This window comes from Paenibacillus sp. A3 (assembly GCF_001399685.1).
GTDB lineage: Bacteria > Bacillota > Bacilli > Paenibacillales > NBRC-103111 > Paenibacillus_G.
Genome location: NZ_JTHN01000106.1, coordinates 1 through 41,004 on the forward strand (window position 1 = coordinate 1; position 41,004 = coordinate 41,004).

40 protein-coding genes, 1 pseudogene and 1 riboswitch are annotated in these 41,004 nt (G+C 55.1%); of the genes and pseudogenes, 22 read left to right on the forward strand and 19 right to left on the reverse strand.

Annotated elements, in window-relative coordinates; genetic code table 11:
* Window positions 1-1,585 (forward strand): thiamine pyrophosphate-binding protein (locus tag QJ48_RS16885; RefSeq protein ID WP_054974722.1); only part of this gene is annotated, 1,585 nt, incomplete at its 5' end.
* 39 nt (window positions 1,586-1,624) lie between these two features.
* Window positions 1,625-2,035, forward strand: a complete 411-nt coding sequence (locus tag QJ48_RS16890; protein ID WP_054974723.1) for a carboxymuconolactone decarboxylase family protein — start codon at window positions 1,625-1,627, stop codon at window positions 2,033-2,035.
* A 129-nt stretch (window positions 2,036-2,164) separates the two neighbouring features.
* Here QJ48_RS16890 and QJ48_RS16895 read toward each other — a convergent pair.
* From QJ48_RS16895 to QJ48_RS39190, 4 genes and pseudogenes are all read right to left on the reverse strand, one after another.
* Window positions 2,165-2,461, reverse strand: a pseudogene (locus QJ48_RS16895) (cupin domain-containing protein); the annotation flags it as partial.
* A gap of 96 nt (window positions 2,462-2,557) precedes the next feature.
* On the reverse strand, window positions 2,558-2,791 hold the full coding sequence (yedF, locus tag QJ48_RS16900; protein WP_054974725.1) for a sulfurtransferase-like selenium metabolism protein YedF: 234 nt from the start codon (window positions 2,789-2,791) through the stop codon (window positions 2,558-2,560).
* Complete coding sequence (yedE, locus tag QJ48_RS16905) at window positions 2,781-3,989, reverse strand: selenium metabolism membrane protein YedE/FdhT (protein WP_054974726.1); 1,209 nt, start codon at window positions 3,987-3,989, stop codon at window positions 2,781-2,783. Before yedE ends, yedF begins: the two co-directional genes overlap by 11 nt.
* Before the next feature lie 310 nt (window positions 3,990-4,299).
* Window positions 4,300-4,437: a helix-turn-helix domain-containing protein gene (locus QJ48_RS39190; protein WP_272948130.1), complete on the reverse strand. Its 138-nt coding sequence runs from the start codon at window positions 4,435-4,437 to the stop codon at window positions 4,300-4,302.
* A gap of 155 nt (window positions 4,438-4,592) precedes the next feature.
* Window positions 4,593-4,692, forward strand: a riboswitch (purine riboswitch).
* 77 nt (window positions 4,693-4,769) lie between these two features.
* Between QJ48_RS39190 and QJ48_RS16910 the strand changes: the two genes are divergently transcribed.
* The 5 genes from QJ48_RS16910 (at window position 4,770) to QJ48_RS16930 (ending at window position 9,011) form a co-directional block, all read left to right on the forward strand.
* Window positions 4,770-6,203: an NAD(P)/FAD-dependent oxidoreductase gene (locus tag QJ48_RS16910; protein WP_054974727.1), complete on the forward strand. Its 1,434-nt coding sequence runs from the start codon at window positions 4,770-4,772 to the stop codon at window positions 6,201-6,203.
* A 165-nt stretch (window positions 6,204-6,368) separates the two neighbouring features.
* Window positions 6,369-6,986, forward strand: coding sequence for a uracil-DNA glycosylase (locus QJ48_RS16915; RefSeq protein WP_193394455.1), 618 nt, complete (start codon window positions 6,369-6,371; stop codon window positions 6,984-6,986).
* A gap of 248 nt (window positions 6,987-7,234) precedes the next feature.
* Window positions 7,235-7,780: a general stress protein gene (locus QJ48_RS16920; RefSeq protein ID WP_054974728.1), complete on the forward strand. Its 546-nt coding sequence runs from the start codon at window positions 7,235-7,237 to the stop codon at window positions 7,778-7,780.
* A 209-nt stretch (window positions 7,781-7,989) separates the two neighbouring features.
* Window positions 7,990-8,430, forward strand: a complete 441-nt coding sequence (locus QJ48_RS16925) for a MarR family winged helix-turn-helix transcriptional regulator (RefSeq protein WP_063858109.1) — start codon at window positions 7,990-7,992, stop codon at window positions 8,428-8,430.
* 104 nt (window positions 8,431-8,534) lie between these two features.
* Window positions 8,535-9,011: a hypothetical protein gene (locus QJ48_RS16930; RefSeq protein WP_157261659.1), complete on the forward strand. Its 477-nt coding sequence runs from the start codon at window positions 8,535-8,537 to the stop codon at window positions 9,009-9,011.
* Window positions 9,012-9,093: 82 nt separating this feature from the next.
* Here QJ48_RS16930 and QJ48_RS16935 read toward each other — a convergent pair whose 3' ends face one another.
* The gene (locus tag QJ48_RS16935; RefSeq protein WP_054974731.1) at window positions 9,094-9,567 is read right to left on the reverse strand and encodes a hypothetical protein; all 474 of its coding nucleotides are present in this window, start codon (window positions 9,565-9,567) and stop codon (window positions 9,094-9,096) included.
* Window positions 9,568-9,801: 234 nt separating this feature from the next.
* Here QJ48_RS16935 and QJ48_RS16940 point away from each other — a divergent pair, with 234 nt between their 5' ends.
* The gene (locus QJ48_RS16940; RefSeq protein ID WP_054974732.1) at window positions 9,802-11,064 is read left to right on the forward strand and encodes a Glu/Leu/Phe/Val dehydrogenase; all 1,263 of its coding nucleotides are present in this window, start codon (window positions 9,802-9,804) and stop codon (window positions 11,062-11,064) included.
* A gap of 465 nt (window positions 11,065-11,529) precedes the next feature.
* On the opposite strand, the gene dapA is transcribed toward QJ48_RS16940, so the two are convergent.
* Complete coding sequence (gene dapA / locus QJ48_RS16945) at window positions 11,530-12,420, reverse strand: 4-hydroxy-tetrahydrodipicolinate synthase (RefSeq protein ID WP_054974733.1); 891 nt, start codon at window positions 12,418-12,420, stop codon at window positions 11,530-11,532.
* A 130-nt stretch (window positions 12,421-12,550) separates the two neighbouring features.
* Here dapA and QJ48_RS16950 point away from each other — a divergent pair, with 130 nt between their 5' ends.
* A complete protein-coding gene (locus QJ48_RS16950; protein ID WP_054974734.1) occupies window positions 12,551-13,423 on the forward strand; it encodes a LysR family transcriptional regulator in 873 nt (290 codons plus the stop codon).
* 116 nt (window positions 13,424-13,539) lie between these two features.
* On the opposite strand, the gene QJ48_RS16955 is transcribed toward QJ48_RS16950, so the two are convergent.
* From QJ48_RS16955 to QJ48_RS16970, 4 genes are all read right to left on the reverse strand, one after another.
* Complete coding sequence (locus tag QJ48_RS16955) at window positions 13,540-13,638, reverse strand: hypothetical protein (protein WP_054974735.1); 99 nt, start codon at window positions 13,636-13,638, stop codon at window positions 13,540-13,542.
* 643 nt (window positions 13,639-14,281) lie between these two features.
* Window positions 14,282-14,782, reverse strand: a complete 501-nt coding sequence (locus tag QJ48_RS16960) for a DinB family protein (protein WP_054974736.1) — start codon at window positions 14,780-14,782, stop codon at window positions 14,282-14,284.
* Between the two features lie 73 nt (window positions 14,783-14,855).
* Entirely contained in the window at window positions 14,856-15,845 is a 990-nt protein-coding gene (locus QJ48_RS16965) for a YafY family protein (protein WP_054974737.1), read from the reverse strand.
* Between the two features lie 372 nt (window positions 15,846-16,217).
* Window positions 16,218-17,354: a stalk domain-containing protein gene (locus tag QJ48_RS16970; protein WP_054974738.1), complete on the reverse strand. Its 1,137-nt coding sequence runs from the start codon at window positions 17,352-17,354 to the stop codon at window positions 16,218-16,220.
* Between the two features lie 208 nt (window positions 17,355-17,562).
* On the opposite strand from QJ48_RS16970, the gene rsgA reads away from it, so the two are divergent.
* The 6 genes from rsgA (at window position 17,563) to QJ48_RS17000 (ending at window position 23,847) form a co-directional block, all read left to right on the forward strand.
* Complete coding sequence (rsgA, locus tag QJ48_RS16975; RefSeq protein ID WP_082420540.1) at window positions 17,563-18,642, forward strand: ribosome small subunit-dependent GTPase A; 1,080 nt, start codon at window positions 17,563-17,565, stop codon at window positions 18,640-18,642.
* A 149-nt stretch (window positions 18,643-18,791) separates the two neighbouring features.
* Window positions 18,792-20,081 carry an MFS transporter gene (locus QJ48_RS16980; RefSeq protein ID WP_054974758.1) on the forward strand — a complete coding sequence of 430 codons (1,290 nt, stop codon included), beginning with the start codon at window positions 18,792-18,794 and terminating at the stop codon, window positions 20,079-20,081.
* 794 nt (window positions 20,082-20,875) lie between these two features.
* Window positions 20,876-21,733, forward strand: coding sequence for a DUF6345 domain-containing protein (locus QJ48_RS16985; RefSeq protein ID WP_054974740.1), 858 nt, complete (start codon window positions 20,876-20,878; stop codon window positions 21,731-21,733).
* A 15-nt stretch (window positions 21,734-21,748) separates the two neighbouring features.
* Complete coding sequence (locus tag QJ48_RS16990; protein WP_054974741.1) at window positions 21,749-22,798, forward strand: hypothetical protein; 1,050 nt, start codon at window positions 21,749-21,751, stop codon at window positions 22,796-22,798.
* A gap of 70 nt (window positions 22,799-22,868) precedes the next feature.
* The gene (locus QJ48_RS16995) at window positions 22,869-23,312 is read left to right on the forward strand and encodes a hypothetical protein (RefSeq protein WP_054974742.1); all 444 of its coding nucleotides are present in this window, start codon (window positions 22,869-22,871) and stop codon (window positions 23,310-23,312) included.
* 79 nt (window positions 23,313-23,391) lie between these two features.
* Window positions 23,392-23,847: a TlpA disulfide reductase family protein gene (locus QJ48_RS17000; RefSeq protein ID WP_162238513.1), complete on the forward strand. Its 456-nt coding sequence runs from the start codon at window positions 23,392-23,394 to the stop codon at window positions 23,845-23,847.
* A gap of 231 nt (window positions 23,848-24,078) precedes the next feature.
* Here the strand turns inward: QJ48_RS17000 and QJ48_RS17005 are convergent, their stop codons facing one another.
* Both QJ48_RS17005 and QJ48_RS17010 read right to left on the reverse strand, forming a co-directional pair.
* A complete protein-coding gene (locus tag QJ48_RS17005; RefSeq protein ID WP_082420541.1) occupies window positions 24,079-24,687 on the reverse strand; it encodes a methylated-DNA--[protein]-cysteine S-methyltransferase in 609 nt (202 codons plus the stop codon).
* The gene (locus tag QJ48_RS17010) at window positions 24,681-25,322 is read right to left on the reverse strand and encodes a bifunctional transcriptional activator/DNA repair enzyme AdaA (RefSeq protein ID WP_054974744.1); all 642 of its coding nucleotides are present in this window, start codon (window positions 25,320-25,322) and stop codon (window positions 24,681-24,683) included. The genes QJ48_RS17005 and QJ48_RS17010 overlap by 7 nt, the downstream gene beginning before the upstream one ends.
* Before the next feature lie 158 nt (window positions 25,323-25,480).
* Here QJ48_RS17010 and QJ48_RS17015 point away from each other — a divergent pair, with 158 nt between their 5' ends.
* On the forward strand, window positions 25,481-26,446 hold the full coding sequence (locus tag QJ48_RS17015; RefSeq protein WP_082420542.1) for a DNA-3-methyladenine glycosylase: 966 nt from the start codon (window positions 25,481-25,483) through the stop codon (window positions 26,444-26,446).
* A 1-nt stretch (window position 26,447) separates the two neighbouring features.
* Here the strand turns inward: QJ48_RS17015 and QJ48_RS17020 are convergent, their stop codons facing one another.
* A complete protein-coding gene (locus QJ48_RS17020) occupies window positions 26,448-28,772 on the reverse strand; it encodes a bifunctional diguanylate cyclase/phosphodiesterase (RefSeq protein WP_054974745.1) in 2,325 nt (774 codons plus the stop codon).
* A 219-nt stretch (window positions 28,773-28,991) separates the two neighbouring features.
* Here QJ48_RS17020 and QJ48_RS17025 point away from each other — a divergent pair, with 219 nt between their 5' ends.
* From QJ48_RS17025 to QJ48_RS17040, 5 genes are all read left to right on the forward strand, one after another.
* Window positions 28,992-29,705 (forward strand): hypothetical protein, encoded by a 714-nt coding sequence (locus tag QJ48_RS17025; RefSeq protein ID WP_054974746.1) that lies wholly within the window; start codon window positions 28,992-28,994, stop codon window positions 29,703-29,705.
* A gap of 103 nt (window positions 29,706-29,808) precedes the next feature.
* Entirely contained in the window at window positions 29,809-30,501 is a 693-nt protein-coding gene (locus tag QJ48_RS17030) for a response regulator transcription factor (RefSeq protein ID WP_054974747.1), read from the forward strand.
* Complete coding sequence (locus QJ48_RS17035) at window positions 30,498-32,003, forward strand: cell wall metabolism sensor histidine kinase WalK (protein ID WP_054974748.1); 1,506 nt, start codon at window positions 30,498-30,500, stop codon at window positions 32,001-32,003. Before QJ48_RS17030 ends, QJ48_RS17035 begins: the two co-directional genes overlap by 4 nt.
* A gap of 159 nt (window positions 32,004-32,162) precedes the next feature.
* Window positions 32,163-32,291, forward strand: coding sequence for a sporulation protein YjcZ (locus tag QJ48_RS38105; RefSeq protein ID WP_193394456.1), 129 nt, complete (start codon window positions 32,163-32,165; stop codon window positions 32,289-32,291).
* A gap of 146 nt (window positions 32,292-32,437) precedes the next feature.
* Window positions 32,438-32,764 carry a YnfA family protein gene (locus tag QJ48_RS17040; RefSeq protein ID WP_054974749.1) on the forward strand — a complete coding sequence of 109 codons (327 nt, stop codon included), beginning with the start codon at window positions 32,438-32,440 and terminating at the stop codon, window positions 32,762-32,764.
* Window positions 32,765-32,844: 80 nt separating this feature from the next.
* Here the strand turns inward: QJ48_RS17040 and QJ48_RS17045 are convergent, their stop codons facing one another.
* Window positions 32,845-34,518 carry a glutamine--tRNA ligase/YqeY domain fusion protein gene (locus QJ48_RS17045; protein ID WP_054974750.1) on the reverse strand — a complete coding sequence of 558 codons (1,674 nt, stop codon included), beginning with the start codon at window positions 34,516-34,518 and terminating at the stop codon, window positions 32,845-32,847.
* A gap of 277 nt (window positions 34,519-34,795) precedes the next feature.
* On the opposite strand from QJ48_RS17045, the gene QJ48_RS17050 reads away from it, so the two are divergent.
* Window positions 34,796-35,374 (forward strand): hypothetical protein, encoded by a 579-nt coding sequence (locus QJ48_RS17050; RefSeq protein ID WP_054974751.1) that lies wholly within the window; start codon window positions 34,796-34,798, stop codon window positions 35,372-35,374.
* Window positions 35,375-35,469: 95 nt separating this feature from the next.
* On the opposite strand, the gene QJ48_RS17055 is transcribed toward QJ48_RS17050, so the two are convergent.
* From QJ48_RS17055 to QJ48_RS17075, 5 genes are all read right to left on the reverse strand, one after another.
* Entirely contained in the window at window positions 35,470-35,808 is a 339-nt protein-coding gene (locus tag QJ48_RS17055) for a hypothetical protein (RefSeq protein ID WP_054974752.1), read from the reverse strand.
* A gap of 208 nt (window positions 35,809-36,016) precedes the next feature.
* Complete coding sequence (locus QJ48_RS17060) at window positions 36,017-37,336, reverse strand: 6-phospho-beta-glucosidase (RefSeq protein WP_054974753.1); 1,320 nt, start codon at window positions 37,334-37,336, stop codon at window positions 36,017-36,019.
* Window positions 37,329-38,315 (reverse strand): N-acetylglucosamine kinase, encoded by a 987-nt coding sequence (locus tag QJ48_RS17065; protein ID WP_054974754.1) that lies wholly within the window; start codon window positions 38,313-38,315, stop codon window positions 37,329-37,331. Before QJ48_RS17065 ends, QJ48_RS17060 begins: the two co-directional genes overlap by 8 nt.
* Before the next feature lie 29 nt (window positions 38,316-38,344).
* Window positions 38,345-39,355 (reverse strand): LacI family DNA-binding transcriptional regulator, encoded by a 1,011-nt coding sequence (locus QJ48_RS17070; RefSeq protein ID WP_054974755.1) that lies wholly within the window; start codon window positions 39,353-39,355, stop codon window positions 38,345-38,347.
* A 133-nt stretch (window positions 39,356-39,488) separates the two neighbouring features.
* Window positions 39,489-40,859 (reverse strand): ABC transporter substrate-binding protein, encoded by a 1,371-nt coding sequence (locus tag QJ48_RS17075; RefSeq protein WP_054974756.1) that lies wholly within the window; start codon window positions 40,857-40,859, stop codon window positions 39,489-39,491.
* Between the last annotated feature and the right edge of the window lie 145 nt (window positions 40,860-41,004).

A 41,004-nucleotide genomic window follows, 5' to 3' on the forward strand; every position in this document is an offset into this window, starting at 1 on the left:
GCGGGCGACTCCTCGGGTCGTGGAGCTGGACCGGCAGGGCACCGCCTTCGTGCGGGGCAAGCAGGAATGCGGGGCAGGGTTTGCAGCGGGGGGCTACGCCTTGGAAGGCGGGCGGCTGGGCGCGGCGCTGGGCACGGCGGGGCCGGGCGGCGTCAACATGCTGACCGCCGCAGGACAAGCGAAGGCGACGGGCGTTCCCGTCCTGTTCTTGACCGGGCAGCCGCCGATCAAAGAGATCGGCAAGGTGCTCGGGCAGGACAGCACGCTGTTCGGCACCGACCTCGTCAAGATGTTCGAGCCGGTGACGAAATTCAGCGCGCGCATCGAGCGCGGCGAGCTGTTGGAGACGTACCTGCGCCATGCGATCGAACAAGCCTGCACTGGGGTGAAAGGCCCCGTCCATCTCTCCATCCCCTTGGACGTTCTGACAGAGGAAGTCCGACCTTTTCAAATTCCGCTGCCGACGCATTATCCGGCCGTTCTTTCCGCCAACCTCGATCAAGTGATCGGATGGCTTGATGCAGCAAGGCGTCCGGTGCTGTTCGTGGGCGGCGGCGTGCACGCTTGCCGGGCTTACGAAGAGCTCCGGCAGCTGGCCGAACGATGGAGTATTCCCGTAATGACGATGCCGGGAGGCAAGGGTGCGTTCGTATCCGGACATCCGCTGTCGCTCGGACCGTTCGGTCTTGGCGGCAACGAGACGTCTAAAGCGTATATGAGCGAAGGTGTCGACGTGATGATTGTCGTGGGCAGCCAGCTCAGCGACTTGGAGCTGCCCGGACTGACACCGGACATGTACCCGCAGCGGATGATCCATTTCGACTACGAGCCGAAGTTTATCGGCAAAGCGGTACCCGTGCCGGTGCTTCCGGTGCTCGGGGATTTGAAGCGAAATCTTCAGGCTTTGCTTCGCTTGACGGATGGCCGTCAGGTAGAGCTGACAAGCTTTTACGCCGAGGCCGCAGCCGCATCGGAAAGGGCCGCCGAAACGGAGGCAGTCGAAACGGAGGAGCCGGCGGAGAGTCGCGGACTGACCGGTCGGCAGACGATGCATGTCCTGCGGTCGGCGCTGCCGAAGGAGGCCGTGGTGTACGGCGATGCGGGCAGCCATTCCTTTTATGCGGTGAAGCACTTTAACATCGAAGTGCCCGGGACGTTCTACTTCGAAGAAGTGTATGCGACGATGGGCCGCGCCATCGGGTACGCCGTTGGCGCCCAGCTCGCGGAGCCGGACAAAACGATCGTGTGCCTGACCGGGGACGGGTGCCTGTTCATGAACGGCACGGAAATATCGACGGCGGTGAATGCCGGCGCTCCGGTCATTTTCGTTGTGATGAACAACGGCAGTCTGGATATGGTGGAGAAAGGGATGGCCCGGCATCTGGGCCGCGCGATCGGGACGCATTACACGGTGCCGGTGCACGCCGCCAAGTTCGGGGAAGCGATGGGAGCGGAAGCGTTCCGCTGCTCGACCGAAGCCGAACTGTACGCTGCGGTGAAGCAGGCGCTGGCGATGAGGCGTACGGCCGTGATCGAAGTGATGGCCGACCCGCTGGAAATTCCGCCGACGATGGCGCGCGGGTAACCGGAGAGGGTCATGAATACATAAGCAGAGGTGAGTACGATGGGAAGCGAAGACCGGTTGACGAATGCCGAGCGGTATGAACGGGGCATGAAGACGTTAGTGGAGATGGTCGGAGAGGAAGGGGCGCAGACGATCGGGAATATCGGCGCTTTTTTTCCGGATATGGCCCATCAGATCGTTTCCTTCGGATTCGGCGATTTATATTCGCGCAAGACGCTGGATCTGAAGCAGCGGGAGATCATTACGATCACCTCGCTCATCACGCAGGGGGCGACGGAGCAGCTGCCGTTCCATGTGCATGCGGCGCTGAACGTCGGCTTGACGCCGGAGGAAATTTTGGAGATCGTCCTGCACTGCGCAGGCTACGCTGGGTTCCCGAAAGCATGCGGGGCCTTGAGTGTGGTCAGCGAAGTGTTCAAAGCACGGAACATTACACCGGTTACGGCGTAGAAAACATAGCGGTACCGGAAGGGAACGGTCCAAGCGCGCTCAGGGAAAGCGCAGCTTGGGCTTTTTTAATAATACCAATGATTATTCCCTGACTCGAAAGCCCGTTGTCTTGCAACGAAGCCAAATGCACTAGATCCAAACATCATTGGCTGCTGTTAAGTGTGACTCAGTCGCGCCAGTGTTTACTACACCTCTAGGCTCCACTAGCAGGATACGGCACTCCTTGTTGGCGAATGGTTTATGTTCAACTCCTCGTGGGACAATAAACATCTCGCCCTGGGAAATTTTCACCTGACCATCCCGAAAATCAATGAACATCTCCCCTTCGAGTACGATAAAAACCTCGTCGGTATCTGGATGATCATGCCATACAAAATCTCCCATAATCTTGACCAATTTAAATTGATAGTCATTCATTTCGCCAATGTCGTGCCAACGCCTAAATTGCCGATAGAATAGCCGAAGCCGCAATAAGAAAAAGGATTAGGCCGCGAATTTTTCGCGCCTAATCCTTTGGTTTATTTAAGCCTGAATATAAAAGTTTAAATCCTGCCCGTTTTTGACAGGTTCCTGCGCGAGCGTATAGCCGTGCTTGACGACTTCTTCCGGGACGTTGCGGAAAGCCGCCGGACAGTCGACAATCACATGAAGCAGCTGCCCCTTCTTCATGTCCCGCAACGTTTCCAGTGTATAAATAACAGGGTATGGACAAGATTCCCCTCTAAGATCCAACGTGAAATCAACTTCAACCGACATTGTTACAGTCCCCTTTCTTGAATCCAACGCCGAAGCGGTAGTTTTTTTGCCAGTATGCGGCTACGGCATATCCGATGCCCAGCAAGATCAATGTCACCAGCAGCGCGCCAGCCGGTCCCATGATCGTGAGCAGATTGATTTTGGAGCCGCTTTGCACCAGAACGTTGTAGACACCAAGATGATCCCAAGCGTAGGCGAGGGCCGTGGCCCCGATAATGTTGCCGATAAATACGGGCAAGAACACGATTTGTCCTTCCATCAACCGGTACATCATGCCTGTCTCGCAGCCGCCAGCCAGTACGATGCCGATGCCGAACAGCACGCCGCCGACAAATGTGCTTGGCGCGGCGATCTTGGTAATCGGGTCCAAGCCATAAATCAGGATGATTAGCAGTGTCGCCACGGAACTAAAAGCCATGCCGACCGTGATTGCTTTTGTCATGGTGGCCCGCCCGCTGATCCATAGATCGCGGAACGCAGATGTAAAGCAAATTTGCCCTCTTTCAATCAAAATGCCGAATGCGGCCCCGAATAGAGCAGCTACGCCCAACATCGTGCGGCCCGAGATAAAAAAGTAAACGATAAGACCTGTATATAACAAAGCAATGACGGTCCCTGCAATGGGTTGAATTTTTCTGGCCTTGGCAGCGCTTTGGGCCATATTGCCTTTTTGCAGGACGGGCTTGCCTTTCCACCATCTTGTATTGACGATTTTAACGCCCGCATAAGTGCCGATTGCGGTGGCGATCATAAATATCCAAGCATGAAATGAAAACTGAGGCACGCCGGTAAAAAGAGCAGCCAGATTGCAGCCTAGAGCCAAACGGGCGCCAACACCCGCGATGAATCCGCCAATCAGCCCTTGCAGCAAGCGGCGCTTTTGCTTCGGAACTCTTACCTTAAAATTATTGCTGAGCAAAATCATAATCAAGGCGCCAATGAACATGCCCCACACGATCCAGCCGTCTGTTCTGCTGAAGGTCGTTCCATTCATATGAATCAAGCCGTAATAGGCCCAATCGGAAATATCCACGCCGAAAAGCTGTAAAACGTGCCCTCCCAAACGAGTGAATTCGCCGGTTACCGCCCATACGGTTCCGGTAATTCCGAAGTAGAGCGCGCTCAGAATGCCTGCAATTCCCATCGCGGCATAGGGGCTCCAGTAATTGTTGAACAATTTGCCTAACATGTGTTTCATTTTTCTTATCCCTTCAATCTGTCAAAATGCAATCCTTGATCGGTTTGTATGCGGCAACACACTTCTTATGTATACGCGGAGTGAAAATGCTATCCTCCATTTTACTACAATTGGCGTCAGTTGTGGGTGATACGATTCATACAGAAAGAAACCGTGTGCGCTATAAGCTGCTCATTGATGTAGGATACGGGGTAAAATCAGATGTTGGGGGAGGAAGGGGCCTTTTTTGCATACCTAAAACACCGCCAAGATAGGGTGTGCGGAGAAAATAGATGGCTCTACAAGCCGTATAGAAAGTTATGCAGATATGTTATTTATCGGCCACGTCTTCTTTCTCGTTTACCGAGACAATAAGTTGGTCTACGGTAACATCCAAGGCTTCGCAAATTTGCTCTAACGTGCGAATGTAGACTCTGTCTACAGAATCAGAACACAGGGACAATGCCACTTCGAGCGGGGACGAGATAATGTTCGGAATTTCATTTTATGTCGGACAAGATTGCAGGATGAACGTGTAATTTTTGTGTAAAACACGAACGAAATCGAGATAATCTCTTGACACCGGTCTGAAATTCCGGTAACGTAATTTACGTAAACCGAATAAGCGTCACAGATGAGACTGTTCGTATATCTTCGGCATGACGGGCCGGGGGTCTCTACAAGGAACCGACAATTCCTGGCTACGAGCGGCGGGTTTTCTATACCCGTTCGAGGCCGGGATTTTTTGCGTCTCCGGACGGGTAGGCACTAGATTATTCGTTCGATGGAGGGAAAGCGAAGATGGGCAAGCGCTTTGATGTGATTATTGTTGGAGCCGGACCGGCGGGGATTTTTGCCGCTTATGAGCTGACGTTGAAAGCGCCTCACAAGCGCGTTTTGTTAATTGATAAAGGACACGATATCGACAGCCGCCGGTGTCCGATTCTGGAAGAAAAGATCCGGCTCTGCCCTCCCCCGGCGGGGAAGAAGGAGTACGCGGGCTGTCTGCCGGCCTGTTCGATTACGGCCGGGTTCGGCGGAGCGGGCGCTTACAGCGACGGGAAGTTCAACATTACAACGGAATTCGGCGGATGGCTGACCGATTATTTGCCGCCGTCGCAGGTGCTTGAGCTTATTCGCTACGTCGACGGCCTCAATCTGCAGCATGGCGCTCCCGATACGATCACCGACCCGATGACGGAGGTCGTGCGCTCGATCGAGCAGCGCGGCTACGCGGCCGGACTCAAGCTTCTGCGGGCGCAGGTCAGGCATCTAGGGACCGAGAAAAATTTGCAGATTCTGAAATCGATCAACGACTATTTGAAGCGGCATATCGAGATGCGGTTCAAGACGGAAGTGGCCGACGTGCTGACGGTGAAAGAAGCGGAAGGCTACCGGGTGCAAGGTGTCGTGCTGTCCAGCGGCGAGGAGCTGGAAGCGGACACTGTGATCGTTGCGCCGGGACGGGACGGTTCGGCGTGGCTGACGGAGATTCTCCGTAAGCGGCGCATCCCGATGTTCAACAACCAGGTGGACGTCGGCGTCCGGGTGGAGACGTCCGATGTCGTCATGCGCGAGATTAATGAGCATTTGTACGAGGGCAAATTTATTTTCAACACCTCGGTCGGCACGCGGGTGCGGACGTTCTGCAGCAACCCGTCGGGCCATGTCGTGGTCGAGAACCACAGCGGCGTTATGGCGGCGAACGGGCATGCTTTCAAGGACCCGGCGCTCGGCTCGCTCAATACGAACTTCGCGCTGCTCGTCTCCCACCGGTTTACCGAGCCGTTCGACAAGCCAAACGAGTATGCACGGGAAATCTGTAAACGGGCGAACGATTTGTCGGGAGGCGGCGTGATCGTCCAAAAGTACGGCGACATCATTCGCGGCCGGCGCTCGACGGCGGGGCGCATTCAGGAGGGATTTCTGGAGCCGACGCTGAAGGAGGCCGTTCCGGGGGATCTGGGCCTCGTGCTCCCGTACAACACGATGAAAAGTCTGATCGAAATGGTCGAGGCGCTGGATAAAGTGACGCCGGGCATCGCATCGGACCATACGCTGTTCTACGGTGTGGAGGCGAAGTTCTATTCGGCCCGGCCGAAGCTGAACGCGCAGCTGGAAACGATGATCCGCGGCTTGTATTGCGGCGGCGACGGCGCAGGCGTGACCCGGGGGCTGGCCCAAGCGGGCGCAGCCGGAGTCTGGATGGCCCGGTCGATCGTGGAGCGGATGTAACGGAGACATCAGGCGAAAGTCGAAGCAGGCAGGGGCCGCTTCGGCTTTTCCATGGCCGGGCTTCGCCTGAAGGAAGCAGCCGGGCAAGCGCCTCCATCATGCATAAACGCAGGGCTTCAGGACATCCTGTAAACCGACAATCCTATCGGGAAGGAAGCCGAATCCATGACCGACAATCATCCAGTCGCGCTGCCGGAGGAAACCGCGCCGCTGCATGCGGCATCCTGCCGGCTATGCGAGCTGGCGAATCAGCGGACCCGCGTGATATGGGGGGAAGGCAACCCGGAAGGCAGGATCATCATGCTGCTGGATAATCCCGGGGCACGGGAGGACCGGGAGGGCCGCGCTTTCGTCTGCGGTACCCGCGCTACGCTGCAGCTCGGTGCGGCGGAGGCGGGACTCGATATGAACGACGTTTACGTGACCTATGTGTTGAAATGCCGCCCGATTCGCAAATACGACAAGGAAACTGCGAGGAATAGCTGTCGGGCGCACCTGCTTTCCCAGTTGGAGCTGAAGCGGCCGAAGCTCATGATCTGCTTGGGGAACGTGGCGGTACAGGCTTTCTTTCAAGACCCGGAAGCGGAAGTCAAGCGGCTCAGGGGAAGCTGGCACGATATCGACGGGCTGCCGACGACGGTCAGCTACCATCCGCTCGCCGTCCGGCGCAGGCCGGTGCTTATGCGTTTGTTTGTGGAGGACCTGAAACGGGTGGCTTTGAGGTCGGCAGAAATCGGAACGGAAGCAATCGCTCCGTCAGGCGGACCGTGTTCGGAGAAATAGGGCTGACGGATTCAAGAAGGCGTGGGCGCTTGCGATAAGTGCCTGATACTACATGTGTCTGTCTGTAGAAATGGCTCCGGCGAGAAGCAGGATGATTAGCTTGTCCTTCCTCGGGGTAAAAAGCTGTGTAGCGGAAGCTGCCAGAGGCGCTGATTCGGGAGGGCCGCGGCGAAGCGCGGCGGGCCGTCCGGGTTCGTGACGCCGACGAACCGCTTGCCGGTTCGTACCCAATCGAGGAGGTCATGACCATGAACAACGAGAAAAAAATCGTAGGCGTGTTCCAGACCGAGCAGGAAGCGATCCGGGCTATCGAAGGCTTGAAAAGACAAGGTTATCGGGCGGATGAAATATCCGTGATCGCGAAGGATAAGGAGGACGTATCCGCTGTGACGGACGAGACCGGGTCCAAAGCGCCGGAGGGCGCCGCCGCAGGAGCGGCTACAGGCGGCATGCTGGGCGGGATCGCCGGGCTGTTGGCCGGAATCGGCGCGCTCGCGATACCGGGCGTAGGGCCGATTATTGCGGCCGGCCCGATTGCGGCGACCTTGACAGGGGCGGCCGTCGGCGCGGGGGCCGGAGGGATCGTCGGCGGTCTGATCGGCATGGGAATTCCCGAGGACGAAGCGAAACGTTACAACGAATATGTCAAGGAAGGGAGCATTCTTGTGCTTGTAGACTCCCGGGCCGACCTCGACAACGAGGTGTACGATACGTTCCGCGCCAACAACTCGAGGAATGCGAGCACCTACGACGCCGATTACGGGGCGGAAATCGGGTCCCGCAGACTGCGATGATCCGCACGCTCCCTTGCGGAAGCGGGTATTTTCCTGAAGCCTTGACTGGGTCCGTATCCCGGCCGGGGCTTCTTTTTCGTATGAGAGGCTGCCGGAATTGGAAGGTTCGGGCGGCGGAAGCGCATATTTTTGTTAATTCGGTTGACAAGAAGCGCTTTCTTGATTTAAGTTATGTGTACATACAACAAAAATTAAACCGAGGAACGATTATGGAACAGCAAATCAAAGTAACGAAAGACCATTTTGCCGGATGCCCCTTTTTTAACGTGAACTGGCTGTCCCGCGTCATGAACCGGATGGCGGAGGAGGAATTCGCGCCCGCCGGCTTATCTCCGACCTATGCCTTTTTGCTGATGGTGGTAAAAGAAAATCCGGGGATTACCCAAAGGGACTTAAGCGAGACGCTGCACATCGCGCCTTCCACCAGCACCCGATTCATTGACAAGCTCGTTGTCAAAGGATTGGTCGAGAGACGAAACGAAGGCAAGCTGGCGCTCATCTATCCGACGGAAGAAGGGCTGCGGATTCAGCAGACGATCAATCAATGCTGGCATCGCTTGATGGGGCGTTTTATAGGAGCTTTAGGCGAAGAAGGTCAAGTGCTGACAGGGATACTGCATCATACTGCCAAAAAGCTCGAAAGCAAATAATTTTTTTTGCGCATTTTGTTGTATGTACATGCAATTGTAGTTTTATCAAATGAAAGGTGGAATAGAAATTGCGGATATCGATGAAAAAAGAGGTTTTCGAGACAATGGAAGATCGCGCGCTGCTGGAGGCGTGCATCGAACCGACAATCCGGCAGATTCGAGGGAAAGGACTGCGCATCAAGCGCGAGGTTTATGGCGGGCTGACCCCGGGGTTGCAGGCGCTGTTGATGTTCCAAGTGCTCCATGGCCATGCCCACTCGGCCGCCGAATATTACTGGTTTGTCTCTCATTATATTTCTCTGGGGGTCTGGCCCGAGCTGAAAGCCGGAATGCGCTATTTCGAGGATGAGGCCATGCTGCGGATTTACGAGGAGACGGAAGCGGCGGTGGAAGCAAAAAACCGCCAGCCAGACGGGAGCTGGCGTCATTTTGCCGTGATGGACCTGGACGGGGATGCGGAGCTGGCTGCATCCGTAGCCCGGCTGTTTGCCCGGTATCAACAAGCGGCGACGGAAACGATTAGACGGATCGGCGAGCGGATCCGAAGTATCCCCGGCGAGTTCGCAGAGCTTGAAACGTAAGCGAGCGGCTTGCTGCTGTACAGGCGTCCGAAGACATGCCCGCCCCCGGCAGGCATGTCCTTCGCAGGTGGGGGAGGGCGATCTATTGCCGCGAGAAGCCTTCCTCCGCTAAATATTCCTCGGCTTCCCCGTACGTTTCGAAGGCCGCTTCGAGATTCAAACCCGCATAAACGCACCACAGCTCGTTCTCGTACAGCAGAAGCAAAGTTTGGTTGTCCGGCCCGGTCCAGCGCTCTTCCATTTCCGCGTCGCCGGTGACGGCTTGTTCCTGTACTGTCTTGGGCGCAAGGGAGCGGATCGAGGCTTCGACGATGGAGCGGAGCTCCTCTACGGTGAAGTCCCGGATGTTGACCATCCCTCGCTCATCGGTGTCGTAACCGGACAGATGACCGGCATAGACGAAGCCGTTGCCGTTTGGATGCAAATGATACACAACGGTCTTCTTGTCATAAGCGCTCTGCTCATAGTGATAGTTTACCCGGCCCAAGGATACGTTTTTCCTCTCCAGCTCCGCAAACGATTCGATTACAGCGATCTTTTCCTCAAACGTCAGCATATTTTCCTCTTTCCATCAGATAAATTTTGAATATATGTAAATTATATTATACATTATTTCCAGAGTAAAAATAACAAATAGTGAAAGGTTTTTTGAAGTTTTCTGACGCTTATTGTAATTTGCGGAATATTGTCAAAAAAAACGGTTGAAAGTGGAAGTCGATACCTATAGAATAAAAAACAACTCATTATTTCAGTATTACGTTAAAGCATAGAAGGAGATGGAGATGAATCGATGACTGTAACTACACTGACTGCCGAAAATCTAAATCCGTTTAAAATCGCCCAAAGGCAAATCGAGCATGCGGCTTCTCTACTAAACTTGCCCAAAGAGGCTGTAGAAATTCTGAAGCACCCAAAACGGGTACTGTCCGTCACGTTCCCCGTGAAGATGGACAACGGCGAAGTCCGCGTATTTGAAGGTTACCGCTCCCAGCATAACGATGCGGTCGGTCCGACGAAGGGCGGCATCCGGTTCCATCCGGACGTAACGCTGGACGAGGTTAAGGCGCTGTCGATGTGGATGAGCTTCAAATGCGGCGTTGTCGGCCTCCCGTACGGCGGCGGCAAGGGCGGAGTCATCTGCGACCCGCGCGAAATGAGCAAGGGCGAGCTGGAGCGCGTCAGCCGGGGATTCATGGAAGCGATCGCCGATATCGTCGGACCGGAGAAAGACATTCCGGCGCCGGACGTGTATACCACCCCGCAAATTATGGGCTGGATGATGGATACGTTCAGCCGTTTGAAAGGCTTCAACAGTCCGGGCGTCATTACCGGCAAGCCGCTGATTATCGGGGGCTCCAAGGGGAGAAACGAAGCGACGGCCCGCGGCTGCGTCTTCACGATTCAAGAGGCGCTGAAGGATATGGGCAAGACGCCGGAAGGCGCGACAGTAGCCATTCAAGGCTTCGGCAATGCCGGCCGGATTGCGGCGAAGCTGCTGTCGGAGCTGGGCTGCCGCATTGTGGCTGTCAGCGACTCGCGCGGAGCGATTTACGACCCGCAAGGACTGGATTTGGACCGCGTAGAGCAGTTGAAGGATCAGGGAGACCTGTCGGCATACGGCGCGTCGTCCGCCATTCAACCGGAGAAGCTGCTGGAGCTGGATGTCGATATTTTGGTGCCGGCTGCGCTTGAGAATGTCATTACATCGGCAAATGCCGCTCAGATCAAGGCGCGCATCGTGGCGGAAGCAGCCAACGGACCGACGACCCCGGAAGCGGACGAAATTTTGTTCGGCAATGGCGTGAAGGTGATTCCGGATATTTTGGCGAATGCCGGCGGCGTGACGGTTTCCTACTTCGAATGGGTACAGAACCTGATGAACTATTACTGGAGCGAAGAAGAGGTAAACCTCAAGCTCAAGACGGCGATGACGGAAGCGTATCGCGCGGTTCAAGATCTGGCGACCCAATACAAAACGGATCTGCGTACGGCCGCTTACATGATCTCGATGGAGCGGATTTCCAAAGCGATGGAAGCCCGCGGCTGGGTGTAAGCGCAGCGCGTGAATGCCATATGCCATAAAACAGTCGCCGTCAGCGGCTTTGTGCCTTACCTTGGTACAGAAGCGCTGGCGGCGCTTGGCGTTCCTGGGGCAGCGGCGGTTCCTGCCGTAAGAATATGGTTTGAAACTTATTGGCAGGTTCAATCGTCTAATAGATGACGGTCCTTTTGTCCAATGACACCTGGAGCCGCACTTAGGCACCGTACGCCGGAAGCGGGTGAAGCTTGACGCTTCTATCGTTGGCGAACCTAAATGATATTGGAGTTGAAGAAATGAAGTTTTTGAAAAACGTTATCCTCATCGTGCTCAGCTGCATCGTTAGCTACTGGCTCGTTGGCGGGGCGTTTGTCGATTTGTTTTTCCGTATGAAACATTAGGTTGGGTCCGAAAAAGCCCTCCGCTTGCAGCGGAGGGCTTTTTCGTGCGTCTAATGGCTGGTTTGTTGAGACCGTCGGTTTACTGTACCGGCTCGCCGGCTCGGCTCCAATACGCTTCAAGCTCCTGCCGGAGCTTCGCGCTGATGCTCGTCATCGGCAGGCGGAGACCCTCCGAGGCGATAATCCCCTGATGAGCCAGAATCCACTTGACCGGCGCGGGATTCGATTCCTTGAAGAGAAGCCGGATGAGCGGAAGCAGTCCTTCGAACGTTTGTTTGGCTCCGTTCGAGTCTCCTTCGGCGAACTGCCGGTGCATTTCTACTAAGGCTTCCGGCACTACGTTGGAGGCGGTGAGGATGCCGCCCTTGGCCCCGCAGCAAAGCATCGCGTAAGCGTAGGAGTCGTCGCCGCAGAGCACCGGTTTGCTGTTCAAGCGGGACAATTCCGTAAGCAGCTGAATGCCGCCGGAGCTGTCCTTCAGACCGATCACCCCATCCAGCTCCAGGATGGCTCCGGCCGTCTGCGTCGTAAGCCCCACCCCGGTACGCGACGGGTTGTCGTAGGCGATGACGGGGATGCCGACTTCCGCGGCTTTGCGGAAATGGGCGGCGATGCCTTCCTGCGACGGGCGGTTATAGTAAGGGACAACGACAAGCACGGCATCCGCGCCCAGCTGTCCCGCAAGCTCCGTACGCTTCACGGTCGAAGCGGTATCGTTCGTTCCGGTGCCAACGATTACCGGCAGTTTCCCGCCTACCGCGTTCTTGGCGGTCTTTACTAAAGCCTCGACTTCTTCCCATGCTACCGTCGGCGATTCTCCTGTCGTTCCGTTGACGACCAGGCCATGGATGCCGCGGTCCGCAAGCCAGCGAACATGCCGCTCGAATGAAGTTAGATCTACGGCGCCGTTACTGTCGAACGGGGTGACGATAGGGACGTAAACACCAGTTAGCTGCTCTTGGGTTAGCATTTTTTACATTCCTCCATGGGTTTTGAATAATTTTTGTTTGGCTCTACTTTACCATGGTTTCAATCATCGGAGTTAGCTATAATAAGTGATAGTCATCATCAATAATATTGATAATAGGGGCGAACATCACATGGATCTGACATATTTCCAGACGTTTCGCGAGGTTGCGAAACGCCAAAGCTTTACCCGGGCGGCCGAGGAGCTTGGCTATGCGCAATCCAGCGTCACGATGCAAATTCAGAAGCTGGAGCGGGAATACGGCGTTTCCTTGTTTGAGCGTCACGGCAGGCTGCTTCGGCTTACGCCGCCGGGCGAAGTGCTGCTGAAGCTCGCCGTGCAGATGCTGGATTTGTATGCGCAGTCCAAAGAAATCGTCGGAAATCAGGTCGGCGGGACGTTGACGATCGGCACGATCGATTCGCTGGCGGCCTATTACCTTCCCCCTTATTTGCAGCAGCTGAGGGAACGGTTTCCCGAATTGAACATTCATATCCAAGCGGAACGCGAGTCGCTGATTGTCAGCAAAGTGAAGGAGGGGGAATTCGACATCGGCCTGCTGCTCGACGGCAAGCCGGTCGACTCGGCTCTTCGCTGCGAGACGATTCGGGAAGAGCCCCTGGTGCTGATTGCGCCGCCCGGCCATCCGCTTACGCAGTTATCCGGCGGTGTAAGCGTGGAGCATCTGAACGGAGTCGAGCTGATCATGTCGGAGGAAAGCTGCAATTACCGGGGCATGTTCGAGAACGTGTTAAGAGCGCACAACGTCTCGTTTCTCATCCGTTTTGAGCTGGGCAACCCGGAGGCGATCAAGCAGTGCGTGATGAACGGGCTTGGTGTGGCCCTTCTTCCGCAGATCGTCGTGGAAGAGGAGGTACGGCGCGGGCGCCTCAAGGTGCTGCCTTTTGTCCACCCCGATATCCGGTTCGATCTGCAGCTGTTTGTCCACCCCAAGAAATGGATGTCGCAGCCGCTGCTGGCGTTCATTCGTCTGCTGAAGCCGTGAGGAGTTAAGGTCGCCGGAGGAATGCCAAAAGAGGGGGTCCGCAGCGAGCCCCCTTCCTCTATGTCTGTGATTTAAGAAAAAAAGCCCAGGCCGCCGCCCGGGCCTTGTGCCTCGAATTAGAACCAGACGGCACAAGATACGATTACCAACAAAATAAACAATACGAGGATTACGCCCGTAGAAGTAAAACCGCCGAACCCTTTTACGCAGCTCATACATGCATCCTCCTTCCGTTTGACCTAGTATACCTTATGATGGTCAGCGGCCCCTTGATTGGGTCGGCGAGAAAATGTGCGTTAGCGGAGAAGCCACTGAAATGAGCAAAACGTATCATAAAATTGGATGCTATTTCCTATGGGCATGTGCTATATTGCAAAGCAGGATAACGGAGAACGGTGGAGGAAGTGACCACGGCGCAGCCCTTCTGCAAAGGAGGTGATTGCCTTGGTCACCCTTGTGGCGCTGCTGGATGTAGTCAAATGGATTGCAACTATTCTAGCTTATGGCTGAGCGGTAGGAAGCTACTCAAGTTGATCAAACGGAAGCTAAGCAAGCGAAAAAACCACCGTCGTTAGGTTGGCCCCTGACCGGTGGTTTTTCGCTTAGGTTTTAACTATGCGCGCCGTGGGGTAGACCACAGCTTCGTTTATCCAAAGAGCCGTTTAGTGTTGGCGCACTAGCGGCTCTTTTTAGTGTTCCCAAATTTCAACTGAGACAAACTGAGTAAATATCGTTACTGATACTACCTATGATATCACGTATCCACTGCATACGCCACATATTCATGTCTTACTTCTTAGGCTCAGTCTGACTGTTTTCGGTCGGGTGAAAACGCTCGGCGTCACAGCATTAGCTTCGTCAGATAAGCGGCTGCATGCCGCTCTCCAGCCAATCTTCCCGCGTCGGGCCGTAAATGTCCGGAACCCTCAGCCCGGCTTGGCGCATCAGGACAGTCATTTGGCCCCGGTGATGAATCTGATGCTGGATTAAAATTCGCAAGGTCAGGCCATTCGGCCACGTGTCCCCGTACATTTCCGTCGTTTCCGCCAGCTTGGCGTCCGTCCACTGGGTTTGGACGGCATTCAACGCCGCTTGAGAGGCGTTCCGGTAAGCTTCCGCAATCACGGCTGCCGAGGCCGGCGCATGCTGGTCGTCTCCGGCCGATGCGAATTCCAGACCGGTCCGAGACAGCATCTCATGCACGGTCGTCGTTAGATGCCAGGCAAGCTGCCCAAGTGTCCTATGGTCCGGAGTAACCGCCTGATCCAGGGCTTCGTCGGTCAAGGTATCCATGACTCTCTGGGTAGCGGCAGCTTCTTGCTGCCATTCGGCTATAAAATCGGCTGTTTTTACAAACATCTCGAATTCCTCCCTGTATTTCGCAATTTAGCTTACCCCTATACCATAGCATGGATTCCCTGACAACTGTATGTCAGGGTTGCTCGTAGAGCCGCGCGATGGCGAGCGCCTCTTCCCGTACCCGGCTGGCAACGGCTTCCGGCTCCAGCACCTTCACATCGGCGCCGTAAGACAGCAGATGAGCGTACGTCCAGGGCGCGTCCGGATGGGAAGCGCGAACGATGAGCGCCCCGTCCGGACCGTACTCGATTTGCTCGGGCTTATAATAATCCTCCACCGGCACCCGGACCTTCGAGGTGAATTGCAGCACGAGGTTCACGGAATGGGGAGAATCGCGCCGCATCCAACGGCTATCCAATGCTTCTGTCGGCAGCTGGCGAGGTTCGAACGTCTCTGTTCTAGACTGTAAATTCCGCATCCGGGACAGCCGGAATATCCGAAAATCTTCCCGCAACCGGCAATAGCCGTACATGTACCACACGTAGCCTTTAAGCACCACGCTCATCGGTTCGCACAGACGCTCGGCCTGCTCCCCTTTTCCGTTCGTATACTCAAAGGCGGCAAGCCGGTTTTCCCGGATCGATTGCCTCAGCGTTTCCAGCTTTTCTTTGTCGGCGGTTCCGTTCCTCCAGGGATTCATATCGATAATGATCTGCTTGGAGGCGTCCGTCACGCTTCCTTGCTCGGATTTCGCCAGAAGCGCGCCGACTTTGTCCAGCAGACTCCCGAAATGCCGGTCGTCCAAGGTGGTCTGCATGCCGCGCAGCGCGACGATGAGCGACTGGAGCTCGTCGAAGGACAGGAGCTGACGGTCCAGCCGGTAGCGGTCCGTAATCTCGTAGCCGCCGGTCTGACCGGCGTAAGAAACGATCGGAATCCCCGCTTGGTTGATCGCTTCGATATCCCGGTACACCGTCCGCAGCGACACTTCGAAGCGCTCGGACAATTCCTTGGCGCTTACCCGTTTGCGGTTAAGCAGCAGCATGGTGATGGCCAGCAGCCGGTCGAGTTTCATAAAATGCAGCCGTCCTTTGTTCCCGATTGGATGTCGGTTGGTGTTCATGCCTAATTCTCCGTACGGGCAGCCGAATCCTTTTTTATAGAAGCGGTAAGTTGCTTTATAACGTTTGTTTTTTATGCAAAGCAAAAAAGCGCCGTTAAGCGCTCTTTGAACTTGTTGAGAAAGTGGGTTTTACAAAAATAGAGATACATACGGAGGTGGGGTATCTACTGGAGGAGCGATAGCGCTCGCCTTTGTCTGCGGGAAATACCCGCTGCTAAGCGGCTTTAATCAAAATTTCCCGCGAACCCGGGGTCCCCGCAAAGTACTCGGACTTAGCTTCCCTGATTCAACTTCACTTTGCGGGGTGGGGCAGCGACCGGAAGTAGATACCCCACCCCTTCGTAACCTCTATTGGTCTATTTGAGCACGGAACTAACGGATCGTGATCGTCCCGGCTTCGGACTTTACGTCCGCTTTCAGGATGTCCGAGAAAAAGGTCAGCGGCACGTACATTTTCCCTTCGCTGTTGATCGCCGGGGCGGTACCCAGAGAGACCGGAGCCATTTTGTTGATGACGTACTCATCCTTGCCCGTCCGCACGATCGTCCACTGGGCTCCCTTTTGCAGCTCCACGGCTTGCTGCTCGGCGTTCCATTTCAGCTCGTAGCCGAGGGCTTCGGCGACGCTCCGCAAAGGCACGGTCACGGTGCCTTTGGCGTCGGCGTAGACGGCTGCATCGACGGTGGACAGCTCGGTACCGTTCACGACAAGCTTCTGCGGCAGGTCGCCCGCTTCGGTGCCCGGTGTCTGCACTTGCTTCGGCAGCGGGATGGTGAATTCCGGCATGCCTGCGGCGTAAGGCGCGATCTCGTACGACCCGAAGACGATGACGGCGCTGCCCTGATGAATATAGAACGACTGCGCATCGGCGATGCCTTCGAAGCCGTCTTTGAAATAATCGTCCGGATGCTTGGCGATCTCGTCCTTGATGTGCTTATCGATCGTCTGCTTGTAGTCCACGCCGAACAGGTCTTTCAGCTCGATCCGCTTCGCGGCTTCTTGATTCAGCACGTTGTATGTATCGGTGCGCGGCAAACCGTGGGCTCCTCCCGTATACACGTAAGTCGTTACTGCGATGGAGAACATGTCCGCATCGGCCGCGCCGCCTCCGGCTTTCACTTCGTACTTGACGGCGACCTCGTACGGTCTGAATTCGTAGCCCGCTTTTTTGGCTTCGGCCGCGTCATTTTCCGCTTGCTTCTTCAGCAGCTCCAAGTCTTTCATCGCATCACGCTCCAGAATATCGTTCAGCTCGTCTTGGTATTTTTTATCTTTGAGCCCTTCGATGACCGGGATGCTCAGATCCGCGGAGTACAGATCGGTCTTCTCTTGTACGGCCTTGGCCGATACTTTGACGGCACCTTGCTGAACGGGAGCGGAGATCGGCACGGCTTGAACGGGAGCGTTCGCGGAGGAAGGCTCGGCACTTACCCGGGAACCAGGGATGCCTGCGGTCAATAGGCAAGCTCCTGCGATGCTGAGAGTCAATAGTTTGAACGGTGTTTTCATAAAAGTCCCTCCTGGGTTGTAATGATTTGATGCTTTGATTATAGGACGAATGACTGGCAAGAAAGTTACAATCTGGTTACAAACTCCCGTGACGGCTAGTTCGGTAAAAGATGATTAGAAGTCTTTTTTTACTTTGATGCGGCCGTTCCGGTACATTACAATAAATGGTACAACAGTTTTATCGGCTTGAAGAATGGGAGGAAAACAATTGACCGTATACCATCTGCGCGATTGGGGCTGGGACGACCGGCGGGAGGAGGCGTTCGCCCCTTACCGTGAGGCCGGACACGAGCCCGGGCGCATCATTTTGGAGCATAAGCATGTTTACCGCGCGGTGACGGCTGGCGGAGAGCTGCTGGCCGAAGTATCGGGGCGGCTTAGGCATCAAGCGACCGGCCGGGCCGATTATCCCGCCGTCGGCGATTGGGTGGCGCTGCAGCCGCGAGCGGAGGACGGGCGCGCGATCGTGCACACGGTGCTCCCGAGGGAGAGCAAGTTTTCGCGCAAAGCAGCCGGGTCGGCCGTCGAGGAGCAGATCGTCGCGTCCAATGTCGACACGGTGTTTTTGGTGCATGCGCTGAATGCGGATTTTAACGTGCGGCGGCTGGAGCGTTACTTGACCTTGTCCTACGAGAGCGGGGCGGCGCCCGTCGTGCTGCTCAGCAAAGCGGATCTGTGCGAGGACGTACCAGGTAAAATAGCCGCTGTGGAGGCCGTGGCGCCGGGCGTGCCGGTGCATGCGATCAGCTCCGCGCGCGGCGAAGGCTTGGATGCGCTGGCCGCCTATTTGAAGCCGGGTCGGACGTTGGCGCTCCTCGGGTCCTCGGGAGCCGGGAAATCCACGCTGGCCAATATGCTCTACGGCGAGGCCATCTTGGACACCGGGGAGATCCGCGAGGGAGACGGACGCGGCCGGCATACGACGACCCACCGCGAGCTTGTGCTGCTGCCCGGGGGCGCGCTGCTGATCGATACGCCCGGAATGCGGGAATTGCAGCTGTGGGAGGCGGAATCCGGCCTGGACGCCGCCTTCCGCGACGTGGAGCTGCTGGCCGCGGGCTGCCGGTTCGGCAACTGTACGCACCGGGAGGAGCCCGGCTGCGCCGTCAAGGAAGCGCTGGAGAACGGCACGCTCGACCGGGGACGGTATCATAACTACGTGAAGCTGCAGAAGGAGCTGGCGTTCCAAGCCCGCAAGGAAGACAAGGGCTTGCAGCGGGCGGAGAAGGACCGGTGGAAAAAGCTCAACCAATCGGTGAAAAAGCATCCGAAGCGTCCGTTGGATTAAATATGCCATTCAAGGACCATACAAAGCCCATTCTTTTCGAAAACCGGAGAGAATGGGCTTTGCGCTTGGTTTTGCCGGAAGAGCCTTCCATTTTCGGTCGGTTCGGTATACAATCCAGAGACAGCTTCAAATTTAAGGGAGAACTGTATATGTGGACGAACCGGAACGTATGGATTGTCCTGGCAGGGGAATTTATCGCCGGGCTTGGCTTGTGGATGTCGATTATTGCCAACTTGGAGTTTATGCAGCAGAAGGTGCCTTCGGATTTCATGAAGTCGCTTATTTTATTCGCCGGGCTGCTCGCCGGGGTGCTGTTCGGTCCGCTGGCCGGACGGGTCATCGACACGACCTCCAAGAAAAAGGTACTGCTGATCTCGGGCGCCGGACGCCTTGTCAGTGTCAGCTTTATGTTTGTTGCACTGTATTTCGATTCCATCTGGTGGATGGTGCTGTTCGCCGTAACGCTGCAAATATCGGCGGCGTTCTATTTCCCGGCGCTGCAGTCCGTCATACCGCTGATCGTGAAGGAGCGGGAGCTGCTCGCCTTAAACGGCGTACATATGAACGCGGGTACGATCGCACGTATTCTGGGGACGACCTTGGCCGGGCTGATGCTGACCGTGATGAGTCTGAAAGGCTTGTATGTCGCCTCCTTCGTCGCTTATGTGGCGCTGCTTGCGTCTACCGCCTTCCTGAACGTGCCCGAGCCCGGCTTGCGGCGGGCGAAAGAGGCTGACAAAGGGGCGGCGGCCGTACCGGGCGGGGAGCCGGAGCAGGCCGAAAGCGGCCGGCGCGGCAGCGATCCGGCAGAACAGGCGCCGCCTGCGGAGCAAAGCGGCTTCAAGGCGCTTCTGCCGCTGCTGCGTTCGGAGCCGACCGTGCTGACGGTGCTCTGGCTGACGCTGGTGCCGACGCTGTTCATCGGCGGCTTCAACCTGATGGTCATCAACATCAGCGAGCTGCAGCACGATGCGCAGGTGAAAGGGCTGCTCTATGCCGTGGAAGGGGTCAGCTTCATTCTGGCCGGCTTTCTGGTCAAGTGGATGGCCGACCGCGGCGGCTTGATGAACCGCCTGTTCCTGTTTGCGGCGATTGTGGCGGCGGCGCAGTGTCTGTTGTTTTTTGCCGATTCGAAGCTGTGCGCTTTGCTTTCGTTCGGGCTGTTCGGCTTGGCGGCGGGCGGATTTTTCCCGGCGGCGGCGACCTTGTTCCAGAAGCAAATTCCGAAAGCGTATCACGGCCGCTTCTTCTCGTTCCGCAGCATGCTCGACCGCGTCGTATTCCAGGTCGTTCTGCTGAGCACGGGGCTGCTGCTGGATTTGATCGGGCTGCAGCTCATGGTGCTGCTGTACGGGGTGCTATCGTTTTTGCTCGTTGCCGTCTTTGCCGTGCGTGAAGCCAGGTCGGCGAAGGAGGATCGGGCGGAAGCTTCGTTATGATGGAGGAGCCGTTAAACGAAGCACATCATCGCCATCCTCGCAGAGCGCGTTAAGTATGGTGATCTACGATTTCAAACCAACAGGCTTAGAGACTAGTCACATAAAGTTCGGATGTTGAAGGCGGGGAGCTTATCCCCGCCTGTTTTCTTACATTAATAGTTCCCTCTTGCTCCCTCATTTTTACACCTCAAAAATCGAGCGGTTAAAATACCGATAATCAGGAACGGTTACGATAATTCTGCAAATTTGGTAATACTCTTCTTGAACCTCCGCCTGCAGAACTTTTCTGAAAAAAGTTTAAAATCTCCGAATAGGAATATGTCCGATAGTATTTCAGATTTAATTAGCCAAAATATTCTGTTATGGGACCATTTTGATTTTTAACATGGCAATTTTTAACAAAGTAAATGTATTTTGATTTTCATTTTTAAGTACCACAGTCCTTCTCCGAAAACCAATAAATAAGTAGATTGTAACTATTAACACTTAATGTAATTATATGGTATTATATCCGTGTAATCCGATAAACTACTGAGGCTCGACAAAATATTTTATTAGAGGGAGGGTGTTAAAGGATGGTGGGCGTTAAATAAGAACTGAAATAATAAAATGGAACCCCTTTTTCCAAGCGACTTTGCAGTGAAAACAACAGGTATTTTGAAATAATCTACGTTTACGCTCTCTCTGAGAACCAAAGATTTTTCCAGTATAAGTCTAGAACCAAGACATAATCGTTGATCATATTATGATGCTTGTGAAATTCTCTATCAATAAATCATAAAGGGTGAAAGAATATGTTTCCTAAAAAATTGTTAATTTCATCAATTCTAGCCGCTGTTCTGTCAATCAGTAGTGTTAACGCGGCTACCATTGATTTAGGGGCAACCAATCCGGCCGGGTATCAAAAATATGGCAATTGTGCACATGAGGATAGATACTCTGGTGCAGTTTATACAGACAAATTCATCAATGGCTTTTTTGATCCAGTTTTGAATTATTGGTATGCAAACAAAAAGTTTCTTTATAGGGATAATAATTCATGGGAAACAGATTTACTCCATTCTGGTATGTACAAAATTGGTTACGATAATGTTGATTCTGTTGATTTTATGGTATTTACCGGACATGGCTATGGACCGGGAGGGCATGGTGTTACTTACAATTCAAATCACTTTTACACTATGAATAGTTCGTCGCTTTTTCATCCATCTGGCGACGAAGGTGAACGAGAAGATAATGCGAATGCTGATTCTAATGAGATTTGGTGGGGGTACGAGGGTCACAATGTTTCTCCTAAAACCAAGTGGGTGTCAACCTATAGCTGCAATTTTTTGAATGATAGTAACCCTAAATGGGCAACTATTATGCAAGGAGTACATATGGTTACCGGTTTTGGTAACGTTATGTATATGTACTCTGATGAAGGAACTTACTATTCAACACAATTGAGACAAAATGCCAAGATAAAGGATGCATTTTTTAATGCCGCAAGGGCATATCAAATTCATAGTGCTGATCCAGTAATAGCTCGTGTTTTGGCTGCCGATATTTCAAAAGATGATACCATACAAAATTATAGTAGAAAGCCAGCCCCAATCGGTGGTAGCGACGAGTATTATTACTGGTCTTTAACTGTTCAACCATCAAATTAATTAGGAGGGTAACTTATGACAAAAAAACATTTTATCTTTATTACAACCGCCGTGGTATTTTTTTTAACATTCTATCTTTATAATGGTAAAAAAATTATTTTTTCTAATAGCGCAAATAGTGCTAACGAGAAATTAACAAAAATTAATTTTCCTGAAGTAGGAGGAGGAGTTCCGCACGAAGAGTTTCAAGTTGAATTAGACAAAGCTGAGATGGAAAAGGTCCGGAAAATAAACAGTGAGCCCTCTTATTTTAAGCACACTTCTGATTCATTAAGTGAAAACAAAGTGGCGAAGCTAAAGGAAGTATTTAATATTCAAGCATCTGGTACGAAAAATGAATTAGGCACTAAGATTGAAGATGAGAAACAATACTTGGAAGTTTTTAATAATGGAGTTTTCCATTATCACAATAAAAATAGAAATGATTCAATATCCATTGACGTTACGGATGAGAAAGCGAAAGAAATTGCTACCGATTTTCTTAAAAAAAATCATCTATTACCAAATGATTTCACTATTACTAGTGTCGCTCATGAAACTATTACAAGTGCTAAAAATCCAAACGATAAAAAAATTCTTAGAAAAGAAGTTTATTTTAACCGTTCATTAGACGGTATGAAGGTTTACGGTATTTCAAGAATAATTGTTTCAATTGGTGATAAAGGACAAATTGATACTGTCTTCTCTTTGAATCGTCCAACTGATTTGAAAGGAAATCCAATAAAATTAAAAAGTATCGATAATGTTATAGATGATTTAATAAAGCTTAAAGGGACTGTAAATATTCACTCTGATTCTAAGAAGGTGAAAATTAATAAAATTGAATTATCATATTGGGAAGACTCAACCCCGACTAGTACTCAAGAGTTTATTCAACCAGTCTATCATTTAAAAGGGGACAATATAGATGAAAAAGGAATTACTATAAATTCATCTTTTGAGGCATTCATTTCGGCAATTCCTGACGAGTTTATCACTCCTGCAATTGTGCCGGAATTAAAACCTTCAGATAAAAAAACAGATACATCATTCGAAAAAAATACGGTTAATATTCCAAAAAAATAGTAGTTGTTAAGAAAAAGGTGGGTCACGAGTTTTGTTGACTCACCTAAAGTGTTATTGGAGGTACAAATTATTGACCAAAAACTGGATAATTACTTTACTTGCTATTATATGCAGCATGTTATTTGCTATCTGCATAATGTTTTTTAATCAGTATAACCCCGAAGAAATGGCATGGGAGAGTTTTAGAAAAGAGCTCCGCTCAGAAAGTGTAACGAAAATTCTAATTTTAGGCACTCGCAGTCCAATACAAGTTAATGAATCAGACAAACAAAGTTTTATAAATTTTTTAAATCAAGCAACCTATTATAAATCCAATATCAAATCTGAAGGTCCTACAGAAAAGTATATAATACAAGTTTTTTTTTCGAATGGAGAAAAACAGTCGATAGGTTATTGGTATAAGGATATATTCGAAATCAAACTAGCCAAAAAGAGCGGCAATGCTCATTTTTTAATAAAAAGTGAAGCATTCGGTGATTATTTGGAGAGGATTGTAAATTACAGTAATGAATAATAGATCAAATTTTACAATAATTTCAATTTATTGTTTGTTGACTTGTATCGTCACAATTATATTGATTCTAATCTATTTCATGAATAAGGATGGAGATACAAATATTAATATTAAAATTGGAAGTGACGCACCAACCTTCAATTTAAAAGATTTAGATGGCAGAGTATTTAAAAATTTCCCAAATGACAGATATACATTAGTTAATTTTTGGGCATCTTGGTGCAAACCTTGTAGAGAAGAGGCAGCGATATTAAACCACTATAATCAAAACTACGGTGACAAACTATTTGTAATTGCAATCAATTCCACCAACAAAGATAACCTTGCAAGTGTTATTAACTTTCAAAAAACATATAATGTTACTTATCCTATATTATTAGATAGGTTGGGCGAAGTAAGTAAGTTATACAAAGTTACAAGCTTACCTACTACATATATAGTTGACGATCGGGGTAAAATCGTTGAGGTATTATATGGAAATTTAAATAGCAACGAGTTAATTGATAAGATCAAAAAAGTAACTCTTAGTCGTTAGCGATGCAATGGCACTAACATACCTTTTGGTTCGATAACGAAACGGGAAGCACTTTAAAGATCGTAAGTTCAGACGACGACGAGCCCCTAGAGACCGTCGCTTTTACTCAGATTAAGTTCTCTGACAAAGCAAAAGAAGACGTATTTAAAACGTTAATATAATTGCCAACTGAGTTTGGTTTCCCCCCCGTCGCTGACGGGGGTTTTATACTTGCGGGTATTTCCTCGAAGCCTATCGCTTCAGCAAGCCGCGCTCTTCCCGGAGCGGGAAGCCTTCCAGGCGCAGCAGCCGCGTTTTGGCCTCCAGGCCGCCGAGGTAGCCGGTCAAGGAGCCGTCCTTGCCGATCACCCGGTGGCAGGGCAGCACGATCGGCAGCGGATTGGCGCCGACGGCGGCACCGACGGGCCGGGCCGCCAGCGGCCTTCCCAACACCGCGGCCAGCTCCGCATACGTCCAGGTGCTTCCGTACGGAATGAGTCGGAGCGCTTCCCAGACCTCGAGCTGAAACGGGGTACCCCGCACGTCGAGCGGCATGTCGAACGGGGTGCAGTCCCCGCGGAAATAAGCGGCGAGCGGCTCCATATAGGGGCGAAGCGCCTCCGCGCTTTCCACAAGCGCTGCCCCGGGCCAGTGAATGCTCGCCCAAGCGGCCAGCGCCCCGGGCTTCTCGTTCGGGAAGCGAACGCGGCAAAGTCCCTGGTCCGTCGCCGCGATGTTCAGCATCCAATCCCCGTCCCGATAGGTGGTCCAATAAACGTACGGCGTATGCGTGCCCTCCACGGAACCGTGCGAAGTCGGTGAAGCGTTCCTTGCGTTGGAAACGGCGGCTGTATCTAACATGAGCATCCCTCCTCTGTTCTCTTCTTCGACGGATAGGAGCCCGAGGCTTCCTGCGCCTGCCGGTAGGCGCTCGGTGAGAGCCCGGTTCGTTTATGAAAAACGGTCGAGAAATAGGCGGCGTTCGGAAAGCCTGTGCGAAGCGCCACTTCGGTCACCGTCTCGCCGGTCTCCTTCAGACGCAGCTTGGCCGCCTCCACGCGGGTAGCTGCGATATATTCCGCAGGCGTGACCCCGGTCAGCCGCTTGAACGTGCGGTGCAGATGGTAAGGGCTGGCATGCTGCGCTTCCGCCAGCACGGCGAGGGTCAGCGGCTCCGCATAGTGCGCCTCGATCCACTTGGCGGTGTGCCGGATCCATTCTTCGTCCGGCATTCCCTTACCGTCGGGACGGCATCGCTTGCAGGGGCGGAAGCCTTGAGCGGCTGCGTCGGCTGCGCCGCGGAATATCCGCACGTGCTCCCTCTTCGGGGGCTTCGATTTGCAGGAGGGCCGGCAAAAGATTCCCGTGGTCTTCACGGCGTAAATCAATCGGCCATCGAGCCCGGCATCGTTGGAAATGATGGCGTTCCAGATATCGTCGGTTAACGCCGGCTCCGTTCGTTCGCGGTCCGCCGGCTGTTTATAAAGGTCAGTCATAGCGATCACCTCACGAGCTCAGTATACCCCGGCAGGTCCTGCGATGTAAGGGGGGACGAGTGAGAGCGCAAGATTTCAAAAGCGGAGAAGACCGGAGTATGGTAAAAAGGTATCATGAAGAAAAATAGCGCACGTTGGTTGGACAAAGGAGAGAATGGATGATGAACGAAGCACAGCTTGGGGCCGAGCTTGCATTTCAAGAAGGATGGAAGGACGGCGGATACGAAGGGGAGCTTATTCCGCGGGGGCCATTCCGGTTTTCCGCGGCTCTCGCCTACATGGCGAGATCGGAGAACGAATGCCTGTTTTACGTCGATCAAGACCAAGACCGCGTGTACAAATGGATCGAAGCGGGAAGTGAGCGGGTGCTCGTCGAAATCTCCGGCGGTTCGGAGGATCGTACCGTGCGTCTGCGGTTTCTTGACGAAGCGGCGCATGGAAATCCGCAGGCTCGTCTGGCGGCGGCCCGCTATGTGTGGGAATGGTTCGACCTGGGGACGGATCTCGACGCGTTTTACCGGCTGGCCGAGAGCGACTTGCTATTAGGGCCGTTAACGCAACGGTTTTACGGGCTACGGTGCATCGGCATTCCGGATTTGTTCGAGGCGCTGTGCTGGGCCATTCTCGGGCAGCAGATCAATCTGGCGTTCGCCTATACGCTCAAGCGCCGGTTCGTCGAGTCGTACGGCGCTTCCATGGCTTGGGACGGCCGGACCTATTGGATGTTTCCGACGCCTGAAGCGATTGCCGGACTGGCGGTGGCCGACCTCACGCCGCTCCAGCTCACATCCAAAAAGGCCGAGTATGTGCTCGAAACGGCGGCTCGCATGGCGGACGGCCGACTGACCAAGGAGCGTCTGCTCAGCTTGGCCGATGCGCAAGCGGTCGAACGCGAGCTGACCGCCATCCGCGGTATCGGGCCATGGACAGCCCATTACGTGATGATGCGCTGTCTCCGGCTGCCGTCGGCTTTTCCCGCCGGAGACGTCGGGCTGCAGAATGCGGTCAAGCATCTGTTCGGCATGGACAGCAAGCCGACGCCGGCCGAGCTGCAGCGGCTTGCGGCCGGGTGGAGCGGCTTTGAAGCGTATGCGACCTTTTATTTGTGGAGGGTGCTGTACTGAGTCAAGCTTCCGCAGCGTCCTGGTCCCTGTGCCGGATCGAGGCCATGAACTCCTCCATCTCGCAGGCGGGCAAAGGCTGGCTGAGCAAATAGCCCTGCACGGTATCGCAGCCGATCTGCTTCAGCCGCGCCAGCTCCGCCTCCGTCTCCACGCCTTCGGCGACCGTCTTGAGTCCGAGCGCATGGGCCATGCCGACGATTGCTTGGACCAAAGCGCGGTTGACAGGATCATGGTCCAGCCCGCGGATGAACGTCTTGTCGATTTTGAGCACGCTGAAATCAAACTTTTTCAGGTAAGCGAGCGCGGAATGACCGGTGCCGAAATCGTCGATGGCTGTCCCGACGCCAATCCGGCGCAGCTCCTTGAGCAGCCGGGTCGTTGCCTCGGCCTTCGTCAGGGCGGCGCTTTCCGTAATTTCAATCTCCAATTGGGAAGGATCGACCTCGTGCCGCTGCAGGATCTGCCGGATGCGTTCGGGCAAATGAGGCCGGTGCAGCTGCCGTGCGGATAAATTGACGGCCACCTTGACCGGATAGCCCAGCGCCTCTTCCCACCGGACGTGCTGCAGGCATACATTCTCCAGCACCCATTCGTCCATATCCGCAATCATGCCGATTTCTTCGGCCACCGGGATAAACTCCTGCGGGCTGATCAGGCCCAGCACCGGATGGTTCCATCGCGTCAACGCCTCCAGCCCGACGAGGCGGCCCGAACGGCAGTCCATCTGCGGCTGGTAGAACACTTCCAGCTCGCCGTCCAGCGCGGTGGCGCGAAGTCCGTTCTCCAGCACCAGCCGGCGGGGCAGCGTCTCGGTCCAATGGGGGGCGAACAAACGGTAGCCATTGCGTTGTTCCTTGGCCGCGTACATGGCGGAGTCGGCATGTTTTACAAGCGTTTCCAAGTCGCTTCCGTCTCTCGGGTACAAGCTGATGCCGACGCTGCCGGTGATGTACAATTCGTGCGGGTCCACATGGAACTTCCGCGCCAGCTCCTTCAGCACGGTATCCGCGACGTCGGTCGCCTCCTTCGGGTCCAGCAGCCCGGGCAAAATCACCGTGAATTCGTCGCCTCCCAGCCGGGATACGATCTGAGGCTCCCGGGTGCAGCGGCGCAGCCGGTTTCCCGCTTGCACAAGCAGCCGGTCTCCGATTTCATGGCCGAGCGAATCGTTAATGATCTTGAACCGGTCGAGGTCGATGAAGAGCAGCCCGACCATCGTGCCGCTTTGCTTCGCATCCAGCAGCGCCGCGTTCAGCTTGTTCTGGAAATGACGGCGGTTCGGCAGCCCTGTCAGCATGTCGTAATGGGCCAAATAACGGAGGTTCTCTTCCGCCTGAATACGTTCCGTAATGTCCGAAAAAATGCCGACATAGGTGCGGATATTCCCCTCGTCGTCTTTGACCGCTTTGATCGTCAGCCATTCCGGATAAATTTCGCCCGTTTTGCGCTTGTTCCAAATTTCACCTTGCCACCCGCCAGTCTCCCGGATGGAGGCCCACATCCTTAAGTAAAACGCCCGATCCTGGCGCCCCGATTGCAGCATACTGGGCTTGTTGCCGATCGCATCCTTGGCTGTGTAGCCGGTCACCGCAGTGAATGCGGGATTGACCGCCAAGATTGTGCCTTCCATATTGGTGATCATGATTCCTTCGTGAGACGATTCGAACACGCTGGCATGCATCCGCAGCGTTTGCTCGGCTTTTTTGCGCTCGGATATATCCGAGAAAATGCCTACATAATTGGCTATCCTGCCCGTCTCGTCCTTGACGGCATTAATGATGAGCCATTCGGGGAACACGCTGCCGTCTTTCCGCCGGTTCCAAATTTCGCCTTGCCAGCTTCCTTGCTGGTGGATCGAGGCCCACATGTCGTCGTAGAACGCCTTGTCCTGCTTGCCCGATCGGAGGATTCGCGGCGTTGCTTTGGTGATCTCGCTTGCTTTGTACCCGGTCATGCGGGTGAAGGCCTGGTTCACATCCATGATCCGATTCTTGGCATCCGTGATCACAATGCCTTCCTGTGCCGCTTGGAACACCCGCGCATACAGCTGCAAATGCTTCTCCGAGCGTCTCCGCCGGTTCGCCTCCCGCAGCAGCCGGGCGTTGTAACGGCTGAGAATGAAGTAGAACACAACCGAATTCAGCAGAAACAGCCCCCACCTGAGCAGCAGCGACACGTCCGGCATTCCGTAGCCCAGAGCGTCGAGCAAGCCTGACACCTTATCCACGGCCAGATCGGCCAGAAAAATGAGCATTAAATTCGATATGATAAAAAACATCGTCAAGGAGTCCAAAACGGGCAGCTTGCCCCGGTTGGCGGATTTCATAGCACCTTCCACCTTTGTCGTAATATGGGTTTGTATCCAGAGGTGAAGCGGTCCCATTGTACCAAGGGTATACCAGCCGCGCCCGGCCGCCTATGATTTAGATCACACAATTTCCCATAATGCTGCGACATTGTGTCCGTATTACCTTGCTACTTTAAGGATGCGGGGAGACAAGCGGAAAGCCCCGACAATCCGGAGAGAACTAAGGAGTGTATGAACATGAAAACCATAGTAAAGTTCGGTACGATTGGCACGTTGCTGCTGGCAACGGCTTTCGGAGCGGTCGGTTCGGCGGCGGCCGAGACGGCGAAGGATCGTACGGCAGCTGTTCCTGCACAGAAGGTAGAAGGCGCGAAAATGATAAGCGTACATCGCTTGAGCGGTATGCTGCAGCAGCCCGCGCATGAGCGGGCTTATCTGAAGCTGCTGGCGAAGACATATGCGCCGGAAAGCGTGGAAGCCTGGAACCAGGTCCTGACGGAGCGTCAAGAGGTGGAGAAGGATATGCCGAAGCCGCCGGCCATGCTTACCGTTGCCCGCAAGGATAAGGCCGATTCGGATGCGAAAGACGAGGCGGGCTTGAGCAAGGATGCGGTTGGAAAAGAGGGGCGGGTAAAAATCCGCGTTCTGGACGGCGTGAACAAGGAGAACTTCTCATCGCAGCCGCTTCGCGTTGAAATTTTGACAGATGGCGCTGCGGCGGACGGTCAGAAAATGATTGGCGCCGCGCTTGCGGATGATATAATGAAAGCGGAGCCGTCCGAAGAGATGAAGCGTCAGGAGGCGCTGGCCGAAGCGGCGGAAGCCGGCAACGGGGAAGCGATCCGCGGGCTGCTGCCGCAGCTGCTCGACGATTACCGCAAGGAAACGGCCGAACTCAAGACGATGGCCGCGAAGCTCAAAGCGGAACTGCAAAAGATGGAAAGCAAGTAATCCGATGACATAAGGGCGTTCTCTCCGGCCTCCTCAGGCGGCAGACAAGCGCCCTTTTTTCCATTGGCAGGATCATTACGGGGAACATACAGGAGGAAGGCAGATGTACCGTATTTTTTTGGTGGAGGATGAAGAGCATCTGAACGGGGTACTGACCGCTTACTTGGAAAGCGAGGGTTGGCAGGTGTGTTCGTTTCTGGATGGCGCAGAGGCGCGTCAGGCTATAGCGGAGCGGCCGGACCTGTGGATCCTTGACATTATGCTGCCCGGCATCGACGGGTACCAACTGCTTCGCGAGATCAAGGCGGATCAGCCGCGGCTGCCGGCCATCTTCATCTCGGCGCGGGACGCGGATATCGACCGGGTGGTCGGGCTGGAGCTGGGGAGCGACGATTATATGGCCAAGCCCTTTTTGCCGCGGGAGCTGGTCATCCGTACGCGCAGGCTGCTTGAGCGCGCATACGGGGACAGAGGACGAGAAGAACCCGCGGGAGCCGGGAGCCGCGCCCGGCTGTCCATACCGCCTTATATGGTCGATGAAGGAGCGAGGGCGGTGACGGCGGAGGACGGGCAGCCGATAGAGCTTACTTCCAAAGAGTTCGATTTGCTGCTTTACTTTGCCCGGCATGCCGGGCAGGTGCTCGAACGGGAACAGGTGCTGACGGGCGTATGGGGCGACGATTATTACGGCTCCGACCGCGTGGTCGACGATCTGGTCCGGCGGCTGAGGCGCAAGCTGCCGCAGCTGCGGCTGGAGACGGTATACGGATTCGGGTATAGGATGGTGAAATCATGAGGCATTGGCCGCTTTCCGTCAAATTATGGGGCATTTTTACGGCCTTAACGATCAGCAGCTTCGCCCTGCTTGCCGTCTTGCTGCCGTGGCTGCTGAAAGGCTTTTTTACGGAGCAGCTATACGATATTTTGCTTGATTCGCAGCAGGCCGTCCGAATCGAACCGGCCGTCGCAACCGTAGCAGGGCCTCTGTTAGCGACAAACGCCGTGCCTCCGGTTCTATCGCTGGATGTCATGCGCATCCCGGATCGTGAAACGAGCGAGATGAGGGTGCGCATCGCTTCCAAGCCCACATCCCAGGCAGAGACGGCTTTATCTGAAGTGGCGCGGACAAGCATTCTTGTGCAAGCGCCTGAAGGTCCGGCCGTAAAGCATATGATGATCATGAATCCGGGTGCGGCATCGGGCTCGATTGCGGCAACTGCCACGGTGAATCCGGCCGATCCTCTCGTCCGGCTGGTCGAGCAGGATGCGCTGGTGCAGCAGGAGCCGGTCCAGAAGTATGCCCGCTATGTCGGGGATAAGCCGGTATTTTACGTGATTCGTAAGGAGCAGGTCGAAGGCAGCCCCGGCTTCATGGTGTCGTACGCCTCGGGTAATTACCGCAACGATCTGGTCATGACGATGTTCGGCCGGCTGGCGCTGCTGATGGTGGCGCTGATCGTCCTTAGCTGGCTCCCGTGTCTGGGGCTGGCCAAATATTTGACGCGTCCGCTCGTGCAGATGGAGCGGCATGTCGGCCGGCTGGCCAAGCGTGATTGGCACGAGCCCTTGGAAACCGGACGCAAGGACGAAATCGGCCGATTGGGCTCGGCCATCGAGACGATGCGACAGCAGCTTGTGAGACAAGATAAGGCGCAGCAGTTTTTCCTTCAAAACATCTCGCATGAGCTCAAGACGCCCGTCATGGTGATCCGCAGCTATGCCCAGTCCATTATGGACGGCGTGTTTCCGCGAAAAACGCTGGCAGGCAGCGTGGACGTCATTATGAAGGAATCGGAGCGGCTGGAGAAACGAATCCGCGACCTGCTTTATTTGAACAAGCTGAATTACTTTACGTCCAGGGAGAAGCCGCATCAGCCCTTCGATCTGAAAGCGCTGCTGGACGATACTGTGGAGAGGCTGCGCTGCCGACGCGCAGACATTGCTTGGGAGGTAAATGCCCCGGAAGCGGTCATGCTCACCGGCGACCGGGAGCAGTGGAGCGTTGCGCTGGAGAATCTGACCGACAACCAGCTGCGGTATGCGCAAACCGGTATCCGGCTTGAAGTCAAGCCAGGAACCGGAGAGGCTCCCGTCGTCCGTTTATGGAACGACGGGCCGCCGCTCGATGAGGAAACGGCGCAAAGCTTGTTCGAGCCGTTCCGGACCGGAGGAGACGGGCAGTTCGGCTTAGGTCTGGCCATCGTCAGGCAAATTGCCGCCAACCACGGCTATACGGCCCGGGCCGCGAACGAAGAGGGGGGAGTCGCCTTTTATTTGGAGCCGGACGCTTCGGTCTAATTGCGCCCTTGCGGAATAGTCGCATTACTTCCCAAGTCGATTGACCTGACGGTACGAATAAATTGGATTGGGAAAAGCACACATTTTGTCACATAGTCCAAACATGCCAAAGGGCAAGGCCATAGGATATAACATGTAAACGAAAGGAGGGACCGAACAATGGGTTTTGGTGGCTTTGGAGGTTGCGGCGGCTGCGGAACTGGCGGCTTTGGCGGGTTTACTAGCACAGGTGTCATTCTCGTTCTCTTCATTCTGCTTGTGATCGTTCTTCGTTCCTGGTGGGCCTAATAGCGTGGCCCCTTGAAGATCCCGCGTTTTGACGGGATCTTTTTTTTATGCTTGGCATGGGGGGATCGGTGTACATAGAGGGGATGCGACGGTTAGAATGGAGAAAGAACCTTTGCCGGAAAATGAACGGGGAAAGGAAGGCTGCGATGGTGCAGGCCGTCATCTTATTTATTCTCGCGGGGCTGGCCGAGATCGGCGGAGGGTACCTTGTCTGGTTATGGCTCCGGGAAGGAAGGCCGATGGGCTACGGCATCGTCGGCGCGCTTATTCTTGTCGTGTACGGGGTTATTCCGACACTGCAAAGCTTTCCGAGCTTCGGGCGGGTGTATGCGGCTTATGGCGGCGTCTTCGTCGTCTTGTCGGTTCTGTGGGGCTGGGGCATCGATAAGAAAACCCCGGACCTCTACGACTGGCTCGGGATGAGCCTATGCTTGGCCGGGGTCGCCGTCATGCTGTACGCTCCCCGGTCCTAACGTGGCGCCTTGGGTGGAGAGAAAAAGAAGCCTTTCGCAGCGGATGATCCATCCGGCGAAAAGGCTTCTTTGAGCTTGCGTTATTTTTTCGGGTCGAACGAGCTCTTCAGCGACACGATCCGGTTGAACACCGGGCGGCCCTCCGTCGAATGCTTCGGATCGACGTTGAAGTAGCCGTGGCGGAAAAACTGGAACTTGTCCTGAGGCTTCGTATCCCGCATATTGTTCTCGACGAAGCCTTGCACCGCTTCGAGCGACTTCGGATTAATATTGTCGAGGAACGACTCGCCTTCTTCCGCTTGCTCGTCGAGGATGAGCGGCTCGTACAGGCGGAATTCCGCCGGGACGGCTTGCGTCGCTTCCACCCAGTGAATCGTCCCTTTGACCTTGCGGCCGGTAAATCCGCTGCCGCTCTTCGTTTCGGGATCGTACGTGCAGTGCAGCTCCGTGACGTTGCCGTCCGCGTCCTTGATCACGTTCTCGCATTTGATGAAGTAGGCGTGCTTCAGACGCACTTCATTGCCGGGGAACAGGCGGAAGTAGCCTTTGACCGGCTCCTCCATAAAGTCGTCCCGTTCGATATAAATTTCCCGCGAGAACGGGATTTGACGATGTCCCATCGCTTCGTTCTCGGGATTGTTCTCCGCGTCCAGCATCTCCACTTGCCCTTCCGGATAGTTCGTGATGACCACCTTCAGCGGCTGCAGCACGGCCATCGTGCGCGGCGCCTTCAATTTGAGGTCCTCGCGGATGAAATGCTCCAGCATCTTCTCGTCGACGATGCTGTTGTTCGTCTTCACCACGCCGACTTCACGGCAGAACGTGCGGATCGCTTCGGGAGTATAACCCTTGCGGCGCAGACCGGAGATCGTAGGCATCCGTGGATCGTCCCAGCCGTCGACGACGTTCTCGTCCACGAGCAGCTTCAGCTTCCGCTTGCTCATCACCGTATTGGTCAGGCTGAGGCGGTTGAATTCGTACTGCCGCGGCACGTTCTCCATCTCGCACTCCTGCACGACCCAATCGTACAGCGGACGGTGATCGGCGAACTCCATCGTACAGATGGAATGCGTGATGCCTTCGATCGCGTCCTCCAGCGGATGAGCGTAGTCGTACATCGGGTAAATGCACCACTTGTCCCCGGTGTTATGGTGATGCGTATGGGAAATCCGGTACAGCACCGGGTCCCGCAGGTTGATGTTCGGGGAGGCCATGTCGATCTTGGCGCGCAGCACCTTCTCGCCGTTGGCATACTCGCCTTTGCGCATCCGCTCGAACAGGTCGAGATTTTCCTCCACGCTGCGGTTGCGGTACGGGCTGTCTTGGCCGGGCTCGGTCAAGGTACCCCGCGTTTCGCGGATTTGCTCCGCCGTCAGATCGCAGACGTACGCTTTGCCCTTGCGGATCAAGCGTACGGCGCGTTCGTACATTTCATCGAAAAAGTTCGAAGCGAAATACAGCTGCTCCCACTCGAAGCCGAGCCACTTGATGTCTTCCTGAATCGAGCGTACAAATTCCTCGTCTTCCTTCGCCGGGTTCGTATCGTCAAACCGCAGATGCGTACGTCCGCCGAATTCGTCGGCAAGCTCGAAGTTCAGACAGATTGATTTCGCGTGCCCGATATGCAGGTAGCCGTTCGGCTCCGGCGGAAAGCGGGTGACGATGGTGTCAACTTTACCCGTGTTCAAATCTTCGATCACGATGTTTTTGATGTAATTGGAGGATGATGCAGAAGCCGGTTTCGTCGTGTCCAATGGGATCAACCTTTCTCACAAATTAGCTGTCAAAATCTATTACTCTCTATAATACACAAAATGGAGGGCAATTATAAATGGGTTTCCGTACGATTCTTTGAAGAAAGCCCTTACTTGACGGACTTTTACACGTTTTCCATCCGAATCTTGGACGGTATCTATGAAAATGGGAGGGATTTTTCTCTCTTTTATAAGAGACGGCGCAAAATTCGCACCTTGCGGCCAAGAAAACATAAGGTGAAAAGAAGGGGGAATGCATAGAAAGGAGAGAGTCATTGTGAAAACGAACGATGAAAAAGAAACGAACCGTCTCGTAACGGTACCGGTGCTGCGGAAGACGCTGGCCGCCATGATTCCGTTTTACAGGCGGATTGCTTCGGACCCCGCTTATGCCGCAGCGTGGACCCGCGGTGTGCGCCGCGCGGATCTGGATACGCTGCTACGGCTGCTTCGGCAAGTCGGCTTGAGCGAGCGGAGGTATGCGTCGTTGTCCACGAACGGCATCGGCTATTTCGTCGATTTCGACGCGCCGAAGCCGATCGTGCTGTATTCGAACGCCACCACGGTTCGTCCGGGGACGACGCAGTTTTATTTCAATACCAAGGTTCACCGCGCCATCGCCAAGGCGATTCTGCCGTTCTATCGGGAAATTGTCGTGAACCGCCCGTTCGCCTGCATCGTCGTCCGGGCGATCCGCAGCGGCAACCGTGCGCTGCTTGACCGGCTGGTCCGCAGCATTGTCAAGATCCCGCATCTGCGCTCCGTCTCCATCGAAAGCTCAGGCTTCCGGCTCGGCTTCAAATACGCGGCCAGTCCGTTCCGCTTCGACAACCTGACCTTTGGCGGCGAGCCTTAACCTTCATGGCGGCAAAAGGTTCGTATAACGGCAAATCCCCTGCGTCCGGGCGCGAGGCCGCCGGTCGGCAGGGGAGTGCTGGCGAGAATATAAGATTAGAGCGGAGCCGAGGCCGTCGGCTGCTTCTCCTCATACTGCAGCAGCAGCGCTTCGGCTTTGTCTAAATCTTTGGCGTGCACATCAAGCTTCAAGCTTTCGGGGTGATGGAGATCGACGGCTTCGGCCGCCGTCTGAATCGCGCTCAGGGCCGCATCGGTATCGGATTTCACCCGGCATTTCACCTGCTTCGACTTTAAGAAGGCGTGCCTCGCTTGAAGGTCGCGGGTCTCAGGCCCGGAAGCGGACAGCACCGTCTTCCACTGCGCGGGGCGGCTGTATAGCAGGTACATCGCGGCAAGGACAACCAACAGGAACAATAAACCTCCCATTACCATAGAAACACCACCTTCGTCTAATTTAATTCTGCGGACGGAGGGTCGCCGGTAGTCTGGGGCGGGCGGACACTTGCATGCAATTACCCGTTTCCGGCCGGGTTGAAACATGGATTTTTGTACCGCGCATATCGAACAAGCCGGCTATCGGTTCGGCGACCGATGCCGGCTTGCTGTAAGTCTATTTTAAGGTTTTAAGCATTAGAACTGCTTACACGGTCTGGGCGGCGAAAAAACGCGGCAAAAACGCTTTGTTCTGCTCCAGCATCTCGTCCAGCATCGGCTCCGCTTTATTGACCGAGGTCACGAGCGGATGGTGGGCGAGCGCTTGCAGCGCAAGTCCGCGGTCGCCCGAGACGGCGGCGGCAATCGCGAGGCGCTCGTATGTTTTCACCGCATGGATCAAGCCCTTGGCGGCTTCCGGCGCGACCGAGACCGGCAGCGGAATCGGCCCCTGCTTCGTGACGACGCAGTTGACCTCGATGCAGGCGTCCGCCGGCAGGAAGTCGAGAATGCCCTGATTGCGGACGTTCAGCGTCTGGATGTCGCGCGTATCGTTGTACAGCGACGTCATCAGGTTGACGGCGGCCTCTGAGTAGTATGCGCCTCCGCGCTTCTCGAGCTGCTTCGGCTTCTCGGCCAGCTCAGGGTCCTGGTACAGCTCGAACAATTCGTCTTCCAGCCGCTTCACTACTTCGGCGCGGGTGCCTTCCCGGGCGGACGATTCGACTTGGTCGGCCAGCATCTCTTCGGTCAAATAAAAATACTTCAAATAGTATGTCGGAATGGCGCCGAGCGAACGGATGAACGAAGCGTTCCATTCGTACTGCGGGACGTTTTTGGCGGAATAGCCGTCGCGGTTCGCCAGCAGTTCCTCCAGCTTCGATTCGTCGTCGATCCGCACCTGCGTGACCCAATGCAGGTGATTCAAGCCGACGAATTCGGCGTAGATGCGTTCCATCGGCACCTCGTAGAGGCCGGCCAGCCACTTGTACACCCCGATCGGCGAATTGCAGATGCCGACGGCCCGAATCTTCGAATGGCTGAGGATCGCTTCCGTCACCATCCCCGCCGGATTCGTGAAGTTCAGCATCCAGGCGTCCGGGCACAGCTCCTCCATGTCCTTGGCGATATCCAGCAGCACGGGAATCGTGCGCAGCGCCTTCATCATGCCGCCCGGACCGGTCGTTTCCTGGCCGATCATGCCGTAGCGCAGCGGAATCGTCTCGTCCCGGATCCGCGCTTCCAGCAGACCGACACGCAGCTGCGTCGTGACGAAATCGGCGCCCGCCAGCGCTTCCCGGCGATTGGTCGTCAAGCGGACCGTGATCGGCAACTGCGATTTCTCCACCATGCGCTGCGCAAGCTGTCCGACGATGCGCAGCTTGTGCTCCCCTTCCGGGATGTCGACCAGCCACAGGTCCGTGACGGGAAAACGGTCATGGTGCACGATAAAACCTTCGATCAGCTCCGGCGTGTACGAAGACCCGCCGCCGATCACGACGACTTTCAGTCCGTTGGCTTCAACCACCTGCAAGCACTCCCTTCAAATCGGATATGCGTCGGACTTGCTCCTGCACCGGCTCGGAGACGGTCGTGCCGTCTTTTTCCATGGCCAGCAAGATCGCCCCGACCACCGGCTCTACATCCAGTACCTGAAGCCGGCAGCCCGGCGCCTCCGGCTGCACGATATCAACGATATACGGATGAACGAATTGCCCGTCTCCTCGTGTCAGTACACTGCCCGCAAGCACCAGATCAAAGGTCTCCCCCTGCATTCCCAGACGCCGGATCACCGCCCGGGCCGCCAGCCCGAGCTCCGTTCCCTGCACGCGGAGGATGCGGGCCGCCACGCGGTCTCCCTGGGCGGCGGCTTCGAATAGCAGCGGCGTCAGTTCAAGGGGGACAGGCAGCGCATGGTCCAGAAAATAATGGAACATATGTTCGACCGAAGGATAGCCGAGCTCCTTCGTGACCAAAGCGGTCAGCAGCGTCTCTTCCTCGCGGCCTTCCCATGCCCGGATGACGGCCCGGAACGCTTCCGCCGCCAAGTCCCCGCCGCCGCCGAAATCGCCGTACTGGTAACCGAAGCCGCCGCATTGGTACATCTCGCCCGCAGGGGAGACGCCGACGCAGTTCGTGCCGCTGCCGCAAATCGCCACGACGCCGTACGGCTTCGATGTGCTGGCGCGCAGGGCGATGACGGTGTCGCAGACGACGTCGGAGCCGGGCAGTTCCAGCTCGGCGATCATCGGCCGCAATATGCGGAAGTCGGCTTCGCGGTCGGCGCCTGCCAGTCCGAAGCAGGCCGCGGTAATATCCTGCTCGCGCAGGCCTGCTTGGCTGAGCGCTTGCGCAACGGCTTGGCGGATGCTCTGCGCGGCCGTATCGCGGTCAATCTGATGGTTGCCGGGGCCGCCCTTGCCGGCTGCGACCAGCCGGCCCGTTTCGTCGGTAATGACGGCATACGTTTTGCTGCCGCCGGCATCCATCCCCAAGTAGTATTTCAATGTACTCCACTCCCGTCCTATAGAGCCAGCTACGGTGAGGGGGAATAAGGCGACGTGGATTCTCTCACGATCAGTTCCGGCTTCAAGCAGACCGAAGTATTCCGTTTCATGGAGCCGTCGATCAGCTTGAGCAGCAGGCGGACGGCCTGCTGCCCCATCTGCTCCATCGGCTGCCTGACGGTTGTCAGACGCGGATGAATATCGGCGGCGAACACTTGGTCGTCATACCCGACGATGGAAAGGTCGCGCGGAATGCGGTACCCTTCGTCCCGGAACGCGTCCATGACGCCGAGCGCAAGGCCGTCTTCGCCGGCGAAGACGGCCGTCGGCACGTTCCCGCTGCGCAGCCATGCCTTGGCGACGTCGAAGCCGCTGCGGATGTTGAATTCGGTGCAGGCCACGGCCAGCGGCGTCAATCCCGCTTCGGCCATGGCCGCTTCGAATCCGCGTCTGCGTTCCCGGGCGCTGAGAAACAGCTCCGGCCCGCTCACGTGCGCGATGCGCGTATGTCCCAGGCCGATCAAATGCTTGGTCGCCTCGTAGCCGCCCGTGTAGTTGTCCACATTCACCGTAGTGGCATTTGTTTTTTCAATCTGATTATCGATAATGACAAACGGGATTTTCTTCCGTTTGAGCTCCAGCACATACTGCTCTTCTTCCATGGGCGACAGCACGATGATGCCGTCGACCCGGTCTTCCTGAAACAAAAAGTTGGTCGGCTTCAAACCGCCGTCCGGAGAGGAGCACACGTTCAGCGCCAAAAAATAGCCGTTCTCCTCCAGCGCTTCGTTCACGGCATGCACGATGCCGTCGAACACCGAATCCTGCAGGGTGATCAGCGTCAGGCCGATCAGTCCCGTCGACCCCCGCGCCAGATTGCGGGCGGCGGCATTGGGGCGGTAATCCAGCTCCTGAATGGCCTGCAGCACCTTCTGACGGTTGCTCTCCCGGACCGTGGGCGAATTGTTAAGCACCTTCGACACGGTCACGAGCGACAGTCCCGATTTTTTTACGACGTCCCATATGCTTACTTTTTTCATTTCAGATCAAACTCCCGGATCGGTATTCGTTCATATAAGCATTAGTATACCATAGCTCCGTACGGCCCCTCCGCAAGGAGAGGCCGGGGTGCAAGGGGAGTCGTTGCGCGGCAGGGTCAGGAAGTTTACGCGCTTATTTTTTGGCTTTGCCGGCGTTTTTCTCCTTCAGCAGGTCGTTCACCTTTTTCTCCAGCTGCGGGCTGACTTCGGCCACGGATTTTTGCCCGTTGTCCACGAGGTCCAGCTCGTTCTTGACGATGTTCAAAATCTCGGAGTAGTGGGTGATCAGATGGTTATACGATTCGACGCCGTATTTCAGGCCGCCCTCGACGACGTTCTTCATGTCTTTGGCGTCGATCGCCGGCGCGTAGAGACTGAAATACTTTTCCGCTGCCTGCTGGTTGGCCGGAGGCGTGCCGCCGCTCAGCTCGATCGACTTTTCCTGGATGTCTTTGCCGAGCTGAAATTTGATCCATTCGTAAGCTTCCTTCGGATGCTTGGAATCCTTCAGGATGAGAAGCGGGTCGACGTACAGCACGTTGCGGTTCTTGTCGCTGCCGCTGTACGGGACGGCGGCCACGCCGACCTTGAAGCTGTAGTCCTTGACCGAGGCGAGAATCCAGGCGCCGGCGACGGACATCCCTACGCGTCCGGTGGCGAACGGATCGCCGCCTTGCCCGGCAACAGCCTTGGTGAATTCCGGCGACGGCATCACCTTGTCCTTCAGGATCAAGTCGGCCAAGCGCTGGTTGATTTTGACGATCTCCGGCGAATTGAAGTGGAAGGATGTCGCATGGCCGCCGTTCGTCCACGTGTCGTCGGAGTAGACTTTGGCTCCGAAATACACCGGACGCATATCCTTCTCGCCCCAGCCCCAGTCCACGCCGAACTCTACTTTTTCAAAATCGTCGCTCGGCTTGCTCAGCTTCTTGGCGGTTTCGATCATTTTGTCGAACGTCCAAGACTTGTCTTCGTAGCTCGACGGCGGGTACGGGATGCCCGCTTTGTCGAACATGTCCTTGTTGTAGAGGAGCATCGTCACATAGCTGTAAACCGGGATGCCGTAGTTTTTGCCGTCGATCTTGTAGATGTCCATCAGGTTGTCGGGAATGCCGTAATCGGACGCTTTGAAATTGTCCTCTTTCATCAGGTCGGTCAGGTCGCGCAGCAAGCCCTTGTCGTAATATTCGATGAAGCCGCCCTCGCCCCAATGCGAGGTGATGTCGGGAGCCGTGCCGGCGGCGATCATCGCCTGCAGCTTCGAATCGAACTCTGCGTAAGGCGTCTTCATGATCTTGACCTTGATGTTCGGGTGCTTCGCTTCGAATTCCGGAATGAGCTTCTCTACATAGGTTTTATCCGGAAGATCGGGAACGAACTGCGTGATCGTGACTGTGGAGTCCCCCTTGGACCCGCCTTCTTTCGTGTCGCTCGCGCAAGCCGGGAGCAGTACTGCGCCGGTCAGCAGAATCGCGCCGAGACAAGCTGTCTTGTTTCTTTTCATCTTTCCTCACTCCTTCATTTGGTGACCCATCAGAGCCCGGTGAATAACAGGTCGCTGCGCAAGCGGATCATTCTTCCGATCGCTCTTGTCCCCGGATTCTTTGATTCAATAACCCATTAGGCGGGGAGAATCCGGAGACAAAGGC

Bases quoted from the DNA above. Each gene is read 5' to 3' on its own strand.
- QJ48_RS17020 (WP_054974745.1), bottom strand. From the start codon at position 28,772: ATGAAATCCGCCAACCGGGGCAAGCTGCCCGTTTTGGACTCCTTGACG.
- QJ48_RS16925 (WP_063858109.1), top strand. From the start codon at position 7,990: ATGGAACAGCAAATCAAAGTAACGAAAGACCATTTTGCCGGATGCCCC.
- QJ48_RS17005 (WP_082420541.1), bottom strand. From the start codon at position 24,687: ATGTTAGATACAGCCGCCGTTTCCAACGCAAGGAACGCTTCACCGACT.
- QJ48_RS16890 (WP_054974723.1), top strand. From the start codon at position 1,625: ATGGGAAGCGAAGACCGGTTGACGAATGCCGAGCGGTATGAACGGGGC.
- QJ48_RS17015 (WP_082420542.1), top strand. From the start codon at position 25,481: ATGATGAACGAAGCACAGCTTGGGGCCGAGCTTGCATTTCAAGAAGGA.
- QJ48_RS16970 (WP_054974738.1), bottom strand. From the start codon at position 17,354: ATGAAAACACCGTTCAAACTATTGACTCTCAGCATCGCAGGAGCTTGC.
- QJ48_RS17010 (WP_054974744.1), bottom strand. From the start codon at position 25,322: ATGACTGACCTTTATAAACAGCCGGCGGACCGCGAACGAACGGAGCCG.
- QJ48_RS16960 (WP_054974736.1), bottom strand. From the start codon at position 14,782: ATGTTTGTAAAAACAGCCGATTTTATAGCCGAATGGCAGCAAGAAGCT.
- QJ48_RS16965 (WP_054974737.1), bottom strand. From the start codon at position 15,845: ATGAACACCAACCGACATCCAATCGGGAACAAAGGACGGCTGCATTTT.
- QJ48_RS16950 (WP_054974734.1), top strand. From the start codon at position 12,551: ATGGATCTGACATATTTCCAGACGTTTCGCGAGGTTGCGAAACGCCAA.
- QJ48_RS16980 (WP_054974758.1), top strand. From the start codon at position 18,792: ATGTGGACGAACCGGAACGTATGGATTGTCCTGGCAGGGGAATTTATC.
- QJ48_RS16915 (WP_193394455.1), top strand. From the start codon at position 6,369: ATGACCGACAATCATCCAGTCGCGCTGCCGGAGGAAACCGCGCCGCTG.
- dapA (WP_054974733.1), bottom strand. From the start codon at position 12,420: ATGCTAACCCAAGAGCAGCTAACTGGTGTTTACGTCCCTATCGTCACC.
- QJ48_RS17025 (WP_054974746.1), top strand. From the start codon at position 28,992: ATGAAAACCATAGTAAAGTTCGGTACGATTGGCACGTTGCTGCTGGCA.
- QJ48_RS16930 (WP_157261659.1), top strand. From the start codon at position 8,535: ATGGAAGATCGCGCGCTGCTGGAGGCGTGCATCGAACCGACAATCCGG.
- QJ48_RS16920 (WP_054974728.1), top strand. From the start codon at position 7,235: ATGAACAACGAGAAAAAAATCGTAGGCGTGTTCCAGACCGAGCAGGAA.
- QJ48_RS16910 (WP_054974727.1), top strand. From the start codon at position 4,770: ATGGGCAAGCGCTTTGATGTGATTATTGTTGGAGCCGGACCGGCGGGG.
- yedF (WP_054974725.1), bottom strand. From the start codon at position 2,791: ATGTCGGTTGAAGTTGATTTCACGTTGGATCTTAGAGGGGAATCTTGT.
- yedE (WP_054974726.1), bottom strand. From the start codon at position 3,989: ATGAAACACATGTTAGGCAAATTGTTCAACAATTACTGGAGCCCCTAT.
- QJ48_RS17055 (WP_054974752.1), bottom strand. From the start codon at position 35,808: ATGGTAATGGGAGGTTTATTGTTCCTGTTGGTTGTCCTTGCCGCGATG.
- QJ48_RS17035 (WP_054974748.1), top strand. From the start codon at position 30,498: ATGAGGCATTGGCCGCTTTCCGTCAAATTATGGGGCATTTTTACGGCC.
- QJ48_RS38105 (WP_193394456.1), top strand. From the start codon at position 32,163: ATGGGTTTTGGTGGCTTTGGAGGTTGCGGCGGCTGCGGAACTGGCGGC.
- QJ48_RS16940 (WP_054974732.1), top strand. From the start codon at position 9,802: ATGACTGTAACTACACTGACTGCCGAAAATCTAAATCCGTTTAAAATC.
- QJ48_RS17000 (WP_162238513.1), top strand. From the start codon at position 23,392: ATGAATAAGGATGGAGATACAAATATTAATATTAAAATTGGAAGTGAC.
- QJ48_RS17040 (WP_054974749.1), top strand. From the start codon at position 32,438: ATGGTGCAGGCCGTCATCTTATTTATTCTCGCGGGGCTGGCCGAGATC.
- QJ48_RS17030 (WP_054974747.1), top strand. From the start codon at position 29,809: ATGTACCGTATTTTTTTGGTGGAGGATGAAGAGCATCTGAACGGGGTA.
- QJ48_RS17075 (WP_054974756.1), bottom strand. From the start codon at position 40,859: ATGAAAAGAAACAAGACAGCTTGTCTCGGCGCGATTCTGCTGACCGGC.
- QJ48_RS16935 (WP_054974731.1), bottom strand. From the start codon at position 9,567: ATGCTGACGTTTGAGGAAAAGATCGCTGTAATCGAATCGTTTGCGGAG.
- QJ48_RS17070 (WP_054974755.1), bottom strand. From the start codon at position 39,355: ATGAAAAAAGTAAGCATATGGGACGTCGTAAAAAAATCGGGACTGTCG.
- QJ48_RS16985 (WP_054974740.1), top strand. From the start codon at position 20,876: ATGTTTCCTAAAAAATTGTTAATTTCATCAATTCTAGCCGCTGTTCTG.
- QJ48_RS16955 (WP_054974735.1), bottom strand. From the start codon at position 13,638: ATGAGCTGCGTAAAAGGGTTCGGCGGTTTTACTTCTACGGGCGTAATC.
- QJ48_RS16990 (WP_054974741.1), top strand. From the start codon at position 21,749: ATGACAAAAAAACATTTTATCTTTATTACAACCGCCGTGGTATTTTTT.